General features: G+C 70.8%; 61 protein-coding genes and 2 pseudogenes. 9 read left to right on the top strand and 54 right to left on the bottom strand.

Going from position 1 to position 54,507, the window contains the following annotated elements:
• Positions 1–145: 145 nt before the first annotated feature.
• From ACZ52R_RS30205 to ACZ52R_RS30165, 9 genes and pseudogenes are all read right to left on the bottom strand, one after another.
• A complete protein-coding gene (locus tag ACZ52R_RS30205; RefSeq protein WP_465664470.1) occupies positions 146–1,222 on the bottom strand; it encodes a C40 family peptidase in 1,077 nt (358 codons plus the stop codon).
• Between the two features lie 29 nt (positions 1,223–1,251).
• Positions 1,252–4,044, bottom strand: coding sequence for a hypothetical protein (locus ACZ52R_RS30200; protein WP_465664471.1), 2,793 nt, complete (start codon positions 4,042–4,044; stop codon positions 1,252–1,254).
• Positions 4,041–6,641 (bottom strand): ATP-binding protein, encoded by a 2,601-nt coding sequence (locus tag ACZ52R_RS30195; RefSeq protein WP_465664472.1) that lies wholly within the window; start codon positions 6,639–6,641, stop codon positions 4,041–4,043. Before ACZ52R_RS30195 ends, ACZ52R_RS30200 begins: the two co-directional genes overlap by 4 nt.
• A complete protein-coding gene (locus ACZ52R_RS30190) occupies positions 6,638–7,186 on the bottom strand; it encodes a hypothetical protein (protein WP_465664473.1) in 549 nt (182 codons plus the stop codon). Before ACZ52R_RS30190 ends, ACZ52R_RS30195 begins: the two co-directional genes overlap by 4 nt.
• 59 nt (positions 7,187–7,245) lie before the next feature.
• Positions 7,246–7,578: a hypothetical protein gene (locus tag ACZ52R_RS30185; RefSeq protein WP_465664474.1), complete on the bottom strand. Its 333-nt coding sequence runs from the start codon at positions 7,576–7,578 to the stop codon at positions 7,246–7,248.
• Complete coding sequence (locus ACZ52R_RS30180) at positions 7,578–8,672, bottom strand: hypothetical protein (protein ID WP_465664475.1); 1,095 nt, start codon at positions 8,670–8,672, stop codon at positions 7,578–7,580. Before ACZ52R_RS30180 ends, ACZ52R_RS30185 begins: the two co-directional genes overlap by 1 nt.
• Positions 8,673–10,456: 1,784 nt before the next feature.
• Positions 10,457–11,089, bottom strand: a complete 633-nt coding sequence (locus ACZ52R_RS30175; RefSeq protein ID WP_465664523.1) for a hypothetical protein — start codon at positions 11,087–11,089, stop codon at positions 10,457–10,459.
• A 130-nt stretch (positions 11,090–11,219) separates the two neighbouring features.
• The gene (locus ACZ52R_RS30170) at positions 11,220–11,717 is read right to left on the bottom strand and encodes a hypothetical protein (RefSeq protein ID WP_465664476.1); all 498 of its coding nucleotides are present in this window, start codon (positions 11,715–11,717) and stop codon (positions 11,220–11,222) included.
• 116 nt (positions 11,718–11,833) lie between these two features.
• Positions 11,834–11,983 (bottom strand): annotated as a pseudogene (locus ACZ52R_RS30165) (ATP-binding protein); the annotation flags it as partial.
• A gap of 146 nt (positions 11,984–12,129) precedes the next feature.
• On the opposite strand from ACZ52R_RS30165, the gene ACZ52R_RS30160 reads away from it, so the two are divergent.
• The 4 genes from ACZ52R_RS30160 to ACZ52R_RS30145 are packed head-to-tail and all read left to right on the top strand — an operon-like array spanning position 12,130 to position 15,547.
• Positions 12,130–13,194, top strand: coding sequence for a tyrosine-type recombinase/integrase (locus ACZ52R_RS30160; RefSeq protein ID WP_465664477.1), 1,065 nt, complete (start codon positions 12,130–12,132; stop codon positions 13,192–13,194).
• A complete protein-coding gene (locus ACZ52R_RS30155) occupies positions 13,191–13,505 on the top strand; it encodes a helix-turn-helix domain-containing protein (protein ID WP_359225639.1) in 315 nt (104 codons plus the stop codon). Before ACZ52R_RS30160 ends, ACZ52R_RS30155 begins: the two co-directional genes overlap by 4 nt.
• 22 nt (positions 13,506–13,527) lie before the next feature.
• A complete protein-coding gene (locus ACZ52R_RS30150; protein ID WP_465664478.1) occupies positions 13,528–15,165 on the top strand; it encodes a tyrosine-type recombinase/integrase in 1,638 nt (545 codons plus the stop codon).
• A 1-nt stretch (position 15,166) separates the two neighbouring features.
• Positions 15,167–15,547: a hypothetical protein gene (locus ACZ52R_RS30145; protein WP_465664479.1), complete on the top strand. Its 381-nt coding sequence runs from the start codon at positions 15,167–15,169 to the stop codon at positions 15,545–15,547.
• Here ACZ52R_RS30145 and istB read toward each other — a convergent pair.
• Positions 15,483–16,238, bottom strand: coding sequence for an IS21-like element helper ATPase IstB (gene istB / locus ACZ52R_RS30140; RefSeq protein ID WP_465664524.1), 756 nt, complete (start codon positions 16,236–16,238; stop codon positions 15,483–15,485). The two genes, ACZ52R_RS30145 and istB, sit on opposite strands and share 65 nt — an antisense overlap.
• A 5-nt stretch (positions 16,239–16,243) precedes the next feature.
• Entirely contained in the window at positions 16,244–17,884 is a 1,641-nt protein-coding gene (gene istA, locus ACZ52R_RS30135; RefSeq protein ID WP_465664525.1) for an IS21 family transposase, read from the bottom strand.
• A 210-nt stretch (positions 17,885–18,094) separates the two neighbouring features.
• On the opposite strand from istA, the gene ACZ52R_RS30130 reads away from it, so the two are divergent.
• Both ACZ52R_RS30130 and ACZ52R_RS30125 read left to right on the top strand, forming a co-directional pair.
• The gene (locus ACZ52R_RS30130; RefSeq protein ID WP_465664480.1) at positions 18,095–18,493 is read left to right on the top strand and encodes a hypothetical protein; all 399 of its coding nucleotides are present in this window, start codon (positions 18,095–18,097) and stop codon (positions 18,491–18,493) included.
• 246 nt (positions 18,494–18,739) lie between these two features.
• Positions 18,740–19,270, top strand: a complete 531-nt coding sequence (locus ACZ52R_RS30125; protein ID WP_465664481.1) for a YrhB domain-containing protein — start codon at positions 18,740–18,742, stop codon at positions 19,268–19,270.
• A 234-nt stretch (positions 19,271–19,504) separates the two neighbouring features.
• On the opposite strand, the gene ACZ52R_RS30120 is transcribed toward ACZ52R_RS30125, so the two are convergent.
• From ACZ52R_RS30120 to ACZ52R_RS30110, 3 genes and pseudogenes are all read right to left on the bottom strand, one after another.
• On the bottom strand, positions 19,505–20,209 hold the full coding sequence (locus ACZ52R_RS30120; protein ID WP_465664482.1) for a hypothetical protein: 705 nt from the start codon (positions 20,207–20,209) through the stop codon (positions 19,505–19,507).
• Positions 20,206–20,622, bottom strand: coding sequence for a hypothetical protein (locus ACZ52R_RS30115; protein WP_465664483.1), 417 nt, complete (start codon positions 20,620–20,622; stop codon positions 20,206–20,208). The genes ACZ52R_RS30120 and ACZ52R_RS30115 overlap by 4 nt, the downstream gene beginning before the upstream one ends.
• 110 nt (positions 20,623–20,732) lie before the next feature.
• A pseudogene (locus ACZ52R_RS30110) lies at positions 20,733–21,020 on the bottom strand (helix-turn-helix domain-containing protein); the annotation flags it as partial.
• Positions 21,021–21,473: 453 nt separating this feature from the next.
• Here ACZ52R_RS30110 and ACZ52R_RS30105 point away from each other — a divergent pair.
• Both ACZ52R_RS30105 and ACZ52R_RS30100 read left to right on the top strand, forming a co-directional pair.
• A complete protein-coding gene (locus ACZ52R_RS30105) occupies positions 21,474–22,196 on the top strand; it encodes a hypothetical protein (protein WP_465664484.1) in 723 nt (240 codons plus the stop codon).
• Positions 22,193–23,917 (top strand): hypothetical protein, encoded by a 1,725-nt coding sequence (locus tag ACZ52R_RS30100; RefSeq protein WP_465664485.1) that lies wholly within the window; start codon positions 22,193–22,195, stop codon positions 23,915–23,917. The genes ACZ52R_RS30105 and ACZ52R_RS30100 overlap by 4 nt, the downstream gene beginning before the upstream one ends.
• Before the next feature lie 311 nt (positions 23,918–24,228).
• Here the strand turns inward: ACZ52R_RS30100 and ACZ52R_RS30095 are convergent, their stop codons facing one another.
• The 14 genes from ACZ52R_RS30095 to ACZ52R_RS30030 all read right to left on the bottom strand — a co-directional run bounded on the left by ACZ52R_RS30095 (position 24,229) and on the right by ACZ52R_RS30030 (position 35,620).
• Positions 24,229–25,479 carry an IS701 family transposase gene (locus ACZ52R_RS30095; RefSeq protein WP_465664486.1) on the bottom strand — a complete coding sequence of 417 codons (1,251 nt, stop codon included), beginning with the start codon at positions 25,477–25,479 and terminating at the stop codon, positions 24,229–24,231.
• 79 nt (positions 25,480–25,558) lie between these two features.
• Entirely contained in the window at positions 25,559–26,014 is a 456-nt protein-coding gene (locus tag ACZ52R_RS30090; RefSeq protein WP_465664487.1) for a hypothetical protein, read from the bottom strand.
• Entirely contained in the window at positions 25,995–26,237 is a 243-nt protein-coding gene (locus ACZ52R_RS30085; protein ID WP_465664488.1) for a hypothetical protein, read from the bottom strand. The genes ACZ52R_RS30090 and ACZ52R_RS30085 overlap by 20 nt, the downstream gene beginning before the upstream one ends.
• Positions 26,238–26,260: 23 nt before the next feature.
• A complete protein-coding gene (locus tag ACZ52R_RS30080) occupies positions 26,261–27,175 on the bottom strand; it encodes a replication-relaxation family protein (protein WP_465664489.1) in 915 nt (304 codons plus the stop codon).
• 199 nt (positions 27,176–27,374) lie between these two features.
• Positions 27,375–28,355, bottom strand: a complete 981-nt coding sequence (locus tag ACZ52R_RS30075; protein WP_465754476.1) for a hypothetical protein — start codon at positions 28,353–28,355, stop codon at positions 27,375–27,377.
• Positions 28,356–28,667: 312 nt separating this feature from the next.
• Positions 28,668–30,083, bottom strand: a complete 1,416-nt coding sequence (locus tag ACZ52R_RS30070) for a hypothetical protein (RefSeq protein WP_465664491.1) — start codon at positions 30,081–30,083, stop codon at positions 28,668–28,670.
• A 210-nt stretch (positions 30,084–30,293) separates the two neighbouring features.
• The gene (locus ACZ52R_RS30065; RefSeq protein ID WP_465664492.1) at positions 30,294–31,112 is read right to left on the bottom strand and encodes a hypothetical protein; all 819 of its coding nucleotides are present in this window, start codon (positions 31,110–31,112) and stop codon (positions 30,294–30,296) included.
• A gap of 81 nt (positions 31,113–31,193) precedes the next feature.
• On the bottom strand, positions 31,194–31,622 hold the full coding sequence (locus ACZ52R_RS30060) for a hypothetical protein (protein WP_465664493.1): 429 nt from the start codon (positions 31,620–31,622) through the stop codon (positions 31,194–31,196).
• Entirely contained in the window at positions 31,619–31,831 is a 213-nt protein-coding gene (locus ACZ52R_RS30055; protein WP_465664494.1) for a hypothetical protein, read from the bottom strand. The genes ACZ52R_RS30060 and ACZ52R_RS30055 overlap by 4 nt, the downstream gene beginning before the upstream one ends.
• Positions 31,832–31,972: 141 nt before the next feature.
• Positions 31,973–33,409, bottom strand: a complete 1,437-nt coding sequence (locus tag ACZ52R_RS30050) for a DNA cytosine methyltransferase (RefSeq protein WP_465664495.1) — start codon at positions 33,407–33,409, stop codon at positions 31,973–31,975.
• A 138-nt stretch (positions 33,410–33,547) separates the two neighbouring features.
• Complete coding sequence (locus ACZ52R_RS30045; RefSeq protein WP_465664496.1) at positions 33,548–34,051, bottom strand: hypothetical protein; 504 nt, start codon at positions 34,049–34,051, stop codon at positions 33,548–33,550.
• Complete coding sequence (locus tag ACZ52R_RS30040) at positions 34,048–34,578, bottom strand: hypothetical protein (RefSeq protein WP_465664497.1); 531 nt, start codon at positions 34,576–34,578, stop codon at positions 34,048–34,050. Before ACZ52R_RS30040 ends, ACZ52R_RS30045 begins: the two co-directional genes overlap by 4 nt.
• Positions 34,579–34,684: 106 nt before the next feature.
• Positions 34,685–35,068: a hypothetical protein gene (locus tag ACZ52R_RS30035; protein ID WP_465664498.1), complete on the bottom strand. Its 384-nt coding sequence runs from the start codon at positions 35,066–35,068 to the stop codon at positions 34,685–34,687.
• Positions 35,069–35,149: 81 nt separating this feature from the next.
• Positions 35,150–35,620, bottom strand: coding sequence for a hypothetical protein (locus ACZ52R_RS30030; protein ID WP_465664499.1), 471 nt, complete (start codon positions 35,618–35,620; stop codon positions 35,150–35,152).
• A 168-nt stretch (positions 35,621–35,788) separates the two neighbouring features.
• Between ACZ52R_RS30030 and ACZ52R_RS30025 the strand changes: the two genes are divergently transcribed.
• Positions 35,789–36,370 carry a hypothetical protein gene (locus ACZ52R_RS30025; RefSeq protein ID WP_465664500.1) on the top strand — a complete coding sequence of 194 codons (582 nt, stop codon included), beginning with the start codon at positions 35,789–35,791 and terminating at the stop codon, positions 36,368–36,370.
• Positions 36,371–36,613: 243 nt separating this feature from the next.
• On the opposite strand, the gene ACZ52R_RS30020 is transcribed toward ACZ52R_RS30025, so the two are convergent.
• From ACZ52R_RS30020 to ACZ52R_RS29895, 26 genes are all read right to left on the bottom strand, one after another.
• On the bottom strand, positions 36,614–37,669 hold the full coding sequence (locus tag ACZ52R_RS30020) for a hypothetical protein (RefSeq protein ID WP_465664501.1): 1,056 nt from the start codon (positions 37,667–37,669) through the stop codon (positions 36,614–36,616).
• 83 nt (positions 37,670–37,752) lie between these two features.
• Entirely contained in the window at positions 37,753–38,445 is a 693-nt protein-coding gene (locus ACZ52R_RS30015; protein ID WP_465664502.1) for a hypothetical protein, read from the bottom strand.
• 158 nt (positions 38,446–38,603) lie between these two features.
• Entirely contained in the window at positions 38,604–39,023 is a 420-nt protein-coding gene (locus tag ACZ52R_RS30010) for a hypothetical protein (RefSeq protein WP_465664503.1), read from the bottom strand.
• A 126-nt stretch (positions 39,024–39,149) separates the two neighbouring features.
• On the bottom strand, positions 39,150–40,571 hold the full coding sequence (locus tag ACZ52R_RS30005; RefSeq protein ID WP_465664504.1) for a DUF6197 family protein: 1,422 nt from the start codon (positions 40,569–40,571) through the stop codon (positions 39,150–39,152).
• A gap of 303 nt (positions 40,572–40,874) precedes the next feature.
• Positions 40,875–41,441 (bottom strand): hypothetical protein, encoded by a 567-nt coding sequence (locus ACZ52R_RS30000; RefSeq protein ID WP_465664505.1) that lies wholly within the window; start codon positions 41,439–41,441, stop codon positions 40,875–40,877.
• Entirely contained in the window at positions 41,438–41,602 is a 165-nt protein-coding gene (locus ACZ52R_RS29995; RefSeq protein ID WP_465664506.1) for a hypothetical protein, read from the bottom strand. The genes ACZ52R_RS30000 and ACZ52R_RS29995 overlap by 4 nt, the downstream gene beginning before the upstream one ends.
• A gap of 85 nt (positions 41,603–41,687) precedes the next feature.
• Complete coding sequence (locus ACZ52R_RS29990; protein ID WP_465664507.1) at positions 41,688–42,263, bottom strand: hypothetical protein; 576 nt, start codon at positions 42,261–42,263, stop codon at positions 41,688–41,690.
• Positions 42,264–42,307: 44 nt separating this feature from the next.
• Positions 42,308–42,622 carry a hypothetical protein gene (locus ACZ52R_RS29985; RefSeq protein ID WP_465664508.1) on the bottom strand — a complete coding sequence of 105 codons (315 nt, stop codon included), beginning with the start codon at positions 42,620–42,622 and terminating at the stop codon, positions 42,308–42,310.
• A 380-nt stretch (positions 42,623–43,002) separates the two neighbouring features.
• Entirely contained in the window at positions 43,003–43,200 is a 198-nt protein-coding gene (locus ACZ52R_RS29980; protein ID WP_360431202.1) for a hypothetical protein, read from the bottom strand.
• 73 nt (positions 43,201–43,273) lie between these two features.
• Positions 43,274–43,531, bottom strand: a complete 258-nt coding sequence (locus tag ACZ52R_RS29975; protein WP_465664509.1) for a hypothetical protein — start codon at positions 43,529–43,531, stop codon at positions 43,274–43,276.
• Positions 43,477–44,682: a hypothetical protein gene (locus tag ACZ52R_RS29970; protein ID WP_465664510.1), complete on the bottom strand. Its 1,206-nt coding sequence runs from the start codon at positions 44,680–44,682 to the stop codon at positions 43,477–43,479. The genes ACZ52R_RS29975 and ACZ52R_RS29970 overlap by 55 nt, the downstream gene beginning before the upstream one ends.
• A 62-nt stretch (positions 44,683–44,744) precedes the next feature.
• Positions 44,745–45,065, bottom strand: a complete 321-nt coding sequence (locus tag ACZ52R_RS29965) for a hypothetical protein (RefSeq protein WP_465664511.1) — start codon at positions 45,063–45,065, stop codon at positions 44,745–44,747.
• Positions 45,066–45,168: 103 nt separating this feature from the next.
• Positions 45,169–45,792, bottom strand: a complete 624-nt coding sequence (locus ACZ52R_RS29960) for a hypothetical protein (protein ID WP_465664512.1) — start codon at positions 45,790–45,792, stop codon at positions 45,169–45,171.
• A gap of 115 nt (positions 45,793–45,907) precedes the next feature.
• Complete coding sequence (locus tag ACZ52R_RS29955; protein ID WP_465664513.1) at positions 45,908–46,132, bottom strand: hypothetical protein; 225 nt, start codon at positions 46,130–46,132, stop codon at positions 45,908–45,910.
• 55 nt (positions 46,133–46,187) lie between these two features.
• Positions 46,188–47,045, bottom strand: a complete 858-nt coding sequence (locus tag ACZ52R_RS29950; protein ID WP_465664514.1) for a hypothetical protein — start codon at positions 47,043–47,045, stop codon at positions 46,188–46,190.
• A 39-nt stretch (positions 47,046–47,084) separates the two neighbouring features.
• Positions 47,085–47,270, bottom strand: a complete 186-nt coding sequence (locus tag ACZ52R_RS29945; RefSeq protein WP_465664515.1) for a hypothetical protein — start codon at positions 47,268–47,270, stop codon at positions 47,085–47,087.
• Between the two features lie 339 nt (positions 47,271–47,609).
• The gene (locus ACZ52R_RS29940) at positions 47,610–49,358 is read right to left on the bottom strand and encodes a ParB/RepB/Spo0J family partition protein (protein ID WP_465664516.1); all 1,749 of its coding nucleotides are present in this window, start codon (positions 49,356–49,358) and stop codon (positions 47,610–47,612) included.
• A 97-nt stretch (positions 49,359–49,455) separates the two neighbouring features.
• Positions 49,456–49,980, bottom strand: a complete 525-nt coding sequence (locus ACZ52R_RS29935) for a hypothetical protein (protein ID WP_360509955.1) — start codon at positions 49,978–49,980, stop codon at positions 49,456–49,458.
• Positions 49,981–50,172: 192 nt separating this feature from the next.
• Positions 50,173–50,388 carry a hypothetical protein gene (locus tag ACZ52R_RS29930; protein ID WP_465664517.1) on the bottom strand — a complete coding sequence of 72 codons (216 nt, stop codon included), beginning with the start codon at positions 50,386–50,388 and terminating at the stop codon, positions 50,173–50,175.
• 148 nt (positions 50,389–50,536) lie between these two features.
• Positions 50,537–50,854, bottom strand: a complete 318-nt coding sequence (locus tag ACZ52R_RS29925; protein WP_465664518.1) for a hypothetical protein — start codon at positions 50,852–50,854, stop codon at positions 50,537–50,539.
• Between the two features lie 87 nt (positions 50,855–50,941).
• The gene (locus ACZ52R_RS29920; protein WP_465664519.1) at positions 50,942–51,148 is read right to left on the bottom strand and encodes a hypothetical protein; all 207 of its coding nucleotides are present in this window, start codon (positions 51,146–51,148) and stop codon (positions 50,942–50,944) included.
• 144 nt (positions 51,149–51,292) lie between these two features.
• The gene (locus ACZ52R_RS29915; protein WP_465754475.1) at positions 51,293–51,583 is read right to left on the bottom strand and encodes a DUF6573 family protein; all 291 of its coding nucleotides are present in this window, start codon (positions 51,581–51,583) and stop codon (positions 51,293–51,295) included.
• The gene (locus tag ACZ52R_RS29910) at positions 51,574–51,699 is read right to left on the bottom strand and encodes a hypothetical protein (RefSeq protein ID WP_465754474.1); all 126 of its coding nucleotides are present in this window, start codon (positions 51,697–51,699) and stop codon (positions 51,574–51,576) included. The genes ACZ52R_RS29915 and ACZ52R_RS29910 overlap by 10 nt, the downstream gene beginning before the upstream one ends.
• 122 nt (positions 51,700–51,821) lie before the next feature.
• On the bottom strand, positions 51,822–52,160 hold the full coding sequence (locus ACZ52R_RS29905) for a hypothetical protein (protein ID WP_465664521.1): 339 nt from the start codon (positions 52,158–52,160) through the stop codon (positions 51,822–51,824).
• 213 nt (positions 52,161–52,373) lie between these two features.
• Positions 52,374–52,748 carry a hypothetical protein gene (locus ACZ52R_RS29900; protein ID WP_465664522.1) on the bottom strand — a complete coding sequence of 125 codons (375 nt, stop codon included), beginning with the start codon at positions 52,746–52,748 and terminating at the stop codon, positions 52,374–52,376.
• A gap of 83 nt (positions 52,749–52,831) precedes the next feature.
• A complete protein-coding gene (locus tag ACZ52R_RS29895; RefSeq protein WP_360509962.1) occupies positions 52,832–53,101 on the bottom strand; it encodes a hypothetical protein in 270 nt (89 codons plus the stop codon).
• Positions 53,102–54,507 lie beyond the last annotated feature (1,406 nt).

Genomic DNA, 54,507 nt, shown 5'->3' with positions numbered 1-54,507 from the left:
GCCGGCGCTGTCGTCGCGGGGGCGGCAGCCGGGGGCGGGGTGAGCGCTCCAGGGACCAGCAGGGCCAGACCCGTCACCAGCAGCAGGGCGGCGCCCAGAGCAGGCAGGAAGACAGGGTGTTTTGACATGATTTGAGGTGATTCCTTCACTGGATGACCCGGGCTCCGCCGGCGTAGTCGTAGCTCCAGACCGCGGCTTGCTTCACGTGGTCACCGGGCTTGGGGGCGTTGATCATCTGGCCGCCGCCTATGTAGAGGCCGACGTGGTAGATCCCCTCCGAGCCGTTGCCGAAGAAGACCATGTCGCCTGGTTGAAGGGCGGCGATGCCGGCGGAGACGGGGATCCGCTGGCCGATACCGGCCTGCTGGTCCGCTGTGCGCGGCAGGTGCACGCCGACCTTGCCGAACGCGAACAACATCAGGCCGGAGCAGTCGAACCCCAGGACCTTGGAGCCGTCCTGACCGCCCTTCGAGCAGCAGACGCCGTACGACTTTCCCTGCTCGTTACCGCCGCCCCAGGAGTAGTCGACGCCGATCTGGCTGGCAGCGGCGTTGATGACCTGCTTGACCGTGTCGGAGACGTCGCCGGTCGGGACGCTGCTGCCGAGGCTGGTGTACTGGTGGATCCAGCCGATCACCTCGTCCACATACGCGGACGAGTAGTTGTAGGAGTAGATGGCCTTCTTGAGCTGCTCGATGTCGGTCAGGTCTCGGCCGTCGCCGCACAGGTAGAGGGCAGTCGCAAGGCTCTCGTCGTCCGCGTTATTTGGGTTGGCGCCGCCGCCGGGGCGTACCCGGTCTGCGTACCCGGCGAAGGTTGCGGGGAGGAACTGCATCGGGCCGACCGCGTGGTCGAACTCGGTGTCGCCATCCCACTTGCCGCCGTCCGAATCGCGAACTGGCGTCGTGTTCCCGCCCTTGCCCGAGCCGTCCAGCCGCAGGCCGATGATCGGCGGCGTGATGAGTCCGTCGTCAGCGATCTTGTGGCCGTCGGCATGGTCCGACTCGACCTTGCCTATCCCTGCGATCACCTGCCAGGCCATGCCCCTGCAGCCCGGGACCAGCGTGGACATCATTCCGGCCGCCCGGACGTAGGCGGTCATCATGCGGGCGGGGATCCCCCCGACCGACGCCACCGGCGCGGTGGAGCCCGGGTCGGCCGGGTCCACCTCGCTGACCAGGGCAAGCGCGGGCACCACGACGACCAGCGACAGCAGCAGCATCCCCAGGCACCCTGCCTTGCGGAAGGACTTCACCGCTCGGTCCCGCCTTCCCTGTCGTTGGCAGGTCCCCCGGCCGTGCCGGGCTCCGAGTAGCCGATGCGGCGGCGCAGTGCCTCCAGTGAGGTCCCGCTCGGTTCGCGCAGTACTTCCGGGCTGACCCGGCGAAAGACCGCAGGGTCCATTCCCGCCGACAGCCCGTCGAGGATTTCGCCCGTGGATGTGTCCACCAGCAATGTCCCGTCCACCACCACAGCGGGCGTGGGGAAAGCACCGGGGCCCAGTGCGCCTCGCAGGTCGGACGGACCGGTGTCGACCGCGGCGGAACTGAAGTCCTGCGCGTCGGCGGCGGGGTCGTCGGCAGGCTGCGGGGCTGCCGGTCGGCCAGCGTGCAGCACGGTTCCACTGGGGTTGGAGCCGGCCTCGTAGAAGGGGTAGTCGTCGCCGCGGCCGCGGGCGTGCTCCCAGGGCTCGCCGGCGCGGGTGTGCCGGGGACGTTCGGGAAACGCGGCAGCGGTGTCGGTGACGTCCTGGCCGTGCAGCAGGTGGGCGGCGGCGACCAGCGGGGCGGCGGCGAGACCGGGAGCGTGGACTCGTCCGGCGATCGCTGCGGCGTAGTAGGCGTAGTTGTAGCCGGTCTTGACGGCGTTGTAGCCGCCCTTGGCGATCTTCCCGGCTGTCACGACGTCCTTGGACCAGTCCTTGAGGCCCGCCTTCTCGTCGCCCCACCAGCTCTTCGCTACCTGGGTGTAGTGGGCGACCTGGTCGTCGACCTTGTTCCACATCCGGTCATTGGCGCGGTTGACGCGCTCCCAGGTCGCGGGCAGGCCGACAGTGAGATCGAAGCCCAACTTCCCGGCCTGGCCGCCCCGGATGGCCAGGCGGCCGACCCGGGTGCCCAGCAGCCGGTTATGCAGGACGTGACCGAACGGAGTGACCTCATTGCGCGGATCGTGCAGGATCTGGCCGTTCTCGTCCACGACCATGGGGCCCTTGCCACCCTCGGGCTTCATCCGCCTGGCGAGCTTGTCCGGCGGCAACGGGTTGCCGACGACCAGCTGGTGGGCCATACGGCCGGGCAGCGCGAGGGCCGACATGCCGCGGCGCAGCTCGCCTGCCGTACCGGCGAGCATCGTGCCGGCGCTCATGGGGCCGAGGCCGGGGTCGGCGAGCGCGCCGAGCCCCTGGGCGATACCGGCTTTGCGCATCAGGGCGGCGTGCGCGGGGGAGCCGCCGCCGAACATGCCGCCGCCGACTCCGAGTCCGAGGCCTCCCGCTGCGCCGCCGTAGCCGCCGGGCGCGAGCCCGCCCATGGCCTGGGACATCGCCAGGCCCAGCCGGGCGTCCTCGCCGGACATGGAGGAGCCGCCGATCCTGGCGTAGCGCATGCGGGTCGCGAAGCGCTCGCCCACGCGGCCGGCCGCCGCCAAGATCCTGCGGTGGGATACCAGGACCACGAGCGCGAAGCCGTCCAGGATCAGCAATCTTTGGATCATGACGGTCTGCTGCGGGGAGTTGAGGATGCCGTCGGCGCCCAGGGCGAACATCGGGAGCATCGTGGAGACAGCGAACTCGGTGACGATTCCGGTCATGAAGACGCCGCTCCACTGCCAGGCCGCCCTCCTGTTGCCGCCGGGCAGCATCGCCCAGATCAGGGCCACGGGCGTCATGGTGGCGGCGATCACGTCGGCGAACTGGCAGCCCAGGTGGACCAGCGCCATGCTCAGCACGACGATCGCCACGATCAGCACGGCCAGCAGTACCAAGGCCACTCCGGCGGTTCGGTCCCAGTCGGAATTGACCGCGAAGTTGTAGACGTCCTTGCCTTCCTGGCCGTGGCCGTCCTTCAAGTCCTTCTTCAATGCGTCCCACCCGTTGGACCCGTGGTCGCAGGCCACGTCCGAGCCGGGAAGCGGCAGCACGTCGTCGCAGTTGCCCTTGGTGGCCATCTGCCCGTGGATGTAGCGGTCGTGAGTTCCGGCCAGCCAGCTGCCCTTCTGCGGGATCTGGCCGTACTGCAACAACTCGAACGGCTGCACGACCAAGGTGCGAGTCATGATCACCCGCATCGGGCACGACGGGTCGTCCTTGTCCTTGTCCGAGCTGCATCCCGGGTCGGTGCCGTTGATGTTGGCTGTCATCTGGCCGACTTCGTGCGCGGCCAGCTGGCTCTGCGCGAGCGGGCCCTGGGGGCCCAGGATCGAGTGGGGGGAGAGCGCGGGCAGGGTGACGGTCGTGGCGAAGAGCAGGGTGAGAGCGATCTCGCCGAAGCCGCGGCCGATCTTTCCCCGCATCACCAGGATCAGGCCGACGGCGAAGCCGGCCGAGAGGAAGAGGGTGTAGAGCCGCAGGTCGTTGCCCATGAGGCTGTAGAACGCCTTGCTGAGCCGCTGGGCGGTCTCGACCAGCGTGGACACGACCGGGAAATTGAACACCCAGTGGCTCGTCCAGCACATCAGGCCGACCAGCAGCCGCACGATCGCGAAGCCACCGCCGATCAGCAGGTTGCACACGTGCGATCGGATGTCCGTGGCCCCGCCGGGATCTGACTTCAGGTCGTAGGAGTCGAGCGGAGCGCCTTCGGAGGACTCGACGTTGAGCGGGGCGAGGATGCCGCCGGTCTCGGGGGTACCGTCGTCGGCCCCCGCGAGCTCGGCACCGGCGAGCATGAACAGCACCGTCATCCCGATGGTCATCAGGACCGTCCGGCGGCCCGGCCAGTACGCGGCCAGCCAGCCGCCCGCCGTGCGCGCCCGCCGCCGGACCGCGCCAGACAGGGCCTGAGCCCGGCGGACCGCGTCCGCCCACCTGGTTGCGCGGGTCATCGGGCACCCGCCGTCTCCAGCACCTTGCCGCGTCCGGCCAGCGAGGTGTCCTTGCCCGGGGTGGTGAAGATCCCCGCGTAACGCGCGATCCGCGGGACGATCACCTGGATCTGACCGATCCGGCCGCGGCCGTCGTGCAGGAGCATCTCGCCGACCCGCCGCCGGTTGCCGGTCGGGGACAGGCCGGTGACCAGCTGGACCAGCGACTCGTCCTCGCTGGGCAGGTTCAGGAACGCCAGGCCGCGCCGTGCCATCGCCTCATCGCCGGTGCGGGCGAGTAGCCGGTAGGTGATCAGGCCCTGGATGGTCTCGTCCCCGAGGTCGAGCGCGTCGTGACCGCCCAAGTACATGCCCGCCCAGTGCTTTCGGCCGTCGTGCGCGAGCTCCTTGACCAACGCGTGGCCCTCCGTGCTGCTGGTGAGCCAGTAGCACTCGTCCATGACGACCGGGCAGAACCGGGTGCGGTCGGAGAACGCCACGTGACGGGAGATCGCGGCGATCACGTACAGGACCGCGCGGCCGATCAGGGCCTCCAGCGGCTGGGTGCGCAGCACCTCCGGCCGGGCCAGGGCCTCGCGCGGAGGCAGCGTCAACCCGGAGGTCGTGAAGACGACCAGGTCCCCGGCGAGGTTGCCCAGGTCCAGAGCAGGCAGGGACGGATCGAACAGCATGGCCGCGAGCGGGCGGTCCGAGACGGTGTGCAGCAGGTCCAGCACCTCGGCGGCCGCGTCCCCCCTCGGGCCGCTCTCCTGAGAGATGGCCTCCAGCTCGGCCAGGACCAGACCCATGTACGGGCGGGGCGCGGCCGCGGCGGCCTTGACGGCCCGGCTGACCGCCGCGCCCTGCAAACTCATCGGCTCCAGGCACAGCTGGAGGTTCAGGTAGGACAGCGCCGCGGCCTCGCCCTGCGCCGGCGGAAGGACGCGCAGCGGGTCGATGCTGACCTCGGCGCGCGCGGCGTCGATCACCTGGCTGCGCCCGGGAGCAGCGGTGCGGGCGAAGTCCGCCCATTCGCGCTGAGGGGTTCGGTCGATGACGATGGCCCGGTGCCCGCGGTCGACGACGTCGGCCGTCAGCCGCTTCAGCAGCACCGACTTGCCGGATCCGAGATCGCCGATCACCGCCAGGCTCGCGGCGGCGTCGCGCAGCGGCGCGCTGGCCAGGTCGAGCAGCACCGGCCGGGTGGTGCCGACGTCCAAGCTCTGGGCGATCATGCTGCCGGTGCCGTCGCCGATCTCACCGCTCGTCAAAGGGCCCGACAACGCGAAGTCCTCGCTGAGCTGGTACTGGGTGCACTCCCTGGCCCGCCACGCCGGGGCGGCGCCGGGCAGGCCGAGCGCGAACAGTCTCTCCTGGCCGCCCCGCGGCCGGATGACGCCGTAGTCCGCGCCGGTCAGCCGGGCCTTGAAATTACGGGCGCGCTCGTCGCACTCCTGCGGGGTCGGGCCCCACACGGTGAGCACCGTGCGGGACTGCACCTCGCGCTCCACGCTGGTGCGGCCCAGCCGGGCCTCCTGCTCGCCGAGCGTCTCGACCGCCCCGTAGATGGTGTCGGGCGCGCCGGTCGGGTGCGCCGCCCACTGATCGGCCTGGTCGACCAGCTCCTTCTTTTTCCGGGCGATCTGCCGGCGGGCCTTGGCCGAATCCACGATCGTCAGGTCGATCACCGCGTCGACCGGGTACTCCAGCCTCTCCAGCTGCGCGAGGATGTCCGCGCTGGACTCGATCACTGCCTCCGGGATCTCCTCCAGCCCCATGTGCGACTGGTAGCCGGTTCCGTCCTCGGTCTCGACCTCCAGCCACAGCTGGCTCAGCGCGCTGCCGTCGAACCGGCTCGCCAGCCACCGCCGGACGCCCACCCACAGGCCTTCGCCCTGCTCCCGCCCCTCGGCCTGGGCGGCCGCGTCGCCGCCCTCCAGCACCCGGACCTGGCCCAGGCTCGCGTAGCTGGGGCTGCGCAGCTGCGCGCCGACGAGCTTTCCGCCGCGCTGGCGGCTGACCTCGGCGTCGGCCAGCAGCGGCTCGGCCTGCCCGCGGTGCACCGCGTGCTGGTGCATCCACACGATCTCGGCGGGCCGGGCGGGCCGGATCTGCAGGCCGCCACCGAAGCCGGTCTCCAGCTGCCGGGCCACTCCCCTATATAGGGTCACCTCGCTCTCGGGCACCGGAGCGGCCGCAAGCCCGGCCTGCTCCTCGACCGCGGTCCACATCGCACCCCGGGCCTGCGCCCACTGCGCCGCCCGGCCCGGAGCCTTCAGCGGCACCGCCAGCCACAGCGTCCGCCGGTGCATCTCGCTGCCCTCCAGCATCGCCTGCGAGATACGGGCGATCTCCTCCGCCTCCGGGTGGGCGTCCAGGTCCACCCCGGCCGTCATCCGCGCAGCGACCTCCCACGGCTCGACCCGCGCGCACAGCGAGTACAGGCGCGCCGTCCCGCTCAGGGAACGGACCAGGGCGGTGACCCGGGAGAGAACCTCCTGGCGCTCCAGCGCCGAGGCGTAGCGGCTGCCGATCGGCTCGATGCGCCACACCGCCCACACCGTGCCGGACACGGCCCACACAAGGTTGTTGTGGATGTGCCTGATCGCGACCCTCATGGCCGGTCCTCCCTCGTGGACGTCGTGGACGTGGTGTCGGTACGCGCCGCTGCGGCGGCGAGCATCTGCTGAAGGGGTGTCATCGCCGTCCCCGGCCGGGCCGCGGCGGGCTGCGACGCCGGGCTTGCCCGGCGGGCCGGGGCGGGGGATGGCTGCGTGGCCGGTGACGGCGGCCTGCTCTCGGCCGGAGCCCCGGCCGACTCGCTCTGCGGTGCGACGTCGTCGTCTTCCCGGATGCCGAAAGCGCCGGTCATGACCACCGGGCGAAAGCTGCGCACGGCCCGGCCGTTGATCCGCCCGCGCTTGGGGGCGGCGGCCATGGACAGTGCATCGGCCAGGGCAGCGACCGGGGAGCGGCCGGCGATCCGTGAGTGCCGCGCGGCCCAGATGCCGAACCCCCAGGCCACGACCGGAACCGGTCCCAGGACCGGCGCCCACCAGGTGGCCGTCTTGATCAGCAGGAAGGCGCCGATCGCCGCGACCGCGAGCTGGGGCGGGGTGTACGGACCCATCGGGATCCGCCAGTCCCCGAGCTTGCCCAACACCCACGGGTGCCTCCGCGCGCGGGTGTACGAACGGCCGATCCTGGGACGCGCGGCCCCGCTCACAACGCGCCCTGGAAGGCAACTGTCGGAAGCGGGGGAGCACCGATGCTCGGGTCACCGGGGATCTGCACCGAGGTCTTGCCCGGGTCCTTGTACTCGGTCTGGAACATGTCGCTGATCACGAACCGACCCGCGAAGATGCTCCAGCAGATGACCAGTCCGACAGCCCCACCGATCGCGCTCTTGATCGACATCTTGCGGATCGCGTGGATGATCAGGATCCCGCCGAGAGTGATCATCAGACCGTTCGCCACCCAGTCCAGCAAAGTGCTGCTCCAGCTGTTGCCGAAGTTCTGGACCGCACCGGCCACAACCGTGTCGTGAGCAGCCATCACCGCGCCCCCGCCGTAGTCGAAGGAGCCGGCGAGGGCGAGGTACCCGAGCCGGAAGAAGAAGAGGAAGGAGAGGAGAGGACCGGGGCGAGGGAAGCGACCTCCCACCGCCCGGCGCGCGCCCGCAGACGCAGCGGGTAGGTCAGCGGCCACGCGCCCGCGGTGTCGGTCGCGAGGACCTGAGCCTGGACACTGATCACCGTGCCGTCGGCCGGCACGGACGGCACCGGCCCGCTGGACCCCAGCGACGCCAGCGAAACCTTCGAGTACGAGGCCGCAGGTGCGAGGACCTTCGCCCCGGGGGCCAGGTACCGGCTGGCGTCGCCGGTCCCCGTGAGATAGGCCGTCAGGTACCCGGCCACCGCCTGCTGGAGAGGGCCGTCGCTAATGACCGACCCGTACACCGGAGCGGACGGGTCCCCGGACAGCGCGGCCGGAGCAGCCACCTGAGCCGGCGCCGCAGTGACCGCCAGCGCGTCCGGCGCTCCGCCCGAACCAGAGGACCGCACCACCTCCACCGGCACCGCGAAGTACCGCACCGTCCGCACCCGGTTCTGCGCGTCCTCCCCGCCCTGCGCAGAACCCGGACTCTGCGCCGAACCGGTCGGCTGCATAGAGCTCGCCGCGCCGGAACCGCTCTTCGCGCCCGCTGCCGGCAGGAGCATCGTCGCCGCCACCGTCACCTGCCAGGTGCGCACTCCAAGCGGAGCACTGCGCACCGCCACCACACGCTCAACGGTCGCCTGCACACCCGAGGCGGGCCGCGGCAGCTCCACGCTCGGCGCCATGGTGCGCAGAGCGTCCAACTGCGGACCGTCCTGGGAGCTGCGCAACCAGAGGTCGATGAACTGCTCGGCGTAGCCGCTCGGCGGGGAGACCGCGGGCGGCGCAGCGACGGCCGGGGCCATCGGCGCGGCCGCCGCGCCACGGAGCGCGGCGAAGGACAGTCCCAGGGCGATGGGGCTGGCCGCCAGCGCCGCCCATACGCCGGTTCGGATCGCGAGGGTGCGGCGCTGGGCGCGTCGCAGGTCCCCGTCCGAGGCAGCGGTGGCAGGGGCCGGCGCGCGGTCGCGCCGGGAGAACAATGGACTCACGGGGAGGCTCCAGGGTCAGTGGATCAGCTGTCGACCGAGGGAACCCCGCACTCCTTGACGTACTCCTTGATGATCAAGGCTCATTGGATAACGCCTTTGCAACGGCGGCCGTCAAGGCTCTGACCTGCACGTTGTCGCGTCATCAAGGTGAGCTTGGCTGGCCATCAAGGCGACCACGGTGGGCCATCAAGGTATGGACGACGCCTTGATGGCAGTGCCGGGCCCGGCTGCGACTCCTTGATGGCCTTCACAGGGCGCACCTTGAGGCCGTATCGGGCCGGGGCGGTCAGCCGCAGCGGGTACTCCAGCGGCCACTTCCCAGCGCGGGCCTTGCCAGGCCGTCGGCCTGTACCTTCCAGCACCGTCTGACCACCGGCGAATCCCGCGCCCCGCCCGACCCGGCCGAGCGCACCATCGACACCGGCACCGCGAGTACCGCACCGCCCGCACACCGTCGTCCGCCGCTTGCGGAGACGACGTCGCGCTTCCGCACGGACGCTCGCGGGAAGCGTTGCGGATCGGCTTGCGGAGACGTCCCGCCTTGCGGGGAAGCGGGCGACAGCACGGGCGCGGCCCGCAACCGCGACCCGCCAGGTGCGCCCGCCCGGCGGCGTGCGCGCACCGCAACGTCTTCTCGACTGCGGTGCCGCCCGAGCACAGCCATAGTTCGACGAGCGATCCGCAAGGCCTGTCGGCCGTGCGATCACGACCGGCCATGCGGCCGGGTCGGTGTGCGAGCTGCCCGCCACCCGAGGGACGGCAACTGCGGCGGCGAGCAGCACCGGGCCCGCGGCCAGGGCCGCCCAGATGCCTCCTCGCAGGAGCGCTGCAGCCCGGTGCCGAAGGAGACCGGGGGGAAAGGCGCCCTGGGCAGATCGCGCTGGGAGGGCGAGGACCCGCCAGGGACCCCAAGACCGCCAGCCGATGCTGTCGAAGGAGGAAACCGCGGACTCCTTGATGATCACGCTCTGACCTGCTGCTTTGGTCGGGCATCAAGGAATGCGATGAATACCTTGATGGAGCATCAAGGTATTCGCGGGGCGTTCGTAGAGGGCATCAAGGTGAGCGGCCGGATCCCAGCACAGGACGGTCAGCCACACCTTGATGCCCAGCCCAAACACCCTGATGACCCGGTCTTGTCCAGCGGACTCCTTGATGCCCGGTCAGGGAGCGGCCCCGGTCACCTTGATGGCCCGGGAATCGACCGGCGTGGCGCCCCCGCAGCCGAGTGCCGCGGACCCGGGCGGAGTGAGAGCGCCACATCCCCGGCCGTCCATCGACCGCGCCGGCGATGCCGGGTGTGCCGTCACGCAGGGCCCACGCAGACGTCCGCCTGCAAGCCGTGCGCGGCCACCATGCCATGCGGAGCCGTACCGAAGCGGTGCGGGCCCCGGCGCGTAGGGCAGCGACTGGAAGAGGGACGCGGCCGCCCTTTGCGGTGCGGGGCTAACCGGCCCGTCCCGCACCGCAAGGCCGCTCCCCGCAGATGCAAGCGGGCCCGCAAACGCAAGCCTCGCGACCCCGCAAAGGACCCAGAGCTTTGCGGGGTGTGACCGGAACCGGTGGTTGGCCACTGGTCCGACGGCCTTGTGCAGGTGGTGCTCCGGGTCGGGTAGTAGTTGTGACTCAGCAGGCTAACTGTCGCGTTAGCACGGAACCTGTCGTCCACCTGGCTCCGTTCACGTGAAGTAGCAGCGATTGGTCAGCGGTTTGGGCAGCAGTTGGCGATCTTGAGTGCTGCGGATGTTCACCAGAAATGACGTCACCCGATGATCGCGGTCGTCCTACGACTCCGGCGGTCCGGCCGGCACGAGGAGGTCGAGAACGCGGGCGAGGGCAGCTGTGACGGGAACGCAGTGGCCGGGCAGGTGTCTGGAGGCCCAGTCGGTTGCCAGTGCGAGAAAGTCGGTCAGGTCGTGCTCGGCGCCGGCGAGCAGGTGGCGGAGCTCGGTAGCGGACAGCTCGATCACCGGGCTGTCGCTCTGCTCGTTGTTGACGGTGAGTCGGACGGTGGCGCCAAAGCGCTCCGCAAGCGGTGACACGGGCTCGTGACCGAAGCCAAGCAGGCTGCCCTCGTCGACGAACCGGTGCCACTCACGCCAGTCCTCCAGGCCGTCGCAGCAGCCGGGCAGGAAGGTGACGCCTGTGGAGTTGTCGGTGACCCGCAGGCCGCCGGCGGCGAAGGGGTAGTCGAAGGTCAGCAGTCCGTGGAGGAAGGAGCCGAGTGCGTCAGCCGGGCGGGGCGGGCGGTCGTCGTCGGGGTCGATGTCATTGCAGCCCGCGATGCGCATCACCGCCGTCCCGACCTCAGCGGGTGAGAGCCCACCGCTGAGAGGCAGGAAGTCGAACGGCTCGATCTCGGCGACAGGCCAGAGGTCGAAGCCGTCAGGGGTGCAGATCTCCAGGACTGGCTGCATTGCGATCACTCGGCGAAGTGTTTCGCATCCTCGCTCATGTCGCCTCCCGATTAGGTCGAGCCCCTGTACCGTCCGAGCGGATACGGGTGTACCCGACGACGGGATGCTTGTTTTGCGCCTCGACTGATGATCAGAGCTGGTTCGCGATCCGTTGGCTGAGCTGTTCGAGGAACTCCTGCAAGCTGGCCGCAGCGAGGTCGAAGTCGTCAAACCAGGAAGCTGTGGTGGACTTCCAGACCTGCCCACCGCCACCGATCGCGAAGAGGCGGCCCCCGCCGTCGCTGGCGAATACCGGTGCGATCCATTCGCCGTCGATCGGTGCGGGGCCGTACTCGCGGAAGTGTCCCGCGACCGTCGCGGGTGAGTGGATGAAGTACCCGCTGTCGACATCGGGCAGGGAAGCTTCGCTGATCACCTCGTAGAGCGTGGTCAGGTCGGAGGGGATCGGCGTCAGGTCCATGAGTGCGCTCGTCGCCTGGTGGCTGTCGGCGGTCGCGAGCATCACGGCGTTGTGGCCGGGAGGGAAGCCGTGCGTCGGGAGAAACGACTGCGTCAGCTTCGTCAGCGCCCCATCGGCCTGCTCCCACCAGGATCGGACCCACTCCGCGTCAAGCCGCTCAGCTGGCATGTTTCCCCTCAAATGCGCGTGTGACCCGCCAGTACGGGTCCGGAGGAACATATCGGAAGGCAAGGATGGTCCTGCGCCCGGAGGGCGGAGGACCATCGAGTAGGTGCCTGCAACGGTCAGCCGGCCTTTGCCGGTTCCTCGGTCCGCGCCCGGGTCGAGGCAAGGCGGTAGGAGTCGGTGCCGGTCTCGATGATGGTGCCGTTGAAGGTCAGGCGGTCGACGATGGCCGCGCAGAGCCGGGGGTCTGTGAAGGTCTTGGTCCAGCCAACTGGGGCTGGCACTTGTTCCTCTGGGCGAGAGTGCCCTGCGACCTGGCCGTTTCAGGGGTCTGGGCGTCTCTTTGATTGTCTTGCTGACAGCGCGGTTTTGTAGGCGCTACCTTCATTCGTCAGGTGCGAGGAAGGTGTGCCGGATGGTGGAGTCGCGTCTGCGGGTGATCGAGGGCCGGACGGTGCCCGAGGTGCCCGTTGCCTGGGATCCGTGGGAGTTCCAGGCCCTATGCGTGGAGGCGTTCGTGGCCTCATGGCGGGCCCGGGGGTTCAGCCCCGTGACGGTCGACAACGACATCGGCCTGCTGGAGCGGACGTTGAAGGCCCTGGGTCGGCCGGCGTGGGATGTCACACCGGACGACATCGACCGCGTGGTCGGCGGCCTGGCCGTGGAGGGAAGGGCGCCGTCCACGCGCCGCGGATACGTCCAGATCTTCAAGGGCTTCCACCGGTTCCTTCAGGCCCGCAAGGCCATCGAGATAGAGGCAGCGTTCGGGGTCCGGCTGGTCTGCCCGGTGGACGAGTTCAACGCCTCGCGGCATGTCGGCGACGACTCGCCGGCCCTGCTGCCGCCACCGACTGCGGAGCGGGTCGAGGAGTTCTTCGACTTCCTCAAGGCCCGGATCGCCACTGCCCGCAAGTACGCACCCGCCGCCCGTGACTACGCACTGTTCCGGACGCTGTATCACGCCGGCCTGCGCTCCGAGGAAGCCTCGCTCCTGGACCGCCAGGACGTCCACTTCGGCCGCGGCCCGTTCGGCAAACTGCACGTACGCTTCGGTAAGGGCGCCCACACTTCTGGGCCCCGTCCGCGCTGGGTGCCCATGCTCGACCAGCTGGACCTGGTCCTGCGCTGGTTCCTCGACGACGTCCGCGGCAAGTTCCCCGACTCGGCCGCGCTGTTCGCCGACGAGTCGGGCGGCCACCTACACCAGGGCACCGTCCGCAACCGCCTGCGCTATCTGATGGAACTGGAGGGCCGACCGGCCGCCGACCGGTTCAGCCCTCATGCCCTGCGGAGGGCCTGCGCGACCCACAACTACGAGCGCGGAGTCGACCTGGTGGCCATCCAGCAGCTACTCGGTCACTGGACAGTCAGTTCGACCATGAGATACGTCAGGCCCTCGGCCACGTTCATCGAGGACGCCTATCGACGCGCCGTGACCACCACGCTCGGCGAGCTCAGCGGAGAGGAACCCACGCCGTGAACATCAAGTGGAAGCTGCGGATGGCGGCCGCCCAGCGCGAGGTCTGGACCGGCGCCCAGCTGCGGCGCCTCTTGGCCGAGAGGGCCGGCCTGGAACTGTCCTCCGCCTCGGTGTCGGCCCTGTTCACCAAGGAACCCTCCCAGGTGAAGATGTCCACGCTCGCAGCGTTGTGCACCGCTCTGGAGTGCACCCCCAACGACCTGATCGAGGTCGACACCACTCCCGTCGAACGCCCCGCGGCCCCTCCTCGGCCGGCAGCCGATCTGCCTCGGGTTGCCTCGGCCCGGGGCCGGTCCATGCCGCCGATCTGACCGAAGGAGGTGCGCTCGGAACATGGGCAAGAGGCAGCGGGACTGCGTCGGATGCGGGGCGCCGGTTGGCTTCATCGACCGGCAGCACTGCTGCCGCTGCACGGCCCGGATCAAGGACGAAGCCGTCCGCGCGTCCTGCCCTGCCTGCGGGAGGCCGCGCGTCCTGCAGGCCGACACCGGACGGTGCATCAACTGCTCGCGGACCTGCACGGGCTGCGGCCGCCAGGTCCGCTCACCGACCGCCAGCCACTGCGGGATCTGTCGGCGCGAAGCCGACCGGCAGGCCGCGAAGCAGCTCTGTCCGCGCTGCCAGCGGCCCGGCTTCCTGCAGACCGGCACCGGATGGTGCGGCCACTGCTCGCGCCGACGGCAGAGCAAGCAGCCACCCCGGCAGTGCACCGGCTGCGGCCAGGTGCGGCGCCACGCCGGACTCGGACTCTGTTCGGCCTGCTGGCAGAAGCACCCCGACCGACCCTTCGTCGCCGCCGAGAATCTGGCCTCCCGCCTCGCCGAGCCCGTGCCCTGGCTGGGTGACTTCGCCGGTCATCTCGCCGAACGGCACTGCGCGAGCCGTGCCTGCACCATGATCAGCGCCCTGGGCCGACTTCTGGACGACGAACAGCCCAACCACCCCCAGGCCTTGCTGAATCGGGCCCGCCGGCCCGGCCGGTCGATGGGATCCCTCGCCCGCGCTCTCGAAGGCTTCTTCACCCAGCGCGGCCTCGCGCTCCCAACCGACCAAGCGCAACGGCTCGCCGCCGGACGCCGCCAACGCCGCATCGACGCGACCCCGCTGCCGCTTCGGCCGCAGGTGCAGGCGTTCGCCGAGTCCATGCTGCGAGCACGCGAGCGCGCCCTCAAGGCCGGCACCCTGCCCCGCACCGACAGCACCATCGAGGCGGCCCTGGCCATCGTCCGTGACCTCGCCCGCTTCCTGGCCGGCACGCGCAACAAGCAGGACTGGGCCCTGACCGACGTCCACGACCTCGAAGCGTTCCTGGCGACCATGCCCAAGGCCCGCCAGCGCAGACTGACCGTGCTGCGGCAGTTCTTCCGCTTCGCGCGCTCCCGCAAGATCGTGCTCATCGATCCCACCCGGGGAGTGAAGGCCAAGGGCCCGTCAGGGTTCAGCGGCACCATCGTCGCAGTCGACCAGCAGCGGCAGCTGTTCCGCCGCTGGACCGCCGACAGCGACGCACACCCGCACGAGGCACTGCTCGGAATCCTGGCCCTCATCCACGCGGCTACCAGCAGTGAGGTCCGGCTCATGCGCGTGGACGAGCTCGACCCAACCAACCGCAGCATCCGCTTGGGCAAACGGCCGCATCCAGTACCCATGGACCCGGCCAGCTGGTCGGTGCTTCAACGATGCCTGGCCCACCGCGAGAGCCAGCGCACCGACAACCCCCACGTGATCGTCACCAAGATCACCAAATCCGGCCAGACACCAGCCTCGACCGCCTATGTCAGCCACGTCCTCGACCCCTGTGGCGTCCCACCACGGACCCTGCGGAGCACCCGGCTCGCCGAGCTGGTGAACACCCTTGACCCCAAGCTCGTCGCCGCAGCCCTCGGCATGGACCCCGAAGGCGTCATGATCTACCTCGCCGACCACGTCGACCCGGGACGCCTGCCCGACCAGCACCAGCAAAGGAACTGACATGCGGCACCTCACCCCCGCCTTCGCCCTCGGTGCCCTCCGCCGCGGGCAGCAGATCGAGCAGTTCCTCGGCGCCATCGAAATCGACGGCCAGCCCGGGCTCCGCTGGATCGCCCTCGGCCCCGGCCCGACGGGCGTCACCATCTACGTGAGCGATGTCGAGGACGTCGGCACCGACACCTTCCTCGACATCACCGAGTTCCCGCCCTTGGACCCCGACGAGGAGACGTGGGGCCGGGAGGTCGCCGTCCTGCCCACTCCCGAAGAAGCCCTGCACCTGGCAGAACATGAACTCGCCGCGGACCCCGAACGCTGGGTCAACCAGGGAATCGTCTGCGACGAGTACCAAGACTTCCGAACCACCCGCAGATCGAACCCGTGAAGTTTCGGCGGCACCTCGCACGGGTTCGCCGGAACGTGTGCGCTTTGCCGAACGACTCGTTGGAGGCGATGGCGACACTGTTCTTCTCCTCGCGCTCGGTGAGGACCTGGAAGAGCAGTTCGGCGCCGCGGCGGTCGAGTTCCATGTAGCCGAGTTCGTCGATGCAGAGCAGGTCGACGCGGCCGTAGCGGGCGATGGTCTTGTTCAGCTGCTTCTCGTCGGCTGCCTCTACCAGCTCGTTCACCAGCTTGGTGGCGAGGGTGTAGCGGACCCGGTAGCCCTGCATCGCGGCCTCGGTGCCCAGGGCGATCAGCATGTGTGACTTGCCGGTGCCGGAGTCGCCGATCAGGCAGAGCGGTCGGCTCTTCTTGATCCACTCGCAGCTGGCGAGGGTGTTGATCACGGCGGGGTCGATGTTGGGGTTGGCGTCGAAGTCGAAGGTCCGCAGCGACTTGTCTCGGGGGAATCCGGCGGCCTTGATCCGCCGCTCGGAGCGGCGGCGGGCCCGGTCGTCGCACTCGGCCATCAGCAGCTCGGCGAGGAAGCCGCGGTAGGTCATTTGGTCCTTTGCCGCCCGGTCGGCGATTTCGGCGAACTCGTTGCGGATCGACGGCAGCCTCAGGAGCCTGCAGGCGGTGTCGATGGCCGTGGTCGCGGCCTGCTCGGTCAGGTTCCGCTGGCGGGGCAGCATGGCGGTCATGGCGCTTCTCCCTCTCGCAGGTCACCGCCGCCGGTGCGGCGGTGTCGGAGCAACTGGTCGTAGTGGGTCACCGAGGGCAGCGGCCTGGTGTCCGGCGGAAGGTGGTTGAGCTTCCACTCGTGCAGGAACGTCACCGTCCCCGCTTCCGGGCCGACAGCCGGCTGCGGTGCGGGAACCTCGATCGCGGGCTCGTCCTCCGTCTGGGCGGCCTTGCGGGCCTCCAGCGCGACCGCGTCCGCGGTCAGTGCTCCGGCCCGCAGGGCGGTGGCCAGGCCCGCGACGATGTGCTCGTGCGGGAGGTGGCGGCCCAGCAGCAGCACCTCGATCAGTGCCCGGGTGCCCTCGGCGTCGCCGTGCGCCTTGACAGCTGCGGCCCACCAGGCGTCGTGGACCGGGGTGAACTTCCCGGCGGAGCGGGCCTGGTCGAGCGCGGTCGCGCCGGGGAAGGCACCCGGCTTGCGGACCAGGGCCTCCAAGTAGTGGTCCAGCTCCAGTCGGCAGCTGCCCTTGGCGATCAGCCGTTCGTGCCGGGCCACCTCCACGTTCCTGTCGTAGACCACCAGGTGGGAGGCGTGCAGCAGCACCCGGACGCGCTTGCCGATCAGGCGGACCGGCACCGAGTAGCGGTTGGTGCGGACCGCGATCTGACCGTAGCGGTCGACCCGGGGAGTGAACACCCGCCCCGTCTCGAACGGGTCTTCGGGCAGTGGCAGCAGGCGCGGGCGCTCGTCCTCGAAGCACTCGTCGACCGTCCGGGCCCTGGAGTCGATCCGGCGCCGGCCGTCGTGCCGGTCCCACTGTTCGACCAGCTCGTTCAGCTCCGCCAGCGATTCGACCTCCGGCACCGGCACGAAGTGGTTGCGGCGGAAGTAGCCGATCTGACCCTCGACGCCGCCCTTCTCGTGGGCGCCCTCGATGCCGGGCCGGCAGTAGAAGCTCTCGATCCCGAAGTGCGACCTGAAGGCGATCCACCGGTCGGCCTCCACCCGCGCCCGGCTCAGCCCCAGCACCCGGGCGACGGCGGCCTTCAGGTTGTCGTAGCGGACCTTGCTCCGCGGAACCCCGCCCAGCGTCCGCAGTGCGTGGACGTGGCCCTCGAAGAACGCCTCCTGCCCGCAGGACGCGAAGACGCGGTGGACGGCCTTGCCCGAGTAGGACAGCCGGAAGGAGAACAGGTAGCAGGTCACCAGCTCGCCGGCGAGCCGTACCGTCACGTCGCCGAAGTCGACCTCGGCCTCCATGCCGGGCTGGTGGGTCTGCGGGACGAACGCCTCGATCGGGGCCTTGCCGGACGCCACCAGGATCTGTGGCTTGCGGTCGGCGACGTAGCGGCGGACCTGCTGATAGGAGATGTCGGCGCCATGCTCCTCGACCAGGCGGTGGAAGATCCGCGTGACCGTGTGCCGCTGCTTGCGCGGCGCGTCCAGGTCCGCCCGCAGGATCCCATCGATCACGGCCTTGTACGGGTCCAGCCCAGTCGGCCGCGGCGGGAGCTTCTTCCGCGGCTCCGGCCAGACGGAGTCCACGGCCTTCCTGATCGTCCGCCACGACACGTTGTACTTGCGCTCGATCTCCCGAAGCTTCATGCCGTCGCGGTGGTCGCGCCGGATCGCGGCGTACAGCTCGACCTTCGACATCTGCGGCATGACCAGGGCCTTTCACCAGGAGCACCCCGATGCTGCCCTGGCAAGTACCCCGGTGACGTCAAAACTCGTGAACATCACCCGTCCGTGGTTCGAGGTGACTCCCAAACCCGTGAACAACTGACGTCACGATTCGTGATTAAAGCCATCCACCCACGGGCCCAGCTGAAGCGTGACGTCCCCCTCGGCATCTAGGCTGCCCGGGTGCGCTACCCAGTCGAGTCCTTCGCTGTCGGTGCCCTGAACCACGGTCGATCGGTCGAGCAGTTCCTCGGCCCTGCCGGTGATGCCCATGCTCCTGGGATCCGTTGGGTCGAGGTTGTTCCGGCCGGCTCTCAGTTCAAGGTCGTTCTCCACACGTCGGCAGACGTCGGGAGTGAGAACTTCTGCGACCTCGTCGAGTTCCCGTCGCTGGACCCCGGGAACGAGGACGACGAGTTCGGCCTGGAGATCGCCACGGCAACAGCGGCACATGACGCCCTCGCCCTCGCGGAGCACCGGACTGGAGCCGTTCGTGGCCGCTGGGTCAATGAGGGAATGGCTCAGGACGAGTACCGCGACTTCGTGCTCGCCGGCCGGCCGCGACAAGCGTCACCAAGGTAACGACCGCTCGCATGCTGACCGATCACCAGCCGTCAGATACCTTGCTGATTGAGCGACAGTTGTCGTGCTGACCTGACCAGAGAACCGCACGTCGAGTGCCACCGTTGGCGACAAGTAGCGTGCCGCGACACAGTAGTTGGCCAGTCTCGGCAGCGATGGTTGGCCTCCCGCGCCGCGCGCCGGACGGCACCGGATCGACGACGGGGTGCGCGGAAATCCGGTTGAGCCGGAGTGAAGGATGGGACCGTGATTTCCAAGGAACGAGCGGTCGAGCTGGTCGAGTCCCTGCTGGCGCGGGAGCGGCCGAACTGGGCAGGGACGAGGCTGCTCCCGGAGCTGGCCGTCTACGCCGTCGAGGAGTGGTCGGTCGGGTGGCTCGCCTACTGGACTTCGGCGGAGGGCGCCCGCAACCCTGCTCTGCGCGGGAACCTGCTCGGCGGCCCTCTACTGGTCGACCGGGCGGACGGGAGCATCCACTTCGTTCCCGGCACCCGCTGGACCGATGACTGGGAGGAGGGCTACCTCTGGCAGGTCAAGGGCATCAGGGCGCCCGACCCCCTCGCTGCGAACGTCCGCCGCCTCGCGGACTCCGTCGGGACCGCCGCCGCCATGCAGCACCTGCGCAAGCAGGCCCCGCGGATGGGCCTGCGGGAGGCCAGGGCCTACGTGACGATCGTCAGGGACGGAAGTGAACCGCCCGAGGAACTGGCGAGCCTCACCCGCAAGCCCAATCCGGACCTGGGCCCGATCGAGACGCTGGCCGGCCCGGTCCGGTAGCAGCCCGGCTGCACGGCCGGGTCCCCCGGGCAGGGCCCCCTTGGTTGGGGCTCCGCTTCACGTGGGGCTGTGGCCAACTGGCACTGCCGGTGGCCAGGTATTGCTTCCGGTCACACGGGGCCGGTGTCCCGTCTCAACGAAGCCGTTGAGCCCCGCTGGCCGGAGATCGGCGAACGCCAGCGAGCCGGTGCGCTGCAGCAGCCAGCGCACCGGCCACCGTCGGTCCAGCAGGAGTCAACTGTTTCGGCGCCACCATCTCCGCGCACCGCTTTCCCTCGGTGACTCTAGCCCAGCGCTCCGCTGCTGACTCTTTAGTGTCTTCCGTGCCGATCTGAGGGCTGCTTCTACGTCATCCCAGGGAAAATCTCCCTCATCCTTGATGTATACGATGGCTCGCTCCAGATAAGGGATCGCCTCTTCATGCATACCCTCCTCATGGAGAAGCATACCGAGATCTTCTGTGTCGCCCTCCAGGCCACCATCAATGGCCTTTTTGTAACAGGAGATGGCTTCCTCTAGTAGCTCCATCCGCTCATCCGTCGTATCAGCGTGACGCATTCTGAGTTTGTGGCAGGCGGCAAGGTCTGAGTACCCATCGGGCACGCCTAGTTCGATGAGCTTCAGGTTCCAGCGGTCTCGCTCCTCGCTAAGGTATGCCCATCTGACGGAGGCCATCTTGCGCATTTCCTTGACGGCTTCGACGTGACCTGCTTCTGCGGCGGCCTCAATGAATAGCTCGCCCTCCTCGTCGCCCGCCTTCAGCTTAATTTTGCCCTGCCGATACAGATTCTCCGGCGTTGCGGGCAGTCCCGTCGACCCGTAGTAGTTCTGTGTCACATTGTTGTGTTGGGCGCCTGTTCCTTGAACGAAGGCCACGCCAGAGTCATCCGCGTGGATGTCCTGTCGGATGTTCTGTGGGTTCTCTTCAGGGGAAGTCATTTCGCCTGAACCTGGTTCGTCTGGGTGCCAGTGCCCTGGTTGAAGACGATGCCGCCCCCTGTGGCGCTGACATTCTGCGTGACACCACCGGTGCTGGTTGGAGTCTCCAGCCCATGTTCGGCAATGAGAGCACGGAGTTCATCCAGGAGTGCGGGGTCCCGGGTCAGAGCCCTGCGGAAACGACTGACCCACTCGGTTGAGGTCTCTTCGCGGGCCTCATCTGTTGCCCCGGCGTCAAGCAGCTGCTGCCGGGACTCGTCCAGCTCTTCAGATACGTCCTCAGTGGCGTCAGGACGTCGGGACAGCAGACGCGCGAAGCGATCGCGCGTGCTCGCCCACAAGTCGGTCGTCATGGACGCGATGAGTGCCTGCGCGGCGGATACTGCCAACTGGGATGCGTCGATTCCACCCACTAGTCCTCCTCCAGCCTGGTCACCGGCCAGCGTAGGCCGATGGACGGAGATCCTAGCGAGAACTAGCAAGCATCAACGAGGAGTTGTGCGTGGGAGTGGCGCGCCACTCCCACCCCGTCCTCGTCGTCAGGACTGAGCAGGTGGGGGCGGCCTCCCGCCCAGCGAGGGTCCAGGCAGGCCAGGCCGATCCCGTTGAACCGGTGGAGCACGTCTCGCACCGTGTCCTCGTCGGCCTGCAGGAGCTGGGCGATCACCGGAACCCAGTTGCCGCCAGCAGAGGCCAGCATCATCATCGCCCGCCTGTAGCGCGCCGCGCTGGTGCTGCCTCGGCGCACGATCCGCTGTAACTGCCGCCTGTCCTGGTCAGTCAGTCTCCGGATCTTGACCGGCTCCGCCACCGTGCCTCCCCGCACCGGATCGGATGGTTACCCCCGTCCAATCGGTTCGGACTCTCTGTCGCCGCCGACCCGGTGAACGTCGCCGGTGACAGCACTAGCAACGATCTCAGGAGCGTTCAGGCGGCTCCGGGCAGAGCCAGGTTCAGAGAGCGCCATCAAGGTCGACTGGGGCCAAGTGACCACGCAACCCCACTCAAGTCACGAGGTCGGTCCAACTTCGCTGTCCCAAACCACATAGTGATCCATCTTGGATGGCACGAATGACCACTGGTCCAACTTCAGTGGCATGCCGTCCACCTTCGCTGTCACAGATCACGGACCATCCAGGTGTGCGGGGCGCACCTTGATGAGCGGCGTTGCGAAGTCGTTATCAAGCGGGCCTTGATCGTCAAGAGATCCGTCCAGAAGTGCGGGGTTACCTCGGGCGTCGATCACCACCGCCCGAGGAGCCCAATGGACCTGCTGCCGAACCTGCTGCCCTGCCTCGGCTCCGGCCACCCCGGATACCTCGCTGCGGTAGCCGGCACCGCCTACCTTCCGGCGGGCGCCTTCTACCTCGCGCTGACCGGAGTGGACGACGCCTGGCTTCTGCGGCGACACGTTCCCGCCCCCGCCTTCGTCCTCGCTGCGGGCGCTGCCTGGCTTGCGCTCGTGTTCCTCTGGCCCCTGGTCCTCGTCGCCCGGGCCGTCGGCTCACTGCGCCGCCGGCGCCGGGCGGCCGCCACGCCGCTGCGGATCCAACCACTCGCCTCCGTCCCCGCCACGCGCACTTCGGATGCGGTCGCGGTCGCGGCGGCGCCGCGACCGTCCCGGCCCGCGCACCCGCCTGTGCCGCCGCGCTGGTACCGCGAGTCGTACGCGGCAGTCCAGACCGCGCTCGTCGAAGGCCGCACCTCCATCGCCCGGATCTGGGCGGGGAACCTGGCCGACGACGCCACCATCGAGTTCGGCCCCGCCCACCCCTACACCTACGAGGGCTGGCTGCTCGTCGCCAGCACCGTCCGGACCGCACTCGCCGAGATCCGCACCGCGCCCCCGGCGCCCGACGCCCAGCCGGTCGACGATCCCTACGGCTACTTCCTCTTCCCCCACGCCCACCAGCTGAGCGCGTGGGACCCGGAATGCGACAGCGTGTACGCCTTCACCGACAACCGCCCCGCGGTGGTGGCCCGGTGACCGACTTCCTCACATCGCTGTCCACCAGGCCCGACGGGCGGCTGGTGTGCACGGGGCTGGACCACATCGAGTTCGACATCCGGATCGCCCGCGACGGCTCCTGCCCGACCACCACGAAGGCCGCCTATATGGCCCTCGCCGCGTTCGCCGACATCGAGCACCACACCACCCTCACCACCGAGGCGGCGGCCGGCTGGTCGGCGGAGGTACGGCAGCGGCTACTGCCGTACCGCAAGACGATCGCGGCCTGCATGGGCCGCTCGGTCTGGACGTTTGACCGGGCGGTCGACGACCTGGTCGACCGCCAGTTCCTCCTCGTCACCCCACAAGGGTCCCCCGACAACCCGGCGGTCTCGGATGCCAACCTCTACCAGTTGACGGACCGCGAGCGCTGGGCCCGCCAGCTCCTGGAGCGGGCACAGAACCGGACGCCTGCACAGATCCTCGGACCGGACGGCCAGCCGCTGCCGCGAGTACTGCGCACCCCGGGCATCGACTACGTGAAGCTCGACGCCCGGATCGTCTGCATCGGCGACCGCTCCCCGAACTACAAGGCCGTCTACGCCGCGGTCGCGTCCTTCACCAACATCAACAGCCGCGCCGTCACCGACCGGCCGCCGACCCTCCGGGAACTGATGGCCTGCACCGGCCTGGGCCGTACCGCCGTCACCAAGGTACTGGCGCAGATGCGCAAGGACGGCCTGCTGGCCACCAAGGACAACTACCTGCCCGCCTCCGAGGGCGGCGGCAAGATCGCCTCGTCCTACTTCCTGCTCGACGCCCGGCTCTGGCGTGCGCGAGCCGCCGCCCGGGAAGCCGGCGAACTGCACTCCTTCACCGGGGGGTCTGTGCACCACGCGGACGGGGGTGTGTGCACCACGCGGACCGGGGTCTGTGCACCAGACGGACCAGGGTCTGTGCACCACGCGGACGACATTAAGAGAAGTAGTTCTAGAAGTGGACGCGAGCCCCTTCCGGACGCCCGTAGGGCAAGTACAGGTGGTAAGAGCCGTGCACCCCGCCCCACAGGTGCGGGCACCCAGCCCAACCCGAACAGCGGCTCCGCCGCGGCCAAGACCCCCAAGCCCCGCACCAAGACGATCCGCACCACCGGCTCTCGGCCGGTACCAGGAGAAGAGCAGGTGTTCCGCATGATCGACGCTCTCGGCGTCAGCAAGCACCCGGCCATCAAGGTCCCCCCGCTACGCCGCGCGGTGCGCGACCTGCTGTCGGCCGACCGCACGCCGGAGCACGCCCAGGAACGGATCAACGCCGGATGGTGGCGGGCCGGTGCCCCGGAGCGGATCGCCCGGCGGGAGATCCGCGGGCCAGTCGGCTATCTCGCCTCGATCCTGTCCGCCCAGAACTGTGAACGCCCGGACTGCGAGCGCGGTGAGATCCTCGGCACCGGCGAGGAGTGCCGGGCGTGCGGGCTGCGCCAGGCCGAGCGCCAGGCCGGCCGCGCCCGCGAGTTCCTGGAGCAGGGGACGGGCGAACTCGACCAGGTCAATGGGCAGCCTGCCGCCCGACGTCTGGAATCGCGGCCAGTACTGTCCGCCATGTCGTCGGCGGCGGTGGTGGTGACCTGGAGGTGCGAGGCTCCCGGCCCTGACGGCTTCGGCGGCCCGAGCTGCGGCCGACCGGGTACCGGGGTTCCGCCTGCCCTGCTGATGTGCCCAGACTGTCTGGAATCGCTGAACCGCGCTGTGGCTTGCCGGTAACGCGTAGCGCGGAGCAGGGCAGTGCCGGGCGACCAGGGCAGAGGCAGTTGTCAGGAAGTCGAAGGCCCTGCGCGCCGCATCGGGATGTAGTGCTTCGGGCAGGATCGACCGCCAAAGGCTTGTGGGGAGAGAGCGAGAGGCCCGTGCGGCTCCCCAGTTGGGGAGCCGCACGGGCCTCCAATTGTGTGCCGAATCCCTAGTAGGGCTTGGTCAGGTTCGTATGGGTGTGGGTATGTCGCGGTGGCAGGTCGGGCAGTGGCCGGCCCAGGTGGCGAGGACCAACTGCAGCTCGCGGACGACCTGGTAGAGGCTCAGGCCGCTGCCGTTCCTTTTGGGGCCCGGGCCAGCCTCCGCAGGGTGCAGAAGGCGTGGGCGAGGGCGACGAGGGTGACGTGGTGGTGCCAGCCGGGGAAGGTGCGGCCCTCGAAGTGGGCCAGTCCCAGGGCCTGCTTCATCTCGCGGTAGTCGTGTTCGATGCGCCAGCGGAGCTTGGCCAGGCGGACCAGGGTGGTCAGCGGGGTGTCGGCGGGCAGGTCGGAGAGCCAGAACTGCACCGGTTCGGGCTCTGTGGCCGGCCACTCGGCCAGCAGCCAGCACTCAGGTAGCTCGACGCCGTCGGTGGCGTCGCGGATCTCGCGTCCGGCAGGGCGGATCCGCAGTGCGACGAACCGCGAGTACATCCGCTTGAACCCGGTGCGGCCCTTGCCCGGACGGGAGCCCTCGCGCCAGGACACCGGCCTGGCCGCCTTCCGGCCCGCCTCCGTCACCAGGGCCTTCACGCTCTTCGCCGGATCGGGATACCGGGCGACCGGCGGGCGGCCGGTCCCGCTGTAGGGCGGGGTGAACGGCCGCGCGGAGCCCGGCTGGGCACTGAGGGTGGTGGAGATCCCCACCACGTAGTTCAGACCGCGTTCGCCCAGGCCCAGGCGAAACGCCACCGCGTCGCCGTAGCCGGCGTCCGCGACGACGAGTGGGACGTGAACGCCCCAGGAGCGGGTCTCATCGACCATGTCCAGGGCGAGTTGCCACTTCTCCACATGGCCCAGGTCCGCGGGGATCTGGCAGCGCTCGCGACGGGCCACCTTCGCGGGCTCGGCCTTCTCGGAGGTCGGGTCCCAGGACTTGGGGAGGAACAGCCGCCAGTCGATCGCGGTTGAGGCACGGTCGGTGGCCAGGTGCAGCGAGACGCCTACCTGGCAGTTGGTGACCTTGCCGGCGGTGCCGGTGTACTGCCTCGACACACACGCGGAAGCGTCGCCGTCCTTGAGGAATCCGGTGTCGTCGATGATCAACGCCGTCGGCTTCAACTCGGTCTGCATCCTCCACGCCAGCCGGGCCCGCACATGCGCCGGATCCCACGGACTACTGGTCACGAAATGCGCGAGCGCCTGCCGGTTGCCGTCCTCGCCCAGCCGGGCCGCCATCGGCTCCACCGACTTGCGCCCGCCGTCCAACAGCAGCCCACGCACATAGACCTGTCCCCAACGGCGCTGATCGTTGCGGGTAAACGCCTCGAACAGCTCCGCCGTGAACGCCTCCAGGTCCTCCCGGACCTCAGCCATCTCCCCAGGTGTCACACACCCTCAACGACGCAACCCGCCAACGGACACGCCACACCAAGACGGACCTGACCAAGCCCTACTAGGCCGGGCGTCGGCCGGCGGAGACGGCGTCGAAAGTGCGCTGGATGATCTCGGCCCACGCGGCCTGGTTGGACGCTGGCGGAGAGGACCGCCAGGCCGTGAGGCATCCGGCGATCACCTCGGCGACGTCGTACGCCTGGCCGACGAGATCATCGTCCAGCGGAGCCACGTCGCTGTTCACTGCGCCGGTGACGAGAACTCGGCCATGCAGGAAGTAGGAGGCGCCGATGTCCAGTCCGCGCCAGGCGCTGGCGAGAGCGGTAGCCACCAAGTTCACCGGCATCCCTTCCGTCGCGCCGTTGCCGTGCACCCACATCACCGCCCGCCGGTGGTACACCCCTTGGTCGGGGTTGCCACTGAGGCGGCTGACAACGGCCCGCTGCCGAAGCGCCGGCTCATCGGGCAGGTCGATCCTCTCCACCCTCCCGAGCGGGTCAATCTGCAGGGCGAACATCTTCCTCGTCTCCCTCGGGTCGTCCGGCCGCGGTCGCACGGACAGTGATGGTCGTGAATTCGCTCCGGTCGACCGGGTGCGGAAGCGCCCACAGCTGGCTGCTGTCCACGTCGTCTGGGGACACCATGAGTGCATTCCCTTGCACCTCGTGAACCCGGTAGTAGCGGATCCTGCCATCGGACATCGTCATGCTGGCGTGACCGATCGTGCCAGGCAGCGGCATGGAGGTCTCCTTTGTCCTCGTGGTTACAGGTCGGCCCAGCCGCACCGAGGGCGCTCGGCGTCGGCCAGCGGGCTCCAGATGGGCGCCGACGGACCGTGCTCCTCGATGTCCCGGAGCGTCGCCGCCCCGGCCGGGACGTTGCGCAGCAGGTTGACGACCCGGGCGTTGTCCCCGGCGGCCAGCTGCAGGTCCTCGATCCGGTTGCGCATCGTGGTCTCCGAGCCGTTGGTCAGGACGAACAGCAGCCGGGGGAAGAGAGGGTAGGAGTCCTGCCAGGCCGGCGGCGCGCCTTGGGCCTCGGTGGTGCCGCGCAGGCGCAGCGGGATCGGGGTGAGCTCGTAGAAGCGGGCGTAGGCGGTGAGCTTCGAGGTCAGCTGCTCGCTGACCTCCGTGCACCGGTCCAGCTCGACGAACGCGCGCAGGTGAACCCGGCCGTCGTCCGTGGTGGCGGTGTAGCGCATCACGGCATCCGGCATCAGGGCGTCCCGCCGCGCCTCGGAGAGCCGGTGATAGACCTCCGGCACCCAGTCGCGCGGTCCGTACTCGTCGCCGCGGCGCCGGGCGTCCCGGACGAACTCCACGTGCGTCCTGACGACGTCCATCGTGTGGTCGGCGTTGAGCAGCGCCCGGTCCGCGTCGAGCTTCGGCGGCGGACTGCTCATGCTCCTCAGCTCCTTGAACTCGCCCGCGACCTCCCTGCCGGCGTCCGTCAGGTACCAGGTCCGGGGTCGGCCGCCTCCGAAGACCGGCTTGGTGACGTAGGCGGTCAGGCCCTTGCTGTGCAGGCCGGCCAGGCGCTTGTTGGCCCAGTTCGGGTTCTTGAACGGGCCGAGCAGCTCCCGTAGCTGCTCCGATGTGACCAGGCGGTGCTGGAAGAGCAGGGCCAGTGCCTGCCGGTCGAAGCTGTGTCCGTTGTGGCTGTCGGTGGTGGCGATCACGCCGGGCCCCTTCTCGAATCTCAGGCGCGTGTGCGGTCGGCACAGACAACCCCGGACTCCTTGACACAACCCTTGATGGGGGTACGGGCCTGGAGCACGATTCGATAACACTGCACGTCAAGGTATGGATGGCGGTACCTTGACGGCCTGTTGGCAGCGGCGATTCCTTGATGTCCGGCCTTGACGGTGCATCAAGGAATCACTGGACCGAGCCGGCCTTGACCTCGTTGAGCAGCTGGCGGCCCCGCTCGGCGCTGACTCCGAGCGCCTCGCCGATCGCCGCGGGCGTCACCGCCGGGTCCTCGCCCAACATCTGCTGCACCTTGGCCCGACGCTCGGCCGCCAGCACGTGCCGGGGCGCGGTCCGCGGTCGGGGCGTGGACTCCACGACACCCACCGGTCGGCCGCCGGCCTTCGCCTCGCCCTGCAGGAACCGGTCGTTCTGGTCCCAGTTGACGATGGTCGAGCGCTTCCAGTGCTTCACGCCGTGGACCACCGTGTCGTGCTCCGGGATGGAGGTGAGCTTCGCGCTCTTCCGGTTGGTGGAGGTGGCGTAGGTCCGCCAGGTCGAGATGGTGGGCCGGCGGTCCTCCGGCACCAGGAGGTGGGCCTCCTCAAGGTCGAACAGGTCGTCCTCGTCCTCGCGCGCCAGGGCGGCGACGACCCAGCGGCCGCCGGTGAACTCCAGGCGCAGCTGGGCGTTCAGCGGCCAGGCGCCCTTCTCGTTGTACGCCACCAGCTTCACGTTCACGTCGACGACCGCATCCTCTGCGGCCTCTGGCGCCTCGTCGGCGGCGAACACGCTGAACACCTCGACCCGGTCGAAGCCCGAGTCCGCGGCCGGCGCGATCCGGGCGCCGTCGGCCACCGGGGCCGAGCTGTCCGCACCGGTGAAGTAGCCGGAGAGGAAGTCGCGCAGCAGCTCCAGCACCGACTCGTCCTCGACCGCCAGGTTGTACACCTCGTCGGGGTTCGCCGGCGTGATCAGCGGGATCTCCCGCTCCTCGACCGCGGCGAGCAGCTGCTCCTCGTCCCAGAAGCGGCTCTTGGCGCCGGGCCGACTGATCGGCTGGGCGCGGAGCTTCTCCCAGCGGCGGGTGTTGGTGAAGGTGCCCGTGCTGATCCCGAGCAGGGAGGCGGCCCGGGTCGTGTCGGCGGTGGTGCGGTTGGCGGGGATCATGGCGGAGTCCTTGGGGAGTAGCGGGTGGGGCCGGCCCGACCGGCTGGCAACAAGACAACCGTATCGCACTAAAACCATGATCGGTACCGGTTGTGCAGTCCGCCTCTGCCCTGCCAGTCGCTCCCGGGTGCGAACCGGCACGCCCCGCCTGCCTCGCGCAGGCCGGTGACCAGCGAAAACCGCAGGCCGGGCAGCTGTCCCGCTTCTCCTGAGACTGCCCTCGAAAGTGTCGCGGTGAATGGCGACCTGAGCGAGAGTTGGCGAACAGCATCGGGCCGGACGGCTGAAGCAGCCGCCCGGCCCGATGCCGGTTCAGGCGACCGGCAGCAGCGCCGCCCCCGGCGCCGGCGCCGACAGCGCGGCGGCCCGCGCCGACCGCCAAGCCGTCTCGAAGCCATCGCGCGCCTTGGTGGGCACGCTGGCCGGAGCGGCGACGAACTGCTGCTCGACCGCGGGGTAGCGCTCACCCCGCTGGAGCGTGACCACCCGGTCGAAGCCGAAGGCGTAGCCGTCGACGACGCTCGCGGTGTGCGCCAGCTCCCGGCCGGGAGCGGCGGCGAAGCGGTGGAGCGAGGCTGCCGCGTGGTGGCGGGGGAGCATCCCGACGCGGCGGACCGAGCGCCACACCGTGCCCTTCTTCTCGGGGTCGTAGCAGTCGTGCACCCGGCGGGTGCACGACTGCTTGGGCAGGCCGCGGCAGGCCTTGCACCGCGGGCGCGGCTCGCCGTGCTGCTGCTCGTAGGCGAGGCAGGCCGCGCAGCGCGGCCCGTGCCAGCTCCGGCACCATGCGGAGCGGCCCGGGGTGAGCACGCGCCGGACCTCGTAGACGCTCCACGGCTCGGCATCCAGGCGGGCGGCCAAGAGGTCGAGCGCGCGGGTGTTGCCGGCCAGGTGGAGCTGGTGGCGCAGCGAGGAGTTGGCGTAGAGCGTGAACAGTGGGTTCAGGGCCTGGGCGGTGTACTCCAGCAGCGCGGCCTCCACGATCTGCTCGGGGAAGCGCGCGGCGCGGGCCATGTGGTCGGGCAGCGATCCGGCGGACGTCGGGTACGGGCAGGCCCAGCAGTAGCTCTTGGGCCACACCACTCCGAAGCGTTCCTGCAGGTAGGACAGCAGTTTCGGCCGATCCCAGCCCCAGTTGATCAGCGGGTACCAGGGGTTGCGGCCGGTCTTGCCGTAGGACGTGTCGACGCGGGCGCGGCCGGTCTCGCCGGCCTCGAAACCGATGATGTGGCGGTAGCTGCCGGTGAGGTACAGCTCGAACCACAGGTCCAGTGGCTCTCCCTTACTGTGCACGGAGCACAGCCTGGCGCCCCCGCGCATCGGGATGGTGCCGGAGAGCTGCAGGTCGAGCAGCAGGCTCCACTCCCCGCTGGTGCGGATCGTGGTCGGGGTGCGGGTGTCGGTGAGGATCTCGATGCCGTCCTTGGCGATCGAGTGGCCACCGCGGGCGATCTGGACCAGCCGGACGCGCTTGGCGCGCAGCAGCGGGAGGATGTACCGCTCGGCCAGCTCGACGCTGTCGGACCACTCCATGCCCGTGACGGCGTTGATCACGATCAGGTCCGAGAGGTCGGGGCGGAGCCCGAAGGCGACCGGGTCCTCCAGGATGCGGACCAAGATCGCGGTGGAATCCGCGCCGAGACCCCAGCACAGGACGGTCTGGTCGCAGGGAGCGGGTTCAGGGAAGGCGTTCTCGGGGGCGAACAGCGTGAGCTGACTGGTGGGCATCGGCGCTCCATGCGGTGAGGGGACTCCGGGCGGCGGCTGCCGCCGAGGTGCCCGGCCGGTTCGAAGGGGGAGGTCCGGCGCCAACCGAACCAACAAGAGAAGTATATCAACTTGTGGGCATTGCTGGTAGGGGATTTGCCCTCTGACCTGCATGGATTCCCCACGTCCGCAGGTGCGATGCGGCGGCACCGGCTGGCCGCCGCCCCGTGCTCAGCGCAGCGCGGCCAGCGCGAGCAGGGCGAAATCGGTGCCGCCGCGCAGGCGCAGGTCGACCCGTGCGCAGTCGGCGCCGCCCAGGCCCGGGGCGAGCGTGATCTCCACGTGCGGCGCGTCGGGCAGGCCGGGGCGGGAGGTGAGCCGGGTCGTGCCCGTGGCCTGGGTGTTGGTGGGTTGCAGCGGCCACGCCGCGGCCAGGCGCCGGGCGGCGGCCCCGGCGACTCCGGTGGCGGGGTCGTCGGCGGACCGGCCGTCCAGGGCCAGGCGCAGCAGGCGCTCGGCGTAGGGCAGCCGGAGGCGCTCGGCGCGGACGACGACGGCGTGGTCGCCGGAGGGGGCCGCGGTGATCCGGGTGCCGTCCAGGTTCCAGCAGACCTTGAAGCCGCCGGCCTCGGTGTCGATGGTGGCGCGGCGCTCGGGGGCGAGGGGGCTGGAGCACAGCTCGTACCGGAGCTCCCGCCGGCGGGCGAAGCTGTCAGTGCCCGGCCCGGCGGCGAGCGCCGCCCGGTCGGCGGCGGGCAGGTGGTGGCGGGCCGCGGCTGCGGCGAGATGGCGCGGGTGGACGCGGCGGCCGGGAACGGCGGAGGCCTTCAGCGGGGCGCCGCCGGCGGGCCAGGCCGCCATCTTGACCGTGCCGCAGGTGCCGGTGGTGAGCAGCAGGGTGCGGGTGCCGTCGGTCAGTCCGGCCGCGGCCAGGCCGTCCAGCGCGGTACCCGGCGCCGGGTGCCAGGCCCTGCCCGCCCGGGCAGGCAGGTGTCCGGCGGTGGCGGCGGCGAGCTCCTCGGCGGCGCGGAACTGAGTTGTCAGGCGCATGACTATGTCTCCTCGGTGTGATCTTGGTTCGAAGGGGGCCGTGCCGACAGGGCCAGCCGTCGGCACGGCGCGGGGTGTTACTCAGAACAGGGTGTCGGGGCCCGCGGGCGGCTCGGGGAGCAGCAGGGCGGCCAGGGGGGCGAGTCGCTCGCGGGCCAGTGCCTCGCGTTCGCTCGTCTCGCCGGCGCTGGCGGTCCGAATGCGGACGCTGTCGACGTCCGGGGCGTCCTCGGCGGTGTAGCCGGACTCCTCCAGCACCCCGGTCATCGCGGCCAGGGTGCTGACGTAGTTGTCGGTGAGGCACCACAGCACGACGCTGTCGTACGGCCGCTCCCCGGTGGCAGGCTCTTCGCGCAGTGCGAAGTCGCCTTCGTCGTCCGGGCCGCAGTCCTCGGCCGCCGGTGCCGGCTGCCATCCCTTGGAGGCCAGGACGGCGGCGACCGCCCGCTCGGTGGCCGGGGGCGGGCCGGACGCCGCCCTTCGCCGGGCGGCGGCCCGGCGCCGGGTCACCGGTCCTCCGGCTCGACGTCGTCCTCGTCTCCGCGAGCCTCTCTGGCGTCGGGCAGGGGCATCCCGATCTCGGTGAACCACTCGTCGACGATGTTCGCGGTGTCGCCGCCGTTGAGGTATCCCTCCGCGGCCTGCATGCCGGAGAGCCGGGAGTGGAGTAGGGCGATGGCGGCGGTCGGGTCGACCGCCTCGGGGGTGTGCTGGGTCATGGCGGGGGCTCCGTTCTGTGGGGCGGGGCCGGGGCGGCGCTGTGGGCCGTCCCGGCGGGGGTGAGTGGTCGGTGCTGCTGGCCGGTGGGCCGGGGGTGAAGGGCGGTTGTGGCCCTTCGCCCCCGGCCGGGGTGGTGCGGGTCAGGCTGCGAGCGCGAGGTCGCGCTGGAGCGGCTCGCCGGTGATGGCTTCGACCAGGGCCGAGATGATGAGCTCGGCGACGGGCGGGGTGACCGCGTTGCCGTACTGGCGGACCTGGTCCTTGGCGGTGCCCAGGACGATGTAGTCGTGGCCGAACGCCATGGCCCGGCCGATCTCCCGGGGCGTCAGCATCCTGAACAGGACGTCGTCGAGGTCGATCTCGCGGCCGTCCAGGAGCTGGTGGGTGATCAGCGACCACCGGTCCTTGGTGGTGATGGTGCCCACCGGGTCGGTGACGGGCCGTGCCCGGCCGTTGGTGTAGTACGGCACCAGCAGCCGCTGGATCTGCTCGTTCGGGGCGGTGACCAGGCCGTGGTGGTTGCCGCTCGCGGTCACCGTGGTCAGCGGCACCGTCACCGGCCGGAAGCGCCCCTTGTCGCCGCCGCCGCGCAGCGGGACGATGAACGGCTCCCAGCCCAGCTCCGGCTGCGCGGGGCCGGCCGGAGCGGCGAGCAGTGCGTCCTCGGCCGCGGCGGCCGGCTGGGGCCGGTACTTGCGCAGTCCGGCCAGGATGCGGGCCAGGGTCGCGTCGGCGAGGGGTTCGGAGCGGTCGCCGACCCGGGTGCCGGGGGTGTTCCAGTCGATGATGCTGTCGGCGCCCAGGACCTCCGGCTCGACGATGCTGTGGCGGCAGGCCGAGCTGGGGCAGCGGTACCAGTACTGGCCGTGGCGGCCGTAGCTGCCCATGTCGTCGTCGGGCTTCTTGAAGACCTGCAGGGCGTCGACCATCTTGTCGCAGGCGCGGCAGTAGGCGCGGGGGCGCAGCCACTTGTCCCAGTCGGGACGGCGGCCGAGCTTCTTGTGCCAGTAGGCGACGTAGGCCCGGTCGCGGGACTGTGGGGCGGGCAGGCAGCGCACCGGCCGGGCGTGCGAGGAGTTGAAGGCGATCACCTTCACCTCGTAGCCCTCGGCCTTGATCTCGCTGATCCAGCGGTCCCACTCGGCCCACTTGCGGACCTCGATCACGTTCTCGACCATGCCGACCAGGACCGGGGTGCCGCGCAGGTTCATCGCCCGCAGGTACCGGGGGACTTCCTCCATCAGCGCCCGGGCCCGCTTGATCATGGGGTCGGGCTCCTTCTCGCCGAACAGGACGCCCTGGGTCGACTTGTCGAAGTCCCGGCGCTTGCCGCGGGCGTCGGCCCACGGCGGGCAGCTGGGGGAGGAGCAGAAGATGTCGGCGGAGGGGAACTTGGTGATGTCGGTGCGGGCGATGTCCTCGACGAAGTGCTCCACGTGCGGGAAGTTCGCCGCGTGCGTCGCGACGGCCTGCGGGTTGTGGTTGGCCGCGAGGATCAGCTCCGTCCCGGGGATGGCGTGCACGCCTTGGCTCGTACCGCCAGCACCGGCGAACTCGTCGAACACCTTGAGCGTCATGGGCTGTGTCTCCTGTCGGAAGGTTCGAAGGGGTGTCGGCCCGGCGGTGGGGAGCCACCCCTACCGCCTGCCAACAAGAGAACTATATCAGACGTCATGCCCGAATGGAAAGCGGGTTTGCCACCGTGGGGCCGCCGGTCACCGGCCCCACGCAGCCCGCAGGCGCGCCTCGTACGAGAGGTGCAGGTCGATGCCCTCCGCCTCCGTCCGGCCGAACGCGCGGTACTCCGCCTCCATCTCGCGCAGCTTCCGGGCCGCCTCGGCGCTCTCCTGCCGGGCCCGCTTCACCCGCCCGTAGGCGTGGCCGGCCTGGACGGACAGTGCCGCCTCCCGCATCCGCGTCAGGGCGTCCGCAAGCTCAGGGTCGGCGAGCGCCTCCGCGATCAGCGGCGGCAGCGCCTGGAGCGCCTTGCGGGCCGATGCGCTGTCCGCCCGGGCGGCCTCGCGACTGCGGGCCCACGCCGCGGACCAGGCGCCGCCCGTCAGCGACCGCTCGTGCGAGAACTCCAGCACCAGCGGGATGCGGTACTCCACGTGGACCGTCGACCAGGCGGTGATTCGGTCCAGCTGCTCGGCGGCGGGCGGCACCGAGATGACCGCCCGGGCGCCGCGCCAGGGCAGTTCCCTGGAGAGGGTGTTCACGGCGCGCCCCCGGGCGTCCGGCCGGCCGCAGCGGGGCGCTGCGGCGGGGGGAGAGTCAGGGTGTACCGGCCCGGGTGGTCGGCAACCGCGGCGATGTTCCATGGCCTGTCGGTGGCGGTCGGTGCCGTGCTGGCGGCGGTGAACCGGGCTGCCCACGACTCCGGCACGCCTTCGTCGCGGCCGGCCAGCTCGACGGCGGCGTACAGCGTCTGGAGGGCGTCCGCGAGTGCCCTCCCGTCCTCCGGCCACAGGTAGCGGAGCTGGGTCGGGGCGACCAGCACCGCGCTTTGGGAGCGGAGCTCGGCGAAGGCGGGCCGGAGGCCGAACCGGCCGCTGTCGCGCAGGACGATGTCGACCTGGCGGGCATTGCTCCAGACGGAGCGCACCACGTAGGCGGCGTCGAACGCCAGGGCGTCGGCGAGGTCGGCCCGGGTGTCGGGCCCGGGGTGGAGTTCGTGGAGCCGGCGCCGGATGTCGAGGTGGCGGGCCGGCTCGTCGTACGGGTCGGGCGGCGGCGGGGTGGTCATGGCGGGGTGCTTCCTCTCGGTGTGGTTGGCGGGGTACCCGGGGCGGCGGCGTGGCCGCCGCCCCGCGAAGGGGCACGGGCGTGATCCGCCCGGGCCCGGCGTGCCGTCAGAGGATGTCGTAGGTGCTCGGGTGGACGCCGTGGATCACGAACGAGGTCGCACCCACCGGGACCGCGAAGCGGGTCTGCTTCGTGCGGGCCAGCTTCCGGGTGGACTCGGCGTCGAGCTCGATGTCCACGCGGCTCACGCGGGTGTTGATCACCATGCCGGTCAGGCCCGAGAGGTACTGCGGACGAATCCGGTCGATCTTCACCCGGTCCCCGGGGCTGGCGATCTCCACCATGGACGACGTGCGGGTGGCCGCCGCGTCGGCGGGGGCGGGGCGCAGAGCGAGGCGCCGCGAGCGGAGCGCCGCCGCGATGAGCTCCACCTGCTCGGTCGTGGCGGTGGAGATGAAGGCGCGGGTGGCCTCGAAGGTCTGGTCGGACATGGTCAGTGCTCCTGTGGAGGTCGTAGTGGTTCGAAGGGCTCGGGCGGAGCCATCCGCCCAATGAGAGAACTATATCAGCTCTCACTCACGCATGCAAGCGTGTTGATCAGGTGAAGCGCACCTTGCTGGTGGCCTCGTCGAGCCGAACTGGCGCGGGTGGCGGTGGGCGTGGTCGTTCATGCGGTCCCGCAGTTCCGGGGGGATGGCCTTGAAGGTCCGGAAGTCCAGCCCGGGCATGCCCTCGGGTCCGCGGTGGGCCATCCACCACGCGCTGCCGACGTCCACAGGGTCGAGGCCGAGGGCGGCGAGTTCGGGGTGGGTGTCGACGAACCGGACGGCGGCGGTGAGCAGCTGCCGGCCCTGCTCGTCGGGGAGGCTTTCCAGAGTGAGGTCGAGGGCGTCGACCTCCTCCCACTCCCGGCCCGGGATGTCCGGATCGTCGGAGGTAGGCAGCGCCTCCCACCACACGGCCTCCATCAGGGCGCCGGAGCAGAACGCGGCGAGGTACTCGGTGTCGCGGCCGTCGAGGTCGACGGCGTCGGTGGTGTTCACGGTGCTCCCGTTTCGGGTCGGTGGGCGTTGTGTGCGACGTCGGCCGCCCCCGTTGCGGGCGTTGCGGCCGTCCACCCTGCGAGTGCGTCGATGCGTGACAGATGGAACTGTCGTCGACAGATCCACTATTCGACAGGCAAAGCTGTCGGCGACAGGTAGTCTTAACGCATGGAGAACGACGAGGGGTTCTGGGCCCCCATCAGCCCGGCGTATGTGGAGCCCGACGAGGAGCAGCTGGAACAGCTGCGGCAGGAGATCTACTCGCTGGCGTGGAACCACGCGGAGCGGATCTCCTGCAGGGTGACCCAGTGGCCCGAGGGGGCGAAGAAGCACAGCCAGGAGGCCCTGCGGAGCACGCAGGACTACACGCTGGCCGTGCTGCGGATGCTGCGGGAGTTCGGTTCGGCTGCTGACGCCGTCGCGGCCGACATGGCGGCCCGGGCCGGGAGCCAGGGCGCGACCTACGTGCAGCTCGGAGAGGCGTGGGGGATCACCCGCCAGTCCGCCCGCAGCCGCTGGCCTGGGGTTACCCGGGTCATGGTGCCGGTGCCGGAGCCGATCGACTTTCAGATGGCTGGCGGGGAGGCCCGGGTGAGCTACCACGCCACCGAGAGCGGTTGGTGGTGGATCGCCACGGCGGCGAACCGGCAGGTGGACGAGGCCGCGGAGACGTACGACACCAAGGAGGAGGCGGTGGGGCGGGCTGGTGCCTTCCTGCTCGCCAACCAGGTCACGGAGGAGACGAAGTGAGGGAAGAGCGAACGTGACGGTGAGCAGTCTGGCGGCGAGTGAGCCGCAGCCGCCCCGCCGGCGGGTGTAGGCGTAGGAATCGAAGGTGATCAGTTTCGCTTCCATGGCGTCCTCCGGGATGGATCGGTTGGGGGGTGGGCGGCCGGGCGGTGTCACCAGCCCGGCCAACAAGAAAACTAGGTCGGAGCGCGGAGAAGGGCCGGTGCGGGTGGGTGCCGCACCGGCCGGGTGGGGCGGTGGGTGTCAGGCCCCAGTCGGGGTGTCGGCCGCGAGGTCCACGCCGATGTGGAGCACCTCGAAGGTGTCGGCCCGGCGCCGGACGTCCCCCTCGTGTTGGTAGACGGCCGCGCCGGCCCGGCCGACCACGACCACGGCGGTCCGGGGCTTCAGAGCCAGCGCCCCTCGGGCCGCCGCGCCCCGGGCGGTGCAGATCACCACGGAGGGCCGGTCCGCGCGCCAGGACGCGGTGCCGCACGCTCCGGCCAGCCGGACGTACAGCCGGGCGGTACCGTCCGCCAGCGCCTCCGCGGGCCGCTCAAGGTTCCCGGTGACGGTCTGCACCGGGGACGTCGAGGCCGCGTCGTCGGGCAGCGGGGCGTCCTGCCCGCAGAGCTCCTCCAGCTCCAGCAGCAGCCGTTCCCGTTCCTCCCCTTCGGCGTGCATGCCCTCCCGGACGGCGCCGCGGAGTACTGGGGAGGCGTTCAACAACGCCCGCCGGTGGATCGTGTCGGCCTGCTCGCAGAGCCGGGACGCCAGCTCGAACAGCTCCCGCTGCTCCTTCTGCCCGGCCAGCCGCGAGCACTCGTCGTCGAGCTCCTCCCAGACGGCCTGTGTGGTGGCCCGCAGGGTGCGGAAGCGCCGGACGCGGGTCCAACCGAGGGGCTTGACCTCCTGCTCGACCACGACCAGGGAGGTCTTCGGCCAGCCGCTGGCGTCCAGCGGGCCGAGCTCCAGGTCGAGGATCAGCGTCGGGCGGGAGTCGTGCATCGGCCCGTACGGGAAGCGGATCGTCGGGGTGGGGAACGGCACCACATCCGACGTCAAATGGGCGCGCAGGGTCGCCGCGCTGGGCTGCACCTGGTGGCGGTGCAGGCGGGCGAGGTAGAGGCCGACGGTCCACATCTGCCAGGCGGCGGTGCCGAACGGCTCGGACGGCATCGCCAGGCGCAGCACCTCCTCCCCGCCCTCGCCGTCGGCGATCACCGCGTTCAGCACCGCGTACGTCGGCCGGGGTTGCTCGGGAGCCTTCTCGGCGGGGGTGGTCGTGGGCTCGGCGGCGGAGGCGGTGCTGCGCGACATGGTCAGCTCCTCGGATCGGACTGGCTCGAAGGGTGTGGTGCCGGGGGCGGTGCCGCCGCCCCCGGCCCAATAAGAGAACTATATCATGTCGCGCTCACGATTTCGAGCGTGGTCAGATCCACGGAGGCGGGCGAGCCGTACGCCGCGGCGATCCGCTCGGCCTGCTGCCGCCGCTCGAACAGCGCCCACAGCACGTCGAGGTCTCTCGGGTCGACGTTGCGCAGCTGGACGTCCACCAGCTCGCCGGCCTGCCTGATCTCCAGATCGGCGCTCGCCCCCGGGTGTGGCTCCAGGTCGACGCACACCCGGTGCACGCCGGGGCGCACCTCCCCCTCCCAGCCCTTTTGCGGGAAGCGGTCCAGTAGGGCCCTGGCCACCGCCGCGCGCTTCTCGGCGGCGGAGGTCCGGGCGTGGAGCTCGTCCACGGCCCGGGAGTACGCCGCCTCGAACTGCGGCAGGAACCGCCGCCGCATGTCCTTGGCCAGGGTCGTCAGCGGGCGCGACAGGTCGAACCCGATCTCGGGGCGACCCTTGTCGGTGAAGAAGTGGCCCGGGATCTGCGGGTAGCGGCCCCAGGCGTTCACGCGGTAGCCGTGCGGCTTTGCCGGCCCACGCTCCAGCTGCCTGCGGTCGATACGCAGCCAGAAGCCCCGGCCGCGGCCGTCCGTGACGAACTGTCGCTCGTCGTCCATGTTGTACGGACAGTTGTCCATTCGCCACGGTGCGCCCAGCAGGGCGACGAGTTCCGCGATCCGGGCGCGCGGGAATTCGGACATGGGTGCTCCTCTCCGGGGCCGCTCGGCCGCCGGCTGGTTCGAAGGGGGAGGGGTGGGGCGGTGGTGCCCCGGCCGGTTTCGTCGACGAAAGTCCGTGGCCGGTGGTCGGCCCCCGGCCGCATCCCCGGGGAGGGGCGCGGCCGGGGGCTGAACCGGTCTCACGTCAGGTAGCAGCGGCACGGCCCGTCCGGCGGGCAGGAGTGGAAGACCTCCCGCTTCGCTCGCCAGTCCATCGGTTGCTCGCCGGGCACCTGGCGCTTGCCGCAGCGGCAGTACGACATGTCGAGCTGCGGGTGATAGGTGATCAGCGCGTGTGCGCGCTGCTGGCACCAGGCCAGGGTCTCGGCCTCCGTCGCCGTCGCGGCCGGGGCGTCCCTCTTCGCCAGCGCGGTGGCGCCCTCGATGGTCTTGCGGGTTCCGATCCGGAAGCCCCGGTACACCATGAACCCCTGCGGGTGCTCGATGATGCTGGCTCCGGCGACGACGGCGATGACCTCGCAGCCGTTGATCATCCTCGGAGGGAAGACGCTCAGGTGGGAGGGGGCCGCGGTGGCTTCGGCGGGGATGGGCTGGTTCACGGGGGCTCCGTTCTGCGGCCGGGGCCGCTGCTGGTTCGAAGGGGTGTTGGCGGGCGGAGGGGGAGCCGCCCCCTCCGCCCGCCAACAAGAGAACTATATCACGCCTTGCTCACTTCGTGGGGTTATTTACGCGGCCAGAGCCAGGTACGCGGCGGCTGCCGTCTCTCCGACATGGCGGCGCAGCGCGTCCCCTCGCTCCCAGCGCAGTTCACCCTCGGCGGCGTTCAGCCGGTCGGCCTCCGCCAGGACATCGGCCATCGACCGCTTGTCCTGGAACCGGTGCCCGATCTCGGTCTCCGCCCCGACGTACTCCACTGCCAGCGGCCGACGCAGCCGCGCCGCGCACACCAGGTCCTTCCCGCTCGACAGCACGCACAGCGAGCAGGAAAGCCGCTCCATGCCCGCGTCGTAGGCCCAGTGGTACCGGACCCCGGTCTCGGCGATCCGCTCCCACACCTGCCGCTCGCTCCAGTCGTGGATCGGGTGCCACCGCACCACGGTCCGCTGCCCGTTGGAGGCGGAGCGGTCGACCGCGATCGGCGCCTTCCCGGCCCGGCCCGCCGACTCCTGCGCCCGCAGCCCCAGGCAGTACAGGATGCGCACCGGCCGGCCCCGCACCCCCGCCCGCCGCGACTCCTGCACCAGCGCGGTCAGCAGCTTCAAGGCCTGCGCCGACTTCTGATCACTCGTGCACCACCTCGCCGAACTCGACGGCCACATGCGCCGCTGGAGCAGCTGCCGCCACAGCCCGCCCTGCGGCCGGCGCAGCGTCACGAACCGCAGCCCGTAGTGCTCGGCCTGCTCCCTGGCCAGCTCCATCGTGCCCGGCCACTCGATGCTCTCCCCGGAGTCGGTCACGTCCAGGTCGTTGTGCACCACCACGATCCGCTCGCGCGGAACCCCGGCCGCGTCGGTGCTGCGTACCACCTCGTCCAGCATCGCCTGCGAGTCCTTGCCCCCGCTCGACGCCACCACGATCCAGTCGTACCCCTCCGGCCCGTGGCGCTTCGGGTTGAACTGGACGTACCCGACGGGCACCTTCGGCAGCGGCCGGGCCTTGCGCGCCGCCCGCGCCAGCTCCGCCAGCACCTCCTGCAGCCCGACCCCCGGCTGCGCCACCCACCGGGCGATCCGCTCGACCGCCCCGCCGCCGAACGTCGGGTCCAAGCGGTCGGCCAGGTAGCGCAGCGCCTCGTCGCAGCGCGCCCAGACCCGGTCCGCCACGGCGCCCGCCCGCACCGGGTCCTCCACCGGCCGTCGGGGCGTCTCGGCCGCGTGCGCGGCCAGGAAGATCGCCCCCACCGGGTGCAGGGCTCCGTACTCCGGCTGCCGGGAGCGCGCACCGGTGGGCGCGGGCGACGGCTCGGCGCAGCTGTCCGGCGAGAGCCCGTGTTCGGCGATCAACCGGGCGGCCCGTTCCAGGTCCTCCCCGATCCGGGCCAGGCGGGTCCGGGAGCCTCGCTTGGCCTGCGGAAGCGCTGCGCCCAGGCACGGGCGCCCGGCCGCCACCGGCGCCAGCGCCTCGAACAGGGCGAGTTGGTTCGTCATGCGGATGGTCCTCCCGTGCGGGCGGCACGGCGGGCCCGACAGGCCGTGGTGCCGCCGGATGGTCCGAAGGGATCGGCGGGGCCGCGCTGCCAGGCGCGACCGCCGCCGGAGTTGCCGTCTGAGGCCGTCGGCGCCGGTGCGCGTCGACGGCCCGTTGCATCAGTCCATCGCCGGTGTCGTCGGCGCCACGCTTGTCCAGTGCCTTCCCCCCTTCGCCGGTTGGCCGGTTGGCCGGCTGCGCCGGGGGCGGGGGTGGGCCGCGCCGAAGCGCGGCCCACCGGTCCGGCCGGAGGGGCGCCCTGGTCAGCACTCCGGCGTCAGGGCATGGAAGGCGTGGTCCAGGCACTCCGGCCGCAGCGTCCGCCATCCCTCGGCCGCCTCCACGGTCCGCACCATCGCGTCCGTCAGCTCCCGCCGGTGGCGGGCGTCGGCGAACGAGCCGTTGCCCGGCCCGTGGACCGTGACGTAGGCGCTGCCCTCCGACGGGTCGCCGAACAGGTGGTCCCACCGGTATCCCCACACCGGCACCCCGGGGCGGTACCGGTCGAATCCCGCGCGCCACAGCAGTGCGTCCACCCGGCCGCCCGGCGTGTCGGCGAACTGGACGGCCGGGGCGGAGGCGTTCAGGCGCAGTGCCCGGCCGCCGTGCTCCCCGCCGGTCTCCTGCTGGAAGGCCCAGCCCGAGCGGCGCAGCGCGGCCAACGCGTGCCGGGTCGTCGCGCCGTCCACGTAGGCCGGGAGGTCCCAGCGCATCGCGACGAGTTCGCCGGCGGCGTCGAACTCCTGCTGCGCCCCGCGCCCGGCCGGGATGTGCTCGGCGGCCAGGGTGAGGAAGAAGTTCCGCGGGCTAGGCAGTTTGGAGGTGCTCACCAGGCCCCCTCGATGGCGGAGCCGGGGAGGTAGGGGCCGCCGCCGGTGGCGTCGCCGTCCTCGGACGGGGTCCCGGGGGTCGGGTGGCAGGCGTCGTCGCACCGGTGGAAGCGCAGGGGCGGAGCCTGCGGGGTCCCGCCGGGGGTCTGTTCGTCGGTCATGGGGTGTCCTCTGCTTGTGCGGTTCGAAGGGTGTCGGGCCGGGGTGGTGCCACCACCCCGGATCAACAAGAGAACTATATCATGCTCAAAGCATGTCCGGGGCGTCTTTTCGCAGCAGGGTGTGGAGAACCTGGTGCGGCTGCGCGGCACCGAGGTCGCGCTCCGTGCGCGCCTCGGCGAGGAAGGCGAGCAGCCGTCGGCCCCTCTCCTCGGCCTGCGGGCGCAGCATCGGCGGGCAGCCGTCCCGCACGGCCACGGTGCCGGACCGGGGGTGCAGGACCAGGATCGCGCGGCGCACCATCGCGCCCATGCCCTGACGGGCGACGTAGAGCGTCAGGTCGGCGTGGACGTCGCCGCCGAACGGGCCCAGGGTGACGTAGTGGTTCCGGCCGTACCAGGACCCTCCCGGGTCGGGCGACAGGCGGACCCTGACCGGCTCGGTCGCTCCGGTGTCCACCTGGTGCGTGATCAGCGGGTTGGTCGGGTGCCACTCGGTGCGCTGGAGGCGCCGGTGGAACGGCCAGTCGCCGGGCCCGTAGACGGTCTGGAACTGGTCGAGCCGGTACGGCCAGTCGCCCGGCGGGGGCTCGGTGCCGTACATGTCGAAGGTGTCCTGAGCGGAGATCAGGCGGGGTTCGGTGGGCGGTGTGTACTGGGGCACGGGATATCCGTTCGTCGGTGGGCGGGAGGGGTGAACCGGAGTCGTTACCAGCCGGGCGGGTTGCCGGGGCCCTCGGCGTGCCGGGCGGCCAGGGCGTTGAGCTCGGCGATTTCCTGAGCGTTCTCCGCGCTCCAGGCGGTGACCGTTCCTCCGCCAGGGTTGGGGTGCTGGGCGGTGTAGGCGTCCATGGCCGCGTCGGGGGTCGGGTGTCCGGCGGACACCCAGCCGAAGGTCTCCCCGTACTCGACCCCCCACTCCTCGTCCTCCTCGCCCCAGGGGAGGTGGAAGTCCCAGAAGCCGATGGTCCAGGGACCGTTCTCGGCGGTCTGCCAGGTGACGTTCTCGCGGTGCTGGCTCACGGCCTGCTCCTGTTCGGTCGGTTCGGCCGGTGGGCCGGGTGCCCGTGGTGGGCCCGGCCCGGGTGGGTCAGGAAAGGTGGAGGCCTGCCGGCGGTGCGCGGCCGGGCCTGGTGGTCGGTCGTGGGGTAGGGCCGGGCCCGGAGGTGTTCCGGGCCCGGCGCCGGGGTGCGTGGTTACTGCTGCTGGTAGGCGGGGATCAGCTCGCGGATCTTGTCCTCGCCGACGCACGTGCCCAGGTGGCGGGTGATGCTGGGCGGGTTGCCGTTCCGGCCGCGCAGGTGGCTCCAGTACTTCGGTCCGGTCCAGCCGCACAGCTCGCAGCCGACAAACCAGGGTGCGCGGCCTCGCGGGCCGCGCCCCCCGGGTGGGCTGACTTTGGGTCAGTCCAGGTCCGGGACCGGCACCCAGCACCCGTTGCCGGACTCGTCGGTGACCTCGACCTCATCGCCGAGCCCGCCCTGCGCCACCCACCGCGCCGCCTGCTCTGCCGCGTCCTCCGGCGACGTCGCGGTGAAGTCGCGGCTCCACATCACGCCGTAGGTCCGGAGCTCGGGGGTGGGGGTCGTCTTGCTGTCCACGGTTCCTCCTGGGAATCGGAGCGGTTCGAAGGGAGTAGATCGGCCTCCCGGCCTCACCAACAAGACAACTATATCAGCTCTCATCCACGCTTGCAACCGTGATGGACCACCTCCGGTCCACGTGGTCCGTCTCGAACACCTCGACCTCGCCCGCCCCGTGCACCGCCAGGTGCTCGGCGGCCAGCCGCGCGGCCTCCTCCGGCGACCGGGCCGGGAAGTCCAAGTTCACCTGCACCGCGTAGGTCCGGATCTCCCCCTCCGCCGTCGGGACCGCCGTCACCACCAGGGCGCCGTACTCCGTCCGCTCCACCCGCCAGTCGCCCGTGCCCACCAGGGCCGCGCCTCGATCAGCTCCTCGCTTTCCGGCTCCCCTTCGCCGAACCCGTACGTGCCGACGTAGACGCCGTGGTCTCCGTGGTACCCGAGCCCGTACGTCCCCGGCCGCCCCCCGCTGCGCACCTTGTCGAACCCGGCCGCCCACAGCGCCTGGTCGACCTTGCCCAGGTTGCTGAACGGCGCACCCGGACCGACGGGATCGCCGAAGCGCAGGACCGGCCGCCCGTCGCCACCGGTCGCGACCTGGTGCACGCGCCAGCCGGCCGACCGCAGCGCGGCCAGCGCCGAGCGCACGGCGGCCTGGTCGCAGTCGGCGGGCAGGGCGACGTCGTGGTGCAGCCGGTGGCCGGCGGGCGGGTGCGCCGTGACGGTGAAGTCCTCGACGCCTTCGGCCACCGCGTCGTCCTCCAGCGCCTCCCGGACCAGTTCGGTCAACACCACCTCGGTCAGGTGGTGGGCGTCGGTCTGGTCGCTCGCCTGGTGGGGGCCGACCAGCAAGGGGGTCACCCGGGAGTCGTACAGCTCCCGCTGCTCGAAGCCTCGCGCGCAGACCAGCACGGCACGCAGGCCGCCGGACTCCCCGCCGCCGCCCTCCGGCTCCGCCACGACATCGACCCGGACCCCGTGCGGGCCCTTAACCACGAGCCAGGCATCCTCCGGTCCTTCCACCTCCAGCTCGGGGCGCAGGCCCGCCCGGTGCAGAACGGCCCGGGCGGCGAGCAGGGCGGGGTACGCCTCGGGGGCCGCTGCGCCCGTGCCGGGTGTGGCGGTTCGGGTCGTCATGGTGACTCGGTCCTCTCGCTGGTGGTGGCCGGAGCGGCCGGGGGTGGCCGGTCCGGGAAGGGGCTTGGGGTGGCCGACGGCCGCGCCGCGCCGCTCGATCGCCCGGCGCAGCCGCGCCAGGTTCTTCCGTGTGGCGGTGCCCCGGCCGGTGCGTACGGGCGGCCAGCTCCCGCAGGCGCAGAAGCCGTCCGGGCCCTCGATCTGCCACAGGACGCCGCCGTGGTCGGACAGCCGCAGGTACAGGTCGCGCGGCTGGCCGTCGATGGTCAGGCTGACGCCGACGGACCAGTCGTCGCCCAGGTGGACGGCTCGGGCGGGGATGCCGGAGCGGGCCAGCAGGGCGGCGAAGGCGTTGTGCGCCACCGCGCTGCTCCGGGCTGCGGGTGGCGGCTTCGGGCATCCGCCGCGCTTGGTGCGGTCGCCGCTCACGCCCGGGCCCCGGTGCGGTGGCGCAGCAGGCGGCGCAGCAGGCGGCCCAGGCGTACGGCCCGGGCGGGCCGGTGCGGGGCGAAGCGGTCGACGAGCAGCGCGTAGAGGGCGGCGTGGACGGGGTCCTTCTCGTCGAGCCAGCCGCCGCAGGTGCCGCAGGTGGCCGCGAGTTCCAGGGCGGGCGGCGCGGGCACGGCGACCAGGACTGCCCCGGCGGCCGGGCTGCGCGTGGTGACGGTGAAGTGCAGCGTCCAGCGGCGGTGGCCGCAGTTGTTGCACGCGGTGGCGGCGTCGGTGGTCATGGCGGGAATGGACATGGTGATCCTCCGGTTCGGTGGGCCGCACGGGACGGTGCGGCGGGATGTCGGGGGGCGGCGACGCTGGCGCGGGCCGCCCCGGAGAAGGGGCTGCGGAAGCTCGTCAGGGGTTGGTGTGGGCGGTGCAGGGGCAGGGCAGGCCCGGGTCCTCGCGCTGCTCGCGGACGGCGGCTCCCGGGTGGGCGGCTGTGCGCCACGCGGCGGCCTGGCGGTCGTGACGCGCCGCGTCCAGCGCACGGCCCCCCGCGTCGCCCCCGTCGGCGGCCAGCGCGGCCGTGAGGGTGGACGGGCCGCGCCCGGGTCCGCCGTGCCTGGTCAGGTGCAGTGGGTGGATCAGATGGGCCGACCGGCCGCTGTAGCTGGAGCCCCAGCCCGCACCCTCGAACTCCCTGCCGATGATCGTCAGGGCTGCGCCCCACTCCGAAGCGGTCAGCTCCTGTGCGAACACGGCCTGCACGCCGTCGTCGCTGAAGGCGAACGCGACCATGGTTCCGCGGTGGGCGGGCAGCTGCGCCGTCGCGGCGGCGACAAGCGGGGCGGCGTCGAGCGGCAGCGGGTGCCGGCTGACCGTCAGGGCCTTCTCGTCGCCCCGCACCAGGAACCCGGTGGTGCGGCCCCGCCACGGCTCGTCCGGGTGGAGGGAGGTCGGGCGCAGCCCGGCAGTCAGCAGGGCGGCGGTGACCATTTTGCGGGCCTGGTCGGTGGCGGTGGGCTGGTGAGCGCGCACGGTGGTGTCTCCTTGGGTCGGTTGCGGTTCGAAGGGGTCCGGGGGCGGCGGGGCCAGCCGCCGCCCCCGGGTGGTGGGGCGGGTGTCACGGTCGGGCGGGGCCCGGCTCGTGGCGTCAGGCGCTCGGGACGACCTCGACGATGCGGTGCACGTAGCCGTCGCCGCTCACGCCCCCGTGCCAGAACCGCTCCACCAGCGCGAGGGTGTCCACGCGGGGGTGGTCCGGTCGGGGGGCCTCCTGTGGAGCGTCGGCCAGCGGGGGCCGCTCCCAGGCCGAGCCGGGGATCAGCAGGTACTCGTCGTCGCCGATCCCCCAGGCGTATCCGCGCTTCACGTTCATGTGGTTCCGCCGCTGCAAGGTGCCTCCGTTGCCAACAAGAGAACTGCATCAGGCTTTAGACACGTCGGCAAGCGTGATCGGCCCCGGCTCGGCTCCGGCGGCGGGCAGCGTCTGCCGCTGCTCCCCGCCGTCCCCGCCGCTGCTCTTCGGTCACCACCTCACCTGGGATGACACGCGGCTGCCATCCCAGCTCACGCAGAGCGCTCTCCAACTCGCGCGGCATCACCGTCCCGGTCAGCGCCTGCGTGTCGGCGTTAAGTCGCGCCAGGAACTCCACCAGCAACTCCAACGGCACCTCGTCCGCCCTGATCGAACCGGTCGACCCGTCGAACGACAGTCGCACCGACCCGGAAGCATGGGCGCTGTGCTCGCTCCTCCGAGTGCCCCCGTGACCGTCGGCCACCCGGGCGTGCCCCCGGTAGAACAAGCCGTACCCGCTCTCGATGCTGCTCGCTCCGGTGTTCAGTGCAGGCAGGGCCCTGCGCAGCCGGGCGAACGCTGCCACCCGGGCCCGGGTGGCAGCCTGCTCCTGGTCGCGGTGCTCGAACGCCTTGGCCGCCGTGTCCCGGTAGCCCGGGAGCAGGCGCCGCGCGATGTCGCGCGCGATGCCCCCGGGCGGGCGGCCGCCCGCGACCGTGATCCGGTGCTCCGCCCGGCCCCGGTACTCGCTCGGCACGATTCCCTGCACCGTCAGCCGCTGACCGGCTGCGCCCTTGCAGTGCGTCTTCTCCCGCCAGATGTGCAGCCGCCAGCCGGCCGGATGCTCGAGCCCGACCGAGCCATAGGCGTTGTCCTCTCGGCGGTGGGTCCAGCCGCGCCGCTCGGGATCGAGGGCATTCAGGGCGGCGGCAACCTCCCGGCCGAGCGCGGCGAACTCGTCGCCAAGCTTCTCCCAGTGCGGTGAAATCTCCATGTCGGTCCCTTCTTCGATTGGGTTAGGGCGGCCGGTCGGTCAGAACAGCGGCTGCGCGTCGTCGAGCAGTGACGGGGTGCCGAACGGGTCGTCCCCGATGGCGAACAGGGAGACCTGCGTGGCGCGCGGCGCAGCGGTGAAGGCGTGCGCCGGGAGAGCCGTCCAGTCGGGCCGGCTGTCCTCGGCGGTGGGCTTGGCGGGGGTCGTCGCTGTCGGATCGTTCATCGGATCTCCATGGGCTCTGGCTCGAAGGGGGGCGGGCCGGGATGCCACCCCGTGCCAACAAGAGAACTATATCAGTTATGAGTCACGCTGGCAAGCGTGATCCACCCGTCACGGACCGATCACCCGCCGCGCTATCCTGAAACCTCGCAACCGGTCTCCTTGTGAGTACTGGTTCGAAGGGTGCGGCAGCGTCGAAACCTGCCGCCGATGGCGGTCCGCGCCAGCCTGCTGTCATCTCGACAGGGGGTCCCGCCTCATGGCGGGGCGGACCGCCGTTCGTCTTCTCCGGTCGGGCTGGGGGCGGAAGCCGCGTCCGCGACCCCGCCCCCAGTCTCACTGTCAGCCCTGGGGCGGAACGCCCCCGCTCGGCTGCTCCATCTCGGCCTCGTCTGGGCTCTCGCCCCCCTCAGCCGCCCCGCCCTCCTGGGCGGGCTGCGCCTCCGGGGCGGTCGCGGCCTCGGGCTGCGCCTCCGGCGCGGGGCTGCTCTCCTCTGCCGATCCGCTGTCGTCGTCCTGGTGGTCGTCGGCGTCGTCGTCCTGGTCGTCAGCGTCGGCCGACTCGCTACCGGCGTCCTTGTCGTCCTGCTTCGTCTTGGCCTCGTACGCGGCGATCGCCTGGCGCTCGCACTCGGCCAAGGTGTAGTCGAACGTCTCCTCCAGGAACCGCAGGTAGGTGACCATCGTCTCGGTCGGCTCCAGCCACTCCTTGTCACCCATGACGTAGAACTCGATCGCGGCCACCACCCGGGCAAACATGCGGTGCCTGCGGCGCGTCTTCGGGCCGGCGGAGATCAGCTCCGCGAACGGGTCCTCCGCCCGCTGCCACTGGTCGCGCCCCTCGTTCGGGTCCGGCACGCCCAGCAGGAACGCGGCCACCTCGGTCCGGCCGGACGCCACCGACTTGAACCACCACTTCGCGTGGCCCATGACCGTTCGCTCGGTCAGAGCGTCGGCGGCCTCCGGCAGGTTCTTCTCCGCGATCGCGGCGCGCAGCACCTCCTGCCGGACGGTCCGGGCGGAGCGCCACGCGGCGGTGCCCGCGCGCTTGGCCTTCTCCTTCGCCTTCTCGGCCTCGGGGTCGACCGGGGTCTTTCCCGCCTCCTCCAGCTCCTCCGCGTACTCCTTGGTGGGCAGGTGGCCCTCGGCGTGCCAGTTGGTGCACACGTAGATCACCTCCAGCGTGTCCGGGTCGACGGTCGCGCCGTGGCTCGGGCACACCTGCGAGTGCACCTCGGCCGTCAGCGGCTTGCCCAGCGCCGTGAGCAGGTGCGTCAGCGGCTGGGCGCTCTTGCCCAGCCACTGCCAAGGGAAGCTGATCACCGCCACCCCGGCTTCGCGCAGCTCGTCCGCGACGGCCTGCCGCTTCTTCTCCTCGGCCTGCTCGTCCTTGATCGCCTGGAGCGTCTGCCGCCACTCCCCGTTACCGCGCTTCTCCGACCGGGCGTCCCGCTGCTTGGCATCCTGGAGCCGCTGGAACTCCCGCCACCCGCCGCCAACCTGCTGCCACTGGTCCATCTCGACCCAGTCGAAGTCAGCGTGCAGCGCGTTGACCCGGTCGGCCTCGCTCAGCTTCGCCGCGCCCTTGGCGGCCCTGAGCTGGGCCGCCGAGACCCCCAGGACCTTGGCGTGGCGTCGGCGGCGTGCCTCGGGCACGTCCATGAGGGCCAGCTGCTCGGCCACCTGCAGCTCGTCGGCCTTGGTGGCGTTCTCGCGGAACTGGTTCTCCAGCAGGGAGAGCAGCAGGGTCTCGTCGTCCGCGTCGGTCAGGTCGTGGTGGACCAGCGCGGGCACCGGCGGGAGGGTCTTGGGGTCGATGCCCTTGGCCTTGGCCTTGTCGGCGGCCTCCTGGGCGGCGAGCAGACGCCGGCGGCCCTTGAAGACGCCCCACGTGCCGTCGGCCTGCCTGCGGACGCCGACGGCCTCCCGAACGCCGACCTCGGCGACGCTGGCCTTCAGCTGCTTGGACGGAGGCGCGACGTTGCCCTGGCGGTGGTTGAACGGGTCGACGATCAGCTGGGACGCGAAAAACTCGAAGTACTCGATACCGCTGGTCCTGGTCGGCTCGGCAGCGACCTTGGTCCTGGCCATGGTGTGGTCCTTCCTTGGTGGGGTGCTGATTCGAAGGGCGCAGCGCTGGCGCTGCGGGCCGGGGCGGCGGTGCCATCCGCCGCCCCGGCGGGGTGGTTCAGTCGCGGGGAACCCACAGGCCGCGCTCCTCGCGCCGGATCTCCCAGTCGCGACGGCCGGGCTCCCGGCCGGGGCGGAAGTCGTCGCAGCCCAGGAAGCTGTCCGGGTGGCCGTGTTCCTGCTTGGCGTCGCCGCACTCCAGGCACCGGGTGATGGCCTGGCGGAACTCGGCGCACACCGCGCGGTGCTCGTCCAGGCCCTCGGACAGGGCGTGGTGCGGGGTCGGGTGGTCGTCCCGGTTGGCGGGGTTGGTCCAGTCGCCGGGGTTGCGGCGCCCCTCCGCAGTGGCGACGTCGAACCGGCCGATGTACGACCACGGGCCGACCGGGCTGAACTCGTCCGGGGCCTCGGGCTCGTTGAACATGTTCTCCGGCCACAGGGTCACCAGGCAGGCGCAGCCGGGCACGGTGTACTGCCACCCGGCCAGGTATCCGCCGTCCTCCCAGACGGTGGCGGTGAACTCCCCGAACGCGAGCGGGGCGAGAGCGGCGGCGGCTTCCGGGTGAACGGTGATCGTGCGCATCGTGTGCCTTCCTGTGGGGCTGATCCGAAGGGGGCGGGCCGGAGTTCCCACTCCGTCCCAACAAGAGAACTATATCATGTCTTTGGCATGATTGGGAGGGGTTTGAGCCGCCCCTTCCCCCGCCTTCCGCTCCGGCCGCACGTCGGGTCGGACCCCGGGGCACCGCCCCGGGGTCCGGGGTCCGACCCTCGCTCAGCTGCGGCCGGGCTTGGCCTGCGGTGCGCCCGCCTCGGCTCGACGGTCCGCCCGCAGTGCCGCGTCGAGATCCTCGACGACACTGCGCAGTGCGGCCGCGTCGGCCGGCCGTCCGGATTCCAGGTCGTCGGCCACCTTGCGCAGGCGCTCGGGGATGGTGCGCGGCGTGTTACCGATGCCGAGGTTGATCTTGACGCGGGACGAAGGGGTCACCTGGAGTCTCCTGACGGTATGGATCGCTGGTCTCGGGTTGGTTCGGGGGTGTTGGGCCGGGGCGCCCGCCCGCCAACAAGAGAACTTTATCAGACGTAAGCCACGGTGTCGAGTGGGAATCGGCCGCCCGACACCGTGGCTACGCCCGTCAGTCCTCCTCGGCGTGCGACAGGAGCGCCGCCAGGTACTCCGCGCGGTCGGTGAAGCCCTTCACCTCGATGTCGCCCTCGGTGTAGGTGCCGACCCCGTACAGGCCCTGCTCCTTGTCGCGGTAGACGGTCACGATGATGTACGGCCACTCGCCGAGCAGCCGACCGTCCTGCAGCCCGGATACGACCCGCCAGCCGCTGGCGGCCTCCGCGACCAGCTCCATCCAGTCGTACCCGTCCCCGCCCGTCGGGTCGGGGAGTTCGGGGAGCAGCGTGGTCGGGTCGGCGGCCTGGTCGGTGGTGGGGGTGTTCGACATCGGTTCTCCTTGGCGTGGTTCGAAGGGTTCGAAGCGGGCCGGGCTTCGGTCCCGCCGCGCTCCGGCGGCGGGACCGGCGTGGGCTGGCTAGTGGACGTCCCAGTCCACGCGCCGCCGCTGCGGCAGCGGCGGCTCCCACCCCTGCCGCAGGGCCAGCCGCAACGCGCGGCGGTCCTGCTTGTGGGCCGCCCGCTGGGCCGGCTTGCGGCGGCTGCCGGACAGCGCGCCGACCGGCAGCCAGGGGCGGTCCTGGCGCGCCAGCACCTTGGGGCGGGTGTTGTCGGTCCGGGACATCGGTTCCTCCGGGTGATCGCTGGTTCGGAAGGGGTGGCCGGGGGTGCCGCCCCCGACCAACAAGAGAACTATATCATGCCATGGGCACGATGTGAAGCGAGGGTGACCGGTGGGCCCCGCCACCTACGGGGCGGGCCCTCGGGGTCAGCTCTCCTCCGGCTGCATGATCGTGATCACAGGCTCCCCGCTGTCCCCGGGGCCGCAGTGAACGGCCAGCCTCGCCCGGGTCGCCCGGCTGGGGCCCTCCGCCGGAATCCGCAGAACCTCGAACGGGACCGCCCGAACGCCCGGGTTGGCGCTGCGCACCGCGTAGAACGCCATCCGGAGCACGTCCCACAGCCGCCCGGTCTCCGACTGCCCGTGCCCGGGGTGCCTCGCGTCGTCCTCGCTGCTCCACGCAACGCAGTCACCCCACGCGGCGCGGGTCAGCGCCACCGGCCACCGCCAGCCGGCCTGCTGGGCAAGGTCCTGGGGGCCTCCACCAGTTCGCCCGCCTGTAGGGCGTCGGCCCGGGTGAACTGGTGGATCGGCTCGCCAAACAGCTCCGTCATGCTCGTCATCCGTGTGACCTTCCGTGATTCTGGCTCGAAGGGAGTCGGTGGGCTGTACCTCTCGCCGCACCAACAAGAGAATAGTATCATGCCTTGAGCACGATTGGAAGCGTGGCGCAGCGTCACGTTTCCATGATCGGATAGGGGACACCCGCTCTCAGTGCACCCTGAAGCCTGAAAGCGGCATCATGGAAACTCCGCAAAGCCTCCAATTCATCCAATGAATCACCCTCCGCGCCCAAGTATGCGTCAGTCGCAATAGACATTTCTCGAATTGATTCGACGGGGTCGATAACAAATCCGAGAATGCCGGTCCTGCTGACGACCCAAATTTCCCCCGGGTCTAGTTCGAGATCCTCGGCGGTCAGCTCACGGCGACACTCAAGGCAGCGGAAGAATGCGCCAGAAGTCGCACGATATGAGCCGACGGAAGCGCATTCCTGGCAGGCGATTTCCAACATTCTTGCCAACCTTTCTGATCTCGAATTTCAGTTCTGCTCGGCTCGCACGATGTCGCCGACCTGGTAGGCGCTCGCGGGGGTGGTCGGCGCGCTGTTAACGGTCATGACGGGGACGTCCTTTCGGGGCGGGTTCTGTGTGGGGGCGGTTGCCGGGGCGGGACACCGCCCCGGCAACCAGAAAACTATATTGGCGTTACATCACGCCGGAGGGGTTTAGTTCACCCCGGCCCAACCGAGCGACCACGCGCGCTGAGCCGAACGGGCGGCCTTCTCCATCTCGCCGACTGCGGCGGACTCAACCGCCGAAACCAGGGTGGCGAATGCCTCTCGGGCCTTGGCCAACTGCCGGGCCTTGCGCTGCCCCCGGCGCTTGATCGTGTCGTCCCGGAGTTCCTGGCCGATAACCTCCCAGAATTCCACGACCTCCCCGTAGCCGTCGGCCTGCGTCGCGACGGAGAGCATCCACTCCGACGCCCCCGGGATGACTCGCTCGACCTTCTCGCCCACGCCGCGAATGGCACTGACGTACATGAACTCGAACTCGCCCCGGTGGTTCTTGGTGCTGCCCTTGGTGACGGTGGCGGACATTTCAGTCTCCTTGGCTTTCTTTGTGGTTTGGTTCGGAAGGGGTTTTGCCGGGCGGTAATGCCATTTACTGCCCGGCGGTTCGGTCACGCGTGGGCGATTTCGAACAATTCCAGAAGCTCGAAATCCTGAGGCGGGGCCAGCTTCACAACGGCGGCCTCAACGGTTTCCTTCTTGATCGTCGTAGGCAGATTTGCCGCAATGAGGCTGGGGTTCTTGCAGGAGCTCCACAGCTTGTACAGCGCACTCCTCCGCCGGTTGAGCAGGTCGGTAAGGGCTTCCCGCGCGCCCTGGTACTCGGCCTCGATCAGCATTGCGTCGATCAGCAGCTCCGGCGGAAGTGCTTGAGCGGTCATCGGCGTCTCCGTTGTCTCGGGAGTGGTTCGAAGGGTGTCGGGACGGAGTGCCTGCCCCGTTCCAACAAGACAACAATATCACACCTGAGCCACGGAAGGGGAGTGGCAAGGCTCCTGATCTGGGCGTGTCTCCTCACGCCGCCTCGACCCTGTGTCTTGTGAGCGGTCTTGTGGGGTGCCTTGTCGGCAACCTCTTGGGGTGCCTTGTCGGGTGCTTAATGAGCACATCGGTATTCGCCCTCCCGGGGTAACCTCGCAGCTCAGAGGCCGTATGTGTGGGGTCGGAAATTCCGACAACCCCTTTCCTTTTGCTTTTGGGTAGTTGGTAGTTGGCTGTTGGTCGGTTGGGGTTTGCGCCTGCGGCGTGCTGTTGGTTTTGGGTTGCCGCCCCCCGGTGGGGTGGCGGTGCGGGTGGGGGCGGTTCGCTGGGCCTCCGGCGATGCTGGTCGTGATGCTCTTGCTTGTGGTGGTGGGCTGGTGTTGGGCGGTCACCCCTGGGGGGTGGCCGGCTTCTGGGTGTTGCGGGCGTCCGGCGGCCCAGGCCCGCCTGGTGGGGGTGCCAGTGGCCGTCCTGCCGCCGTAGGGCTGTCCTGGCTGTCTGGCCGGGCCGTCGGCCCGGGGGAGGGTGTCCGGGGGGCTGGGCCGTCGGTCCGGTGCTGGGTCGCGTTGCCTTGCCCGGTCCGGGGCGGTGCTGGGCCGGGCCGTCGGCCCGGTGTGGGGGTTGCGGCCCGCCGGGCCGCTGGGAGGGGCTGGGAGGGCCCTGCACGGCCCTGGTGGTGCCGTACGGGGTGGTGCCTGCCGTTCCGGGCCGGGCAAGGGCGGTGGAGGGGCCCTTCCGAGAATGTGCGGCGCAAGGTTCACCGTGTCCTCGTCCGGGCCGTCGGTTCGGACCGGGGGAGAGGCCGAGGGGCCTCCGGCCCCGGGGTGTGACGCTGCACCGGGGATTTACGCCATATCGTCAACGGGTGCTCGGCCGGGTACCTCCTTCTCGTCGGGGGAGGCCTTGTTCCGGGAATTCGCGTCACATCGTGAACGCTGCCCGACCGTAGGGAGGGGGAGGGGGTGCTACCGGGATTTTGCGTCATATCGTCAACGGCGGGGACGGCCCCGGGGGAGGGGCCCTGTACCCGAAATTCGCGTCACATCGTCAACGCACCCGAGGGACCGGGCCGCAGGCCCGTGCCGACCGCCCCTCAGGTGCTGCCCCGTCAGGGGCTAAAGCCTGCCCGTGAATTCGCCGCAGGCGAATGGCCCTAGCCACCCCCGCCCGGCGCAGCCGGGCCCCGAGGCGCAGCCTCGGACAACCACCCACGGTGACGCCGCCAGGCGTCACCCCCGCACCTGGCGGTGCGTCAGCACCGCCGCATGGCCGCCAGGCCATGCTTAAGCCGCAGGCTTCCGCCCCC

This window comes from Kitasatospora sp. NPDC034023 (assembly GCF_055575795.1).
The sequence above is the reverse complement of the archived record's forward strand: the minus strand, read 5'-3'. Positions and strand labels throughout refer to the sequence as shown.

Bases quoted from the DNA above. Each gene is read 5' to 3' on its own strand.
- ACZ52R_RS30105 (WP_465664484.1), top strand. From the start codon at position 21,474: ATGGACCTGCTGCCGAACCTGCTGCCCTGCCTCGGCTCCGGCCACCCC.
- ACZ52R_RS29940 (WP_465664516.1), bottom strand. From the start codon at position 49,358: ATGGCCAGGACCAAGGTCGCTGCCGAGCCGACCAGGACCAGCGGTATC.
- ACZ52R_RS29935 (WP_360509955.1), bottom strand. From the start codon at position 49,980: ATGCGCACGATCACCGTTCACCCGGAAGCCGCCGCCGCTCTCGCCCCG.
- ACZ52R_RS30065 (WP_465664492.1), bottom strand. From the start codon at position 31,112: ATGCGCCTGACAACTCAGTTCCGCGCCGCCGAGGAGCTCGCCGCCGCC.
- ACZ52R_RS30150 (WP_465664478.1), top strand. From the start codon at position 13,528: ATGGGCAAGAGGCAGCGGGACTGCGTCGGATGCGGGGCGCCGGTTGGC.
- ACZ52R_RS30090 (WP_465664487.1), bottom strand. From the start codon at position 26,014: ATGTTCGCCCTGCAGATTGACCCGCTCGGGAGGGTGGAGAGGATCGAC.
- ACZ52R_RS30120 (WP_465664482.1), bottom strand. From the start codon at position 20,209: ATGACTTCCCCTGAAGAGAACCCACAGAACATCCGACAGGACATCCAC.
- ACZ52R_RS29955 (WP_465664513.1), bottom strand. From the start codon at position 46,132: ATGAACGTGAAGCGCGGATACGCCTGGGGGATCGGCGACGACGAGTAC.
- ACZ52R_RS30160 (WP_465664477.1), top strand. From the start codon at position 12,130: ATGGTGGAGTCGCGTCTGCGGGTGATCGAGGGCCGGACGGTGCCCGAG.
- ACZ52R_RS30070 (WP_465664491.1), bottom strand. From the start codon at position 30,083: ATGCCCACCAGTCAGCTCACGCTGTTCGCCCCCGAGAACGCCTTCCCT.
- ACZ52R_RS29945 (WP_465664515.1), bottom strand. From the start codon at position 47,270: ATGAACGATCCGACAGCGACGACCCCCGCCAAGCCCACCGCCGAGGAC.
- ACZ52R_RS30145 (WP_465664479.1), top strand. From the start codon at position 15,167: ATGCGGCACCTCACCCCCGCCTTCGCCCTCGGTGCCCTCCGCCGCGGG.
- ACZ52R_RS30055 (WP_465664494.1), bottom strand. From the start codon at position 31,831: ATGACCCAGCACACCCCCGAGGCGGTCGACCCGACCGCCGCCATCGCC.
- ACZ52R_RS30095 (WP_465664486.1), bottom strand. From the start codon at position 25,479: ATGGCTGAGGTCCGGGAGGACCTGGAGGCGTTCACGGCGGAGCTGTTC.
- ACZ52R_RS30025 (WP_465664500.1), top strand. From the start codon at position 35,789: ATGGAGAACGACGAGGGGTTCTGGGCCCCCATCAGCCCGGCGTATGTG.
- istB (WP_465664524.1), bottom strand. From the start codon at position 16,238: ATGCTGCCCCGCCAGCGGAACCTGACCGAGCAGGCCGCGACCACGGCC.
- ACZ52R_RS30085 (WP_465664488.1), bottom strand. From the start codon at position 26,237: ATGCCGCTGCCTGGCACGATCGGTCACGCCAGCATGACGATGTCCGAT.
- ACZ52R_RS30170 (WP_465664476.1), bottom strand. From the start codon at position 11,717: ATGCCAGCTGAGCGGCTTGACGCGGAGTGGGTCCGATCCTGGTGGGAG.
- istA (WP_465664525.1), bottom strand. From the start codon at position 17,884: ATGTCGAAGGTCGAGCTGTACGCCGCGATCCGGCGCGACCACCGCGAC.
- ACZ52R_RS29965 (WP_465664511.1), bottom strand. From the start codon at position 45,065: ATGTCCATTCCCGCCATGACCACCGACGCCGCCACCGCGTGCAACAAC.
- ACZ52R_RS29920 (WP_465664519.1), bottom strand. From the start codon at position 51,148: ATGTCCCGGACCGACAACACCCGCCCCAAGGTGCTGGCGCGCCAGGAC.
- ACZ52R_RS29900 (WP_465664522.1), bottom strand. From the start codon at position 52,748: ATGTCCGCCACCGTCACCAAGGGCAGCACCAAGAACCACCGGGGCGAG.
- ACZ52R_RS29910 (WP_465754474.1), bottom strand. From the start codon at position 51,699: ATGACGGAGCTGTTTGGCGAGCCGATCCACCAGTTCACCCGGGCCGAC.
- ACZ52R_RS29950 (WP_465664514.1), bottom strand. From the start codon at position 47,045: ATGGAGATTTCACCGCACTGGGAGAAGCTTGGCGACGAGTTCGCCGCG.
- ACZ52R_RS29895 (WP_360509962.1), bottom strand. From the start codon at position 53,101: ATGACCGCTCAAGCACTTCCGCCGGAGCTGCTGATCGACGCAATGCTG.
- ACZ52R_RS29905 (WP_465664521.1), bottom strand. From the start codon at position 52,160: ATGTTGGAAATCGCCTGCCAGGAATGCGCTTCCGTCGGCTCATATCGT.
- ACZ52R_RS30015 (WP_465664502.1), bottom strand. From the start codon at position 38,445: ATGTCCGAATTCCCGCGCGCCCGGATCGCGGAACTCGTCGCCCTGCTG.
- ACZ52R_RS30175 (WP_465664523.1), bottom strand. From the start codon at position 11,089: ATGCAGCCAGTCCTGGAGATCTGCACCCCTGACGGCTTCGACCTCTGG.
- ACZ52R_RS30005 (WP_465664504.1), bottom strand. From the start codon at position 40,571: ATGACGAACCAACTCGCCCTGTTCGAGGCGCTGGCGCCGGTGGCGGCC.
- ACZ52R_RS29995 (WP_465664506.1), bottom strand. From the start codon at position 41,602: ATGACCGACGAACAGACCCCCGGCGGGACCCCGCAGGCTCCGCCCCTG.
- ACZ52R_RS30205 (WP_465664470.1), bottom strand. From the start codon at position 1,222: ATGCTGCTGCTGTCGCTGGTCGTCGTGGTGCCCGCGCTTGCCCTGGTC.
- ACZ52R_RS30075 (WP_465754476.1), bottom strand. From the start codon at position 28,355: ATGATCCCCGCCAACCGCACCACCGCCGACACGACCCGGGCCGCCTCC.
- ACZ52R_RS30040 (WP_465664497.1), bottom strand. From the start codon at position 34,578: ATGACCACCCCGCCGCCGCCCGACCCGTACGACGAGCCGGCCCGCCAC.
- ACZ52R_RS30050 (WP_465664495.1), bottom strand. From the start codon at position 33,409: ATGACGCTCAAGGTGTTCGACGAGTTCGCCGGTGCTGGCGGTACGAGC.
- ACZ52R_RS30185 (WP_465664474.1), bottom strand. From the start codon at position 7,578: ATGGCTGCTCACGACACGGTTGTGGCCGGTGCGGTCCAGAACTTCGGC.
- ACZ52R_RS30020 (WP_465664501.1), bottom strand. From the start codon at position 37,669: ATGTCGCGCAGCACCGCCTCCGCCGCCGAGCCCACGACCACCCCCGCC.
- ACZ52R_RS30200 (WP_465664471.1), bottom strand. From the start codon at position 4,044: ATGACCCGCGCAACCAGGTGGGCGGACGCGGTCCGCCGGGCTCAGGCC.
- ACZ52R_RS29925 (WP_465664518.1), bottom strand. From the start codon at position 50,854: ATGTCGAACACCCCCACCACCGACCAGGCCGCCGACCCGACCACGCTG.
- ACZ52R_RS30035 (WP_465664498.1), bottom strand. From the start codon at position 35,068: ATGTCCGACCAGACCTTCGAGGCCACCCGCGCCTTCATCTCCACCGCC.
- ACZ52R_RS30195 (WP_465664472.1), bottom strand. From the start codon at position 6,641: ATGAGGGTCGCGATCAGGCACATCCACAACAACCTTGTGTGGGCCGTG.